General features: G+C 31.8%; 46 protein-coding genes, 2 tRNA genes, 1 rRNA gene and 1 pseudogene (2 of these 50 only partly in view). 26 read left to right on the forward strand and 24 right to left on the reverse strand.

Annotation, left to right across the window (positions count from 1 at the left end; all coding sequences use genetic code 11):
• Both JM80_RS14880 and JM80_RS14885 read right to left on the reverse strand, forming a co-directional pair.
• Positions 1 to 45 (reverse strand) — tRNA-Ile (locus tag JM80_RS14880); it reaches 29 nt to the left of the window's first position.
• Between the two features lie 114 nt (positions 46 to 159).
• A 16S ribosomal RNA gene (locus tag JM80_RS14885) occupies positions 160 to 1,679 on the reverse strand.
• 811 nt (positions 1,680 to 2,490) lie between these two features.
• Here JM80_RS14885 and thrS point away from each other — a divergent pair.
• The 7 genes from thrS (at position 2,491) to JM80_RS14915 (ending at position 7,406) form a co-directional block, all read left to right on the forward strand.
• A complete protein-coding gene (gene thrS / locus JM80_RS14890; protein WP_034647035.1) occupies positions 2,491 to 4,434 on the forward strand; it encodes a threonine--tRNA ligase in 1,944 nt (647 codons plus the stop codon).
• 39 nt (positions 4,435 to 4,473) lie between these two features.
• Positions 4,474 to 5,022, forward strand: a complete 549-nt coding sequence (infC, locus tag JM80_RS14895) for a translation initiation factor IF-3 (RefSeq protein ID WP_075695343.1) — start codon at positions 4,474 to 4,476, stop codon at positions 5,020 to 5,022.
• Between the two features lie 108 nt (positions 5,023 to 5,130).
• Positions 5,131 to 5,328: a 50S ribosomal protein L35 gene (rpmI, locus tag JM80_RS14900; protein WP_034647033.1), complete on the forward strand. Its 198-nt coding sequence runs from the start codon at positions 5,131 to 5,133 to the stop codon at positions 5,326 to 5,328.
• A 96-nt stretch (positions 5,329 to 5,424) separates the two neighbouring features.
• Positions 5,425 to 5,769 (forward strand): 50S ribosomal protein L20, encoded by a 345-nt coding sequence (gene rplT / locus JM80_RS14905; protein ID WP_013621964.1) that lies wholly within the window; start codon positions 5,425 to 5,427, stop codon positions 5,767 to 5,769.
• 205 nt (positions 5,770 to 5,974) lie between these two features.
• Entirely contained in the window at positions 5,975 to 6,118 is a 144-nt protein-coding gene (locus tag JM80_RS16490) for a hypothetical protein (RefSeq protein ID WP_013621963.1), read from the forward strand.
• A complete protein-coding gene (locus JM80_RS14910) occupies positions 6,118 to 6,504 on the forward strand; it encodes a DUF4870 domain-containing protein (protein WP_144710842.1) in 387 nt (128 codons plus the stop codon). The genes JM80_RS16490 and JM80_RS14910 overlap by 1 nt, the downstream gene beginning before the upstream one ends.
• A 104-nt stretch (positions 6,505 to 6,608) precedes the next feature.
• Positions 6,609 to 7,406, forward strand: a complete 798-nt coding sequence (locus JM80_RS14915) for an HAD family hydrolase (RefSeq protein ID WP_144710844.1) — start codon at positions 6,609 to 6,611, stop codon at positions 7,404 to 7,406.
• 3 nt (positions 7,407 to 7,409) lie between these two features.
• Here the strand turns inward: JM80_RS14915 and JM80_RS14920 are convergent, their stop codons facing one another.
• From JM80_RS14920 to JM80_RS14935, 4 genes are all read right to left on the reverse strand, one after another.
• Entirely contained in the window at positions 7,410 to 8,669 is a 1,260-nt protein-coding gene (locus tag JM80_RS14920; protein WP_013621960.1) for a hypothetical protein, read from the reverse strand.
• Positions 8,670 to 8,793: 124 nt separating this feature from the next.
• Positions 8,794 to 10,344: a replicative DNA helicase gene (gene dnaB / locus JM80_RS14925; protein ID WP_034647037.1), complete on the reverse strand. Its 1,551-nt coding sequence runs from the start codon at positions 10,342 to 10,344 to the stop codon at positions 8,794 to 8,796.
• A gap of 168 nt (positions 10,345 to 10,512) precedes the next feature.
• Complete coding sequence (locus JM80_RS14930) at positions 10,513 to 11,466, reverse strand: acetyl-CoA carboxylase carboxyltransferase subunit alpha (protein ID WP_013621958.1); 954 nt, start codon at positions 11,464 to 11,466, stop codon at positions 10,513 to 10,515.
• A 121-nt stretch (positions 11,467 to 11,587) separates the two neighbouring features.
• Entirely contained in the window at positions 11,588 to 13,774 is a 2,187-nt protein-coding gene (locus JM80_RS14935) for a glutamine synthetase III (RefSeq protein WP_144710846.1), read from the reverse strand.
• Between the two features lie 204 nt (positions 13,775 to 13,978).
• On the opposite strand from JM80_RS14935, the gene JM80_RS14940 reads away from it, so the two are divergent.
• Positions 13,979 to 14,989 carry a glutamine synthetase beta-grasp domain-containing protein gene (locus JM80_RS14940; protein ID WP_013621956.1) on the forward strand — a complete coding sequence of 337 codons (1,011 nt, stop codon included), beginning with the start codon at positions 13,979 to 13,981 and terminating at the stop codon, positions 14,987 to 14,989.
• An 87-nt stretch (positions 14,990 to 15,076) separates the two neighbouring features.
• Here JM80_RS14940 and JM80_RS14945 read toward each other — a convergent pair whose 3' ends face one another.
• The gene (locus JM80_RS14945; protein ID WP_144710848.1) at positions 15,077 to 16,012 is read right to left on the reverse strand and encodes a calcium/sodium antiporter; all 936 of its coding nucleotides are present in this window, start codon (positions 16,010 to 16,012) and stop codon (positions 15,077 to 15,079) included.
• 575 nt (positions 16,013 to 16,587) lie between these two features.
• On the opposite strand from JM80_RS14945, the gene JM80_RS14950 reads away from it, so the two are divergent.
• Complete coding sequence (locus tag JM80_RS14950) at positions 16,588 to 16,740, forward strand: hypothetical protein (protein WP_013621954.1); 153 nt, start codon at positions 16,588 to 16,590, stop codon at positions 16,738 to 16,740.
• Here the strand turns inward: JM80_RS14950 and JM80_RS14955 are convergent.
• Positions 16,737 to 17,249 (reverse strand): adenine phosphoribosyltransferase, encoded by a 513-nt coding sequence (locus JM80_RS14955; RefSeq protein WP_144710850.1) that lies wholly within the window; start codon positions 17,247 to 17,249, stop codon positions 16,737 to 16,739. The two genes, JM80_RS14950 and JM80_RS14955, sit on opposite strands and share 4 nt — an antisense overlap.
• 82 nt (positions 17,250 to 17,331) lie before the next feature.
• On the opposite strand from JM80_RS14955, the gene JM80_RS14960 reads away from it, so the two are divergent.
• A tRNA-Arg gene (locus JM80_RS14960) sits at positions 17,332 to 17,405 on the forward strand.
• Between the two features lie 107 nt (positions 17,406 to 17,512).
• Here JM80_RS14960 and JM80_RS14965 read toward each other — a convergent pair.
• The 3 genes from JM80_RS14965 to JM80_RS14975 form a co-directional block, all read right to left on the reverse strand.
• The gene (locus JM80_RS14965) at positions 17,513 to 18,520 is read right to left on the reverse strand and encodes a hypothetical protein (RefSeq protein ID WP_144710852.1); all 1,008 of its coding nucleotides are present in this window, start codon (positions 18,518 to 18,520) and stop codon (positions 17,513 to 17,515) included.
• Between the two features lie 141 nt (positions 18,521 to 18,661).
• Positions 18,662 to 19,087: a hypothetical protein gene (locus tag JM80_RS14970; RefSeq protein ID WP_089118781.1), complete on the reverse strand. Its 426-nt coding sequence runs from the start codon at positions 19,085 to 19,087 to the stop codon at positions 18,662 to 18,664.
• Between the two features lie 182 nt (positions 19,088 to 19,269).
• Positions 19,270 to 19,659, reverse strand: a complete 390-nt coding sequence (locus JM80_RS14975; RefSeq protein WP_144710854.1) for a lipase family protein — start codon at positions 19,657 to 19,659, stop codon at positions 19,270 to 19,272.
• Positions 19,660 to 19,741: 82 nt separating this feature from the next.
• Here JM80_RS14975 and JM80_RS16615 point away from each other — a divergent pair.
• A pseudogene (locus JM80_RS16615) lies at positions 19,742 to 19,876 on the forward strand (IS110 family transposase); the annotation flags it as partial.
• A gap of 7 nt (positions 19,877 to 19,883) precedes the next feature.
• On the opposite strand, the gene JM80_RS14985 reads toward JM80_RS16615, so the two are convergent.
• The 6 genes from JM80_RS14985 to JM80_RS15010 all read right to left on the reverse strand — a co-directional run bounded on the left by JM80_RS14985 (position 19,884) and on the right by JM80_RS15010 (position 24,266).
• The gene (locus JM80_RS14985; RefSeq protein WP_144710856.1) at positions 19,884 to 20,186 is read right to left on the reverse strand and encodes a hypothetical protein; all 303 of its coding nucleotides are present in this window, start codon (positions 20,184 to 20,186) and stop codon (positions 19,884 to 19,886) included.
• On the reverse strand, positions 20,179 to 20,634 hold the full coding sequence (locus JM80_RS14990; protein WP_144710859.1) for a DUF5063 domain-containing protein: 456 nt from the start codon (positions 20,632 to 20,634) through the stop codon (positions 20,179 to 20,181). Before JM80_RS14990 ends, JM80_RS14985 begins: the two co-directional genes overlap by 8 nt.
• Before the next feature lie 196 nt (positions 20,635 to 20,830).
• Positions 20,831 to 21,496 carry an SMI1/KNR4 family protein gene (locus JM80_RS14995; protein WP_144710861.1) on the reverse strand — a complete coding sequence of 222 codons (666 nt, stop codon included), beginning with the start codon at positions 21,494 to 21,496 and terminating at the stop codon, positions 20,831 to 20,833.
• Between the two features lie 248 nt (positions 21,497 to 21,744).
• Positions 21,745 to 22,218 (reverse strand): hypothetical protein, encoded by a 474-nt coding sequence (locus JM80_RS15000; protein ID WP_144710863.1) that lies wholly within the window; start codon positions 22,216 to 22,218, stop codon positions 21,745 to 21,747.
• 320 nt (positions 22,219 to 22,538) lie between these two features.
• Positions 22,539 to 23,210 (reverse strand): bifunctional 4-hydroxy-2-oxoglutarate aldolase/2-dehydro-3-deoxy-phosphogluconate aldolase, encoded by a 672-nt coding sequence (locus tag JM80_RS15005; protein ID WP_144710865.1) that lies wholly within the window; start codon positions 23,208 to 23,210, stop codon positions 22,539 to 22,541.
• Positions 23,211 to 23,243: 33 nt separating this feature from the next.
• Entirely contained in the window at positions 23,244 to 24,266 is a 1,023-nt protein-coding gene (locus JM80_RS15010; protein ID WP_038506305.1) for a sugar kinase, read from the reverse strand.
• 152 nt (positions 24,267 to 24,418) lie between these two features.
• Between JM80_RS15010 and JM80_RS15015 the strand changes: the two genes are divergently transcribed.
• Entirely contained in the window at positions 24,419 to 25,432 is a 1,014-nt protein-coding gene (locus JM80_RS15015; protein WP_144710867.1) for a LacI family DNA-binding transcriptional regulator, read from the forward strand.
• A gap of 54 nt (positions 25,433 to 25,486) precedes the next feature.
• Positions 25,487 to 26,125 (forward strand): chloramphenicol acetyltransferase, encoded by a 639-nt coding sequence (locus JM80_RS15020; protein WP_144710869.1) that lies wholly within the window; start codon positions 25,487 to 25,489, stop codon positions 26,123 to 26,125.
• Here the strand turns inward: JM80_RS15020 and JM80_RS15025 are convergent.
• The 3 genes from JM80_RS15025 to JM80_RS15035 are packed head-to-tail and all read right to left on the reverse strand — an operon-like array spanning position 26,122 to position 29,313.
• A complete protein-coding gene (locus JM80_RS15025) occupies positions 26,122 to 27,141 on the reverse strand; it encodes a UDP-glucose--hexose-1-phosphate uridylyltransferase (RefSeq protein WP_144710871.1) in 1,020 nt (339 codons plus the stop codon). The genes JM80_RS15020 and JM80_RS15025 overlap by 4 nt on opposite strands.
• 23 nt (positions 27,142 to 27,164) lie before the next feature.
• Positions 27,165 to 28,313 carry a galactokinase gene (gene galK / locus JM80_RS15030; RefSeq protein WP_144710873.1) on the reverse strand — a complete coding sequence of 383 codons (1,149 nt, stop codon included), beginning with the start codon at positions 28,311 to 28,313 and terminating at the stop codon, positions 27,165 to 27,167.
• A gap of 1 nt (position 28,314) precedes the next feature.
• Complete coding sequence (locus JM80_RS15035; RefSeq protein ID WP_013621919.1) at positions 28,315 to 29,313, reverse strand: winged helix-turn-helix domain-containing protein; 999 nt, start codon at positions 29,311 to 29,313, stop codon at positions 28,315 to 28,317.
• A 116-nt stretch (positions 29,314 to 29,429) separates the two neighbouring features.
• Here JM80_RS15035 and galE point away from each other — a divergent pair, with 116 nt between their 5' ends.
• Together galE and JM80_RS15045 are read left to right on the forward strand one after the other, a co-directional pair.
• Positions 29,430 to 30,461 carry a UDP-glucose 4-epimerase GalE gene (gene galE, locus JM80_RS15040; protein WP_089118770.1) on the forward strand — a complete coding sequence of 344 codons (1,032 nt, stop codon included), beginning with the start codon at positions 29,430 to 29,432 and terminating at the stop codon, positions 30,459 to 30,461.
• Positions 30,461 to 31,447 carry a LacI family DNA-binding transcriptional regulator gene (locus tag JM80_RS15045; protein WP_013621917.1) on the forward strand — a complete coding sequence of 329 codons (987 nt, stop codon included), beginning with the start codon at positions 30,461 to 30,463 and terminating at the stop codon, positions 31,445 to 31,447. The genes galE and JM80_RS15045 overlap by 1 nt, the downstream gene beginning before the upstream one ends.
• 80 nt (positions 31,448 to 31,527) lie before the next feature.
• Here the strand turns inward: JM80_RS15045 and JM80_RS15050 are convergent, their stop codons facing one another.
• Together JM80_RS15050 and JM80_RS15055 are read right to left on the reverse strand one after the other, a co-directional pair.
• Entirely contained in the window at positions 31,528 to 32,289 is a 762-nt protein-coding gene (locus JM80_RS15050) for an SDR family NAD(P)-dependent oxidoreductase (protein ID WP_186439774.1), read from the reverse strand.
• A gap of 98 nt (positions 32,290 to 32,387) precedes the next feature.
• On the reverse strand, positions 32,388 to 33,293 hold the full coding sequence (locus tag JM80_RS15055) for an AraC family transcriptional regulator (protein WP_038506299.1): 906 nt from the start codon (positions 33,291 to 33,293) through the stop codon (positions 32,388 to 32,390).
• Between the two features lie 183 nt (positions 33,294 to 33,476).
• Here JM80_RS15055 and JM80_RS15060 point away from each other — a divergent pair, with 183 nt between their 5' ends.
• The 8 genes from JM80_RS15060 (at position 33,477) to JM80_RS15095 (ending at position 50,067) form a co-directional block, all read left to right on the forward strand.
• Positions 33,477 to 37,610 carry a hybrid sensor histidine kinase/response regulator transcription factor gene (locus JM80_RS15060; RefSeq protein WP_144710877.1) on the forward strand — a complete coding sequence of 1,378 codons (4,134 nt, stop codon included), beginning with the start codon at positions 33,477 to 33,479 and terminating at the stop codon, positions 37,608 to 37,610.
• Positions 37,611 to 38,280: 670 nt separating this feature from the next.
• Positions 38,281 to 41,313 carry a TonB-dependent receptor gene (locus JM80_RS15065; protein ID WP_144710879.1) on the forward strand — a complete coding sequence of 1,011 codons (3,033 nt, stop codon included), beginning with the start codon at positions 38,281 to 38,283 and terminating at the stop codon, positions 41,311 to 41,313.
• Positions 41,314 to 41,330: 17 nt separating this feature from the next.
• Complete coding sequence (locus tag JM80_RS15070) at positions 41,331 to 42,875, forward strand: RagB/SusD family nutrient uptake outer membrane protein (protein ID WP_013621913.1); 1,545 nt, start codon at positions 41,331 to 41,333, stop codon at positions 42,873 to 42,875.
• A 367-nt stretch (positions 42,876 to 43,242) separates the two neighbouring features.
• Positions 43,243 to 43,734, forward strand: coding sequence for a GbsR/MarR family transcriptional regulator (locus JM80_RS15075; protein ID WP_013621912.1), 492 nt, complete (start codon positions 43,243 to 43,245; stop codon positions 43,732 to 43,734).
• A 13-nt stretch (positions 43,735 to 43,747) separates the two neighbouring features.
• Positions 43,748 to 44,878 carry an efflux RND transporter periplasmic adaptor subunit gene (locus JM80_RS15080; RefSeq protein ID WP_013621911.1) on the forward strand — a complete coding sequence of 377 codons (1,131 nt, stop codon included), beginning with the start codon at positions 43,748 to 43,750 and terminating at the stop codon, positions 44,876 to 44,878.
• A gap of 22 nt (positions 44,879 to 44,900) precedes the next feature.
• Positions 44,901 to 48,038, forward strand: coding sequence for an efflux RND transporter permease subunit (locus JM80_RS15085; RefSeq protein ID WP_038506289.1), 3,138 nt, complete (start codon positions 44,901 to 44,903; stop codon positions 48,036 to 48,038).
• A 5-nt stretch (positions 48,039 to 48,043) separates the two neighbouring features.
• Positions 48,044 to 49,462 (forward strand): efflux transporter outer membrane subunit, encoded by a 1,419-nt coding sequence (locus tag JM80_RS15090; protein ID WP_013621909.1) that lies wholly within the window; start codon positions 48,044 to 48,046, stop codon positions 49,460 to 49,462.
• Between the two features lie 11 nt (positions 49,463 to 49,473).
• Positions 49,474 to 50,067 carry a TetR/AcrR family transcriptional regulator gene (locus JM80_RS15095; protein ID WP_013621908.1) on the forward strand — a complete coding sequence of 198 codons (594 nt, stop codon included), beginning with the start codon at positions 49,474 to 49,476 and terminating at the stop codon, positions 50,065 to 50,067.
• On the opposite strand, the gene JM80_RS15100 is transcribed toward JM80_RS15095, so the two are convergent.
• Entirely contained in the window at positions 50,064 to 52,493 is a 2,430-nt protein-coding gene (locus tag JM80_RS15100) for a DUF5916 domain-containing protein (RefSeq protein WP_144710881.1), read from the reverse strand. The two genes, JM80_RS15095 and JM80_RS15100, sit on opposite strands and share 4 nt — an antisense overlap.
• Positions 52,494 to 52,735: 242 nt before the next feature.
• Between JM80_RS15100 and JM80_RS15105 the strand changes: the two genes are divergently transcribed.
• From JM80_RS15105 to JM80_RS15115, 3 genes are read left to right on the forward strand one after another with little or no spacing between them, the layout of a single operon-like run.
• A complete protein-coding gene (locus JM80_RS15105) occupies positions 52,736 to 54,127 on the forward strand; it encodes a sensor histidine kinase KdpD (RefSeq protein ID WP_013621906.1) in 1,392 nt (463 codons plus the stop codon).
• A complete protein-coding gene (locus JM80_RS15110) occupies positions 54,127 to 54,837 on the forward strand; it encodes a response regulator transcription factor (RefSeq protein WP_144710883.1) in 711 nt (236 codons plus the stop codon). The genes JM80_RS15105 and JM80_RS15110 overlap by 1 nt, the downstream gene beginning before the upstream one ends.
• A 50-nt stretch (positions 54,838 to 54,887) precedes the next feature.
• Positions 54,888 to 56,162 carry a hypothetical protein gene (locus tag JM80_RS15115; protein ID WP_144710885.1) on the forward strand — a complete coding sequence of 425 codons (1,275 nt, stop codon included), beginning with the start codon at positions 54,888 to 54,890 and terminating at the stop codon, positions 56,160 to 56,162.
• Between the two features lie 32 nt (positions 56,163 to 56,194).
• Here JM80_RS15115 and JM80_RS15120 read toward each other — a convergent pair whose 3' ends face one another.
• On the reverse strand, positions 56,195 to 57,671 hold the 3' portion of the coding sequence (locus JM80_RS15120; RefSeq protein ID WP_144710887.1) for a GH92 family glycosyl hydrolase. Its footprint extends 827 nt past the window's final position; 1,477 of the gene's 2,304 nt are visible here — the last part of the coding sequence; the start codon falls outside the window, past its right edge — the gene reads right to left on this strand; it ends in the stop codon at positions 56,195 to 56,197.

Raw genomic sequence — 57,671 nt, forward strand, 5'->3', positions numbered from 1 at the left:
TCTACATTATCAGTGTAGCGCTCTAACCAGCTGAGCTATGGGACTCAATCTTAGTTGTTGTATCTTAATATTTTGAAGTGACAGCGAAAAAAGAAAATAAATCTAGATAAACTAAATTCTTACTACATAAACTAATATGTAACGGTCGTCTTTCTCTAGAAAGGAGGTGTTCCAGCCGCACCTTCCGGTACGGCTACCTTGTTACGACTTAGCCCTAGTTACCAGTTTTACCCTAGGTCGCTCCTTGCGGTGACGAACTTCAGGTACCCCCAGCTTCCATGGCTTGACGGGCGGTGTGTACAAGGCCCGGGAACGTATTCACCGGATCATGGCTGATATCCGATTACTAGCGATTCCAGCTTCACGGAGTCGAGTTGCAGACTCCGATCCGAACTGTGATAGGTTTTATAGATTCGCTCCTTATCGCTAAGTGGCTGCTCTCTGTACCTACCATTGTAGCACGTGTGTGGCCCAGGACGTAAGGGCCGTGATGATTTGACGTCATCCCCACCTTCCTCACGGTTTGCACCGGCAGTCTTGCTAGAGTCCCCACCATAATGTGCTGGTAACTAACAACAGGGGTTGCGCTCGTTATAGGACTTAACCTGACACCTCACGGCACGAGCTGACGACAACCATGCAGCACCTTGTAAATTGCCCGAAGGAAAGTCTATCTCTAAACCTGTCAATCTACATTTAAGCCCTGGTAAGGTTCCTCGCGTATCATCGAATTAAACCACATGCTCCACCGCTTGTGCGGGCCCCCGTCAATTCCTTTGAGTTTCATTCTTGCGAACGTACTCCCCAGGTGGGATACTTATCACTTTCGCTTGGCCGCTCAGATCGAAATCCAAACAGCTAGTATCCATCGTTTACGGCGTGGACTACCAGGGTATCTAATCCTGTTCGCTACCCACGCTTTCGTCCATCAGCGTCAATCAATTGTTAGTGATCTGCCTTCGCAATCGGTATTCTATGTAATATCTATGCATTTCACCGCTACACTACATATTCTAACCACTTCACAATAATTCAAGACCATCAGTATCAAAGGCAATTCTACAGTTGAGCTGCAAACTTTCACCCCTGACTTAACAGCCCGCCTACGGACCCTTTAAACCCAATAATTCCGGATAACGCTCGGACCCTCCGTATTACCGCGGCTGCTGGCACGGAGTTAGCCGGTCCTTATTCTTACAGTACCGTCACCAGACTACACGTAGTCCTTATTCTTCCTGTATAAAAGCAGTTTACAATCCATAGGACCGTCTTCCTGCACGCGGCATGGCTGGATCAGAGTCTCCTCCATTGTCCAATATTCCTCACTGCTGCCTCCCGTAGGAGTCTGGTCCGTGTCTCAGTACCAGTGTGGGGGATCCCCCTCTCAGGGCCCCTACCCATCGTAGTCTTGGTAAGCCGTTACCTTACCAACAAACTAATGGGACGCATACTCATCTTACACCGTAAACTTTATTATTTAAATGATGCCATAAAAATAAACTATAAGGTGTTAATCCAAATTTCTCTGGGCTATCCCTTAGTGTAAGGCAGATTGTATACGCGTTACGCACCCGTGCGCCGGTCGTCAGCAAGAGCAAGCTCCTCTGTTACCCCTCGACTTGCATGTGTTAAGCCTGCCGCTAGCGTTCATCCTGAGCCAGGATCAAACTCTTCATCGTTGTTTTGTAAATATTCTTAACAACCTAAAATCGTCCTAAACTAAACTCATTCTCTTTTTTTAATCCAATAATACTACAAGTAGCATTATTTTGCTGTCTCTTCAATATGTCAAATGAACTTTTAATTCTTGCAGAAATACTAGACTCGAACTAGTTGATTTTTAATAACAAATCATTCCAAAATTCCTTATCGCTTTACCCTCTCTGAAAGCGGTTGCAAATGTAAAACGTTTTTTTAAACTGACAAAATAAAAATTTAATTTATTTTACTGTTAGTTTCGCTTTAACAACCCTAGCAAATTGGGAATGCAAAAATAGTATTTTTAATTGCTACAAAACAAGCTTTTAGTTACTTATTTTTTAACCTTTATATTATACTAATTTTACAACTGAATCAATGAACTTTGCTAACTTTACAACTGCTTGTTTCTCCGTTAGCGGCTGCAAATATACTCCCATTTTTAAACACCACAAGGCTTTTTTGATTCTTTTTTTAAAGTATTTTTATTTTATGCTTTAGAACCCTATTTTTCAAGCACTTAAAACAACACACTTTTAACCTATTTTTTACCAAGCCTAAGCTTATTATTAAAAACTAGCCTAAAACAATATTACTTTACCGCCACAAAGGCGATTGTAGGGCTAAAGAAATACAGAAAAGCAATACACACGTATACCTTATATATAATGTAAATTACTTTGGCGTTACACTGATAACATATATGCCATTAATTTAATATAAAATATCTACTTTATTATTGTTAGGGTGACAACAAGATATTATCTTTGTATTCTTATATTAATATTAGGTATGATTAAAATTACTTTACCAGACGGTACTTTAAAAGAATTTTCCGAAGGAAGCACTCCTATGGACGTTGCTAAAAGCATTAGCGAAGGATTTGCTAGAAATGTTATTTCTGCTAAATTTAATGATACCACGGTAGAAACCGTAACACCATTAACCGAAGATGGTAGCTTAGTTTTATATACTTGGAAAGATACTGAAGGCAAACAAGCTTTTTGGCACTCATCTTCACACATAGTTGCACAAGCTATTGAAGAATTATATCCTGGGGTTAAATTAACTATTGGACCATCTATTGAAAATGGATTTTACTATGATGTTGACTTAGGAGAAGGCAGATCTATATCTGATAAAGATTTTCCTAAAATAGAAAAGAAAGCAATTGAAATTGCCAGAGGAAAGCATGATTTTAAAATGCGTTCTGTTACTAAAGATGAAGCCCTAGCCTTATACAAGGAACAAGGCAACGAATACAAAACCGAGTTAATTGAAAATTTAGAGGATGGCACAATTACTTTTTGTGACCATGATACGTTTACAGATTTATGTAGAGGCGGACATATACCTAACACTGGCATTGTAAAAGCAATAAAAATACTAAGTGTTGCAGGAGCATACTGGAGAGGTGATGAAAATAAGCCTCAGCTTACACGTATATACGGTATATCTTTCCCTAAACAAAAGGAATTGACCGAATACTTAGAATTATTAGAACAAGCTAAACAAAGAGATCATAGAAAATTAGGTAAAGAACTTGAACTGTTTACTTTTTCTCAAAAAGTTGGCGCAGGTTTACCATTGTGGCTACCAAAAGGTGCTGCCTTAAGAGAGCGTTTAGAAAACTTTTTAAAGAAAGCACAGAAAAAAGCCGGTTATGAAATGGTGGTAACTCCGCACATAGGACAAAAAGAACTATACGTTACTTCTGGACATTACGCTAAGTACGGAGAAGATAGTTTTCAACCAATAAAGACTCCTAAAATGGATGAAGAGTTTTTATTGAAGCCTATGAACTGTCCACACCATTGCGAAGTATTTAATTTTAAACCACACTCTTATAAAGATTTACCTAAACGTTTTGCTGAATTTGGTACAGTATATAGATATGAACAAAGTGGTGAGTTACACGGACTAACACGTGTTAGAGGTTTTACACAAGATGATGCGCATATTTTTTGCACACCAGACCAATTAGATCAAGAGTTTAAAAATGTTATAGATTTATCTTTATATGTATTAAATTCTTTAGGTTTCACAAACTTTAAAGCTCAGGTATCTGTAAGGGATTTGAATAATCCCGACAAATATATTGGTAGTGTTGAAAACTGGGAAAAAGCTGAGAATGCAATTATAAATGCAGCCAAAGAAAAAGGCTTAGACTACGTTATAGAGAGTGGTGAAGCAGCTTTTTATGGCCCTAAGCTAGACTTTATGGTTAAAGATGCACTTGGTAGAAATTGGCAACTTGGCACAATACAGGTAGATTATAACTTACCAGAGCGTTTTGATTTAACTTATAAAGGGAGTGACAATGAAGATCACAGACCAGTAATGATACACCGAGCTCCTTTTGGAAGTATGGAACGTTTTATTGCTTTATTATTAGAACATACAGGTGGTAATTTCCCATTATGGCTAATACCAGATCAAGCAATTGTACTACCAGTTAGCGAGAAATATGAGAAATATGCGAAAAAAGTTTTAAATTCATTAGAAAATGACGAAATTCGCGCCCTGCTAGACAACAGAAACGAAACGGTTGGTAAGAAAATTAGGGAAGCTGAAATGAATAAAATCCCTTTTATGATTATCATTGGCGAGAATGAAGAGGCTACAAACACTATATCTGTGCGTAAACACGGAGGTGAAGATTTAGGCTCTATCTCAATAAAAGATTTTAGTGACTTGGTAACTAGCGAAATAAATAGTACCTTAAAGTCGTTTTAAAAAAATAGAAGTTTAATCTAAAAATTATTAGTTATAGCAATTAGAAAGAGATTTAGGCCGCAGCCGAGAAGAGAGAACAAGAATCCGCACAATATCAACAACGATATTAAAGTACCTAATGTACGTTTAGTTGGTGATAATGTAGAGGTTGGTGTATACTCAACAAAAGTGGCTTTAGCAAAAGCAGAGGAGTTAGAATTAGATTTGGTAGAAATCTCACCAAAAGCAGATCCTCCTGTGTGTAAAATTATAGACTACAAGAAATTCTTATACGAGCAAAAGAAGCGTGAAAAGGTTATGAAAGCCAAAGCGTCTAAAGTTGTTGTAAAAGAAATTCGTTTTGGACCACAAACTGATGATCATGATTATGAGTTTAAGAAAAAACACGCAGAGAAATTTTTAAAAGATGGTGCTAAATTAAAGGCATATGTATTTTTTAAAGGTAGATCTATAGTCTATAAAGATCAAGGAGAAATATTGTTGTTACGTCTTGCACAAGAACTAGAAGAACTAGGAAAAGTGGAGCAAATGCCTAAGTTAGAAGGTAAAAGGATGACAATGTTTTTAGCTCCTAAAACGAAGAAATAAGAATACTTGTAATTAAGTGTTTTAAAATAAACCAAATGTAACAGTTTGGAATACTAAGCGAGAAATGCCGGAGTTTTTTCGGTATTTAATTTATTAAATAGGAGAAAAATGCCTAAAATGAAAACTAAATCCAGTGCTAAGAAGCGTTTTAAGCTTACAGGTACAGGTAAAATAAAAAGAAAGCACGCTTTTAAGAGTCACATTTTGACAAAAAAATCTAAAAAGCGTAAGCTTGCATTAACTCATAGCGGATTAGTACATGAGTCTGATGTAAAAAGTATTAAAGAGCAATTACGTTTAAAGTAATTAAACTCTTTACGGTAATTATTATTAACCATGGAGTTAGGCTTAAAAACAAAGTGTCTTAATTAAGGCCGCCTACTACAAAAAAAATTAAAATTTATGCCAAGATCAGTAAATTCAGTTGCTTCTAGAGCCAGAAGAAAAAAGGTAATGAAGCAAGCCAAAGGTTACTTTGGAAGACGTAAAAACGTTTGGACAGTAGCTAAAAATGCGGTTGAAAAAGCAATGCAATATGCTTATAGAGACCGTAGAGTTAAGAAAAGAAATTTCCGTGCTTTATGGATTACTCGTATTAATGCGGGTGCTAGATTACATGGAATGTCTTATTCTCAATTCATGGGTAAAGTAAAAGCTAATAACATTGAGCTTAACCGTAAGGTTTTAGCTGATTTAGCTATGAACCACCCAGAAGCTTTTAAAGCTATTGTAAACAAGGTAAAATAAAAAATAATTCATCTCGCTTAGGTGAATAAAACCTGCTCTTTTAAGAGCAGGTTTTTTTTTAGGAAAACTTTAGCTTAGTCACCACAACATTTACACTAATGATAAGTTTTATACTATAACTAATATTTTTTTGCTTAATACAAGCAACCTTTTTAACTGTTTTACATCTAATGTATGACTTAAATTTTTAAAGAAAGAAACGATTATGACAGGAGAATTTTCAGAAATGACAGATTTCTTAATTAACCTTACCGAACAAAAACCATATATTTTCATTACTATTTGCATACTAATTACAGCTTTTTTAACGTTTTACGAAATACGTAGAACCAAACACAATAAAAGCTAATGCTCAACAATGAATTACCTGAAGATTATAGCAACATATCTTTAATGCACTACTCCCAACTACTAAATTTTTTAGGGCCGTTTGGTATTATTGTACCCATAATAATGTGGTCTTCTAAAAAGACTGAAGTGAAAGATATGGATGCTCATGGAAGAGCTGTTATTAATTTTCAAATTAGTGTACTAATTTACTCCGTGGTATTTTTTGTATTATTATTAATATCTATGTTTTTATCATTATTCATTGTAGGCATTTTATTTTTATTTATACTATTTTTTGTTGGTATTACACTAGCTTTATTAATGATAATAACTCCAATAATGGGTGGTATGGCTGCTTCTGAAAAAAGACTATACAAATACCCGTTGAGTATTAAATTTATTTAAACCTATTTATCTCTTTTTTAATTTCCATTTACAAAATGTTTAACTAAATTTTATATGATTATAAAGAGTTAAAGATATCTTTGTAGCTTATAATTAGCATAAATATGGATTTATCAAAAGTGAAAATGGTAGTTACCGATATGGATGGTACACTACTAAACTCTAAACATGAGGTTAGTGAAAAGTTTTTTAATCAATTTAAAAAATTAAAAGAGAATAATATTCTTTTTGTAGCTGCAAGCGGAAGACAATACCACAGTATAATAGATAAATTGCATAGTATTAAAGATGATATTTTAGTTATAGCAGAAAATGGTGCTATTGCTAAAAACAAAAATAAAGAACTACTGCAAACAGGCTTAGACAACACTACAATTACAGAGCTTCTAAATTTAATTGACACTATAGATGATGTTTACCCTGTATTATGCGGTAAAAAAAAGGCCTATATAGCATCAGACTCTGAAGAGTTTAAAGAAAAGTTTAAAGAGTATTATGCAGAATACGAAGTTTTAGATAGCTTACGCAACTATGAAGATGATATTTTAAAAATTGCTATTTATCATTTTGAGAGCTCTGAAAACTATATCTACCCAAAAGTAAAACATCTAGAGTCTAAACTAAAAGTGAAAGTATCTGGAGAGAATTGGCTAGACCTGTCTCACAACGATGCACACAAAGGGCACGCTCTAAAAAAATTACAAGATATGTTTAATATATCTTCATCAGAAACAATGGCATTTGGAGATTTTAATAACGACTTAGAAATGTTAGCACTCGCAGATTTTAGTTTTGCAATGGCTAATGCACACCCAAATGTTACCAAAGCAGCTAACTACCATACAAAAAGCAATGATGAATTTGGAGTAGAGACAATATTAGATAAGCTTTTAGAAAGCTAACACTTAAGTTTTCTTCTTTTTTTTACGAGCCGCAGGAAACAACACATTATTTAATATTAACCTATAACCTGGTGAAGTAGGGTGCAATTCTAATTCAGTTTTAGGATCCCCTACTCTATGCTGATAATCCTCTGGGTCATGACCACCATAAAACGTAAAAAAGCCTTTACCTTTTATGCCGTGAATATACCTAGCCTCATTATTAATTTTATTTTCACCCAAAACCAAAACTGTAGGTTTTATTTCAAATCTATTAAACGAGGTTGTTTGCCCCATAAAACCTTTAACTAAAGATGTGTGATTTTGGCAAAGCATAGTTGGCACAGGATCCCATTTAGCAGAAAAATCCATTAAAGAAAAATAATCTGTTTCTTTAGCTATTTGCCTTTTTCTTGTCATATCTATAGATGAAAACTCATAAATAGAAGGGTTACGTTCTAACGTAAAATTAGTAAAGGCAAAAGTTTTCTTATAATCTATTTGAGATTGATAACTTGGGTCTGACGCATCACCATCAAACATAGGTTCACAAATATCTACACCTTCTGCAGACAAAGCAATATCAAAACTATCTGTAGCAGAACACATTGCAAACATAAAACCACCTCCTATCACATAATTTTTAATTTTTAAAGCTACATCTCTTTTCTCTTCAGATACTTTTGAATATCCTAACTTGTTTGCTAATTCTTCGGATTTTTTCTTGTTTTCAATATACCAAGGTGCTGCTTTATAACTACCATAAAATTTACCATATTGCCCAGTAAAATCTTCATGATGCAAATGCAACCAATCATACAACGCCAATTTATCACTTAAAACCTCTTCATCATAAATAGTAACATACGGAATCTCTGCATAGGTTAACACCATAGTAACAGCATCATCCCACGGTTGATTACCTTTAGGTGAATAAACAGCAATTTTGGGTGCTTTTTCTAAGATAACTGCATCTTGATTTTTAGACGGACTACTTATTTCATCCAAAATACTTTCTGCCTGAGCAGAAGACAAAACTTCAAAAGAAACTCCTCTAATTTGGCATTCTTTACGTATTGCATCACCATCTGGCAGCAAAAAAGAACCACCTCTGTAATTTAGCAGCCACTGTACTTTTTGTTGTTTGGCAAGCACCCAATAGGTAATACCGTATGCTTTTAAATGATTTTTTTGACTTTCTGCATCCATAGGAATTAGGATATTAGAAGCCAATGCATTTAATGAAATAAATAAAATTGATGCTAATAGAAGATACTTACGCATTTGTTTAGGTAATTTTAACTTTATTAAAGGTACTTAATTAGCCATTTAAAACATAAAAGCTAGTCTTAAATTATTTATTAAGACTAGCTTTTAGCATATTATATTATATTATATGTTTCCTAAATTAAAAAGGAACATCATTATCATCTTCTGGAGGTAAACCATCGTTCATAGAACTACCAAAAGCTTCATTTGCACTTGGTAAGCCTTGAGTTAAAAATGGGTTTTCTTCATTTTCGTTCATTTTAGATTGATACTCAAAAGGAGAATCAAAATCATCTAGGTTATCAAATTTACCTTGACTACCAATAAACTTAAGTCTAATATTCTCTAAACCACCGTTTCTGTGTTTTGCAACAATAAATTCACCCTGACCTTGTGTTGGCGAATGCTCATCATCATCCCATTCATCAATTTTATAGTACTCGGGTCTATATATAAATGATACAATATCTGCATCTTGTTCAATTGCTCCAGATTCACGTAAATCTGATAAAACCGGTCTTTTACTTCCACCACGTGTTTCTACCGCCCTTGACAACTGCGAAAGTGCAATAACTGGAACATTAAGTTCTTTTGCAAGCGCCTTTAAGTTTCTAGAAATTGTTGAAATCTCTTGTTCACGGTTTCCTCCTTTTTGCGTACCACCTGCAGTCATAAGTTGCAAATAATCAATCATAATCATTTTTATACCGTGCTGAGATGCCAATCTTCTACATTTTGCTCTTAAATCAAAAATAGAAAGCGAAGGAGTATCATCTATAAACAAAGGAGCAGACTCTAAAGTTTTTACCTTTACGTTTAATTGCTCCCACTCGTGTTTTTCTAATTTACCGGTACGAAGTTTTTCAGAAGACAATCCGGTTTCTGACGAAATAAGTCTTGTAATTAACTGTACAGAAGACATCTCTAGAGAGAAAAAAGCAACTGGCATTTGAGACTGCACTGCCATATTACGTGCCATAGACAATGTAAAGGCAGTTTTACCCATACCAGGACGTGCGGCCACAATAATTAAATCACTTGGTTGCCAGCCAGATGTTAATTCATCTAACTTATGAAAACCAGATGGCACACCACTTAATCCTTCTTTACCAGATATCTCTTCAATTCTTTTTTTAGCTTGTATAACTAAATTTTGTGCCGTTTCTGCAGAACGTTTTAAGTTACCTTGTGTAACGTCATATAATTTAGATTCTGCTGTATCTAACAAATCAAATACATCTGTAGCCTCATCATAAGCCTCTTGTATAATTTCATTAGATATTTTAATTAAACTTCTTTGTATAAATTTCTGAAGAATAATTCTTGCATGAAACTCAATATGAGCAGAAGATGTTACTTTTTGGGTTAATTTGATTAAATAAAAATCTCCACCAACAGCTTCTAACTTACCATCTTGTTTTAATTGGGTAGAAACAGTTAATAAATCTATAGGTTCAGAAGATTCAAACAACTTAAAAATTGCTTCATAAATATGCTTGTGGGCATCTTTATAAAAAACATCTGGGTGTAAAATATCTATAACCTCATCTACACCTTTTTTATCTATCATCATTGCGCCAATCACAACCTCCTCTAAATCAACGGCTTGTGGCGGTATTTTTCCTTTCTCTAAATTTATTATTGTAGATTTATCTATCTTATGTCCTAATACTGGGCTTGGCTTATCCATATCTGCTAAAGTATGCAATTAACGTTTAGTTAACTTTATAATAGGTATAGTTATATTCACTAGTGATTAACAATTGACCTGTTGATAAGTTACGAATTTGTGTTCATAACCAAAAAAAATCCAAAGCCTAAGTCTTTGGATTTCTATTATTTTGAATAAAAATGCCTGTTAGCCGTTAAAGACTCCCATACTAGCATATTTATCCATTCTAGTTTCTACCAATTCTTTTGGTGATAACTTTTTTAAATCTTCAAAATGAGAAATAATTTTGTTTTTTACAATTGTAAAATTCTTATCTCTGTTTGCATGAGCTCCACCTGCTGGTTCACGTACAATTTCGTCAATAAGTTTTAATTTCTTCATATCTGTAGCAGTAAGTTTTAATGCCTCTGCAGCTTGCTCCTTATATTCCCAGCTTCTCCATAAAATAGAAGAACAAGATTCTGGAGATATTACAGAATACCACGTATTTTCTAACATTAACACTTTATCTCCCACACCTATACCTAATGCGCCACCAGAAGCACCTTCACCTATTATAACAACAATTATTGGTACTTTAAGGCGAGTCATTTCTAATATATTACGTGCAATAGCTTCTCCTTGTCCGCGTTCTTCTGCTTCAATACCTGGGTAAGCACCTGGAGTATCTATAAAACATACTACAGGAACATTAAATTTCTCTGCAGATTTCATTAAACGTAAAGCTTTACGGTAACCCTCTGGGTTAGCCATACCAAAGTTACGGTATTGTCTTGTTTTAGTATTAAATCCTTTTTGTTGACCAATAAACATAAAACTCTGATCCCCAATTTTTCCAAGGCCACCAATCATAGCTTTATCATCTTTTACATTACGGTCTCCGTGAAGCTCTAAAAAAGTATCTCCGCAGATTGCATTAATATAATCTAATGTATAAGGTCTGTTTGGGTGTCTAGAAAGTTGCACCCTTTGCCATGGTGTAAGATTCTTATATATATCTTTTCTAGTCTCTGTTAATTTTTTCTCTATCTGCTTACAAGTTTCAGATACATCAACATCACTCTCCTTGCCAATAATCTGACACTTATCTAACTGCTCTTCTAGTTCTTTGATAGGGAGTTCAAAGTCTAAATATTCCATATTTTCAAATAGGTTTGATTTATATCAAGAAACAAATATATGATATTAATGTAATTCCCCCATTAGACATCTAAAAAAATCCTAAAAATATCTAAAACACGAGCATTAAATTCTTGCCTTTCTATTTTGTAAACAACAACTCTCTATACTTTGCTAAAGGCCATAACTCGTTCTCTATCAACTGCTCTAACTTATCACTATGGTATCTAATTTCATCAAAAAATGGCTTTACATTATCACAATAAGCAAATGCCTTTTTACTTAAGTCTTTTAAGTTATTGGCATCTCTACGAGCTTGCGTCATTGTATCTGTCTTTGTTTTTATCTCATTTATATGTTCTGCTATTTGCTCTAAAATGGTTAATTGTGCTGCTGCCATTGACTTGTAATTATTGCCATAAATTTCTTTTAAACCAAGAACAGTTTTTAGTAGTTTATTTTGATATGCTAAAGCCGCAGGAACAATATGGCTGTATACCAATTCATTAAACACACGACCTTCTATTTGTACGTGCATAATGTATGATTCTAGCTCAATTTCTTGTCTGGCAGAAACTTCTACTTCGCTCATTACATTCATAGATTTAAACAAGTCTAAACTTTGTTTAGATGTTAAAACCTTTAAAGCTTCTGGAGTAGTTTTATTATTACTAAGCTTTCTCTTTTTGGCCTCTTTTTCCCATTCTTTACTATACCCATCACCATCAAACCTAATTCTTTTAGACGTTTTTATATATTCTCTTAATATATTAAAAACAGCTTCGTCTTTTTTTAAGTTTTTATCATCTATAAGCTCATCTACCTCTTTTTTAAAATCTATTAATTGTTTTGCAACAATAGTATTTAAAACGGTCATTGGTTTAGAGCAGTTTGTTTTAGAACCAACACCACGCATCTCAAACTTATTTCCTGTAAATGCAAAAGGAGATGTTCTGTTACGGTCTGTATTATCTAAAAGTATTTCTGGTATTTTACCAACTACATTTAATTTAAGCTCTGTTTTTTCTTCTGGCGATAATTTACCTTTAGATACACCTTCTAACTCATCTAACACACTGCTTAATTGTGTACCTATAAATATTGAAAAAATAGCTGGTGGCGCTTCATTAGCTCCTAGCCTGTGATCGTTACTTGCAGATGCTATTGAAGATCTTAATAACTCCTCATACGTATCTACTGCTTTTATAGTATTGATAAAGAATGTTAAAAACTGAAGATTTTTCATTGGTGTAGAACCAGGACTTAACAAATTAGTACCTGTATCTGTAGCTAATGACCAATTGTTATGTTTACCAGACCCATTTATATGTGCAAATGGTTTTTCATGAAACAATACTTTTAAATTGTGCTTGTCTGCAATTTTATCCATAACGTCCATTAATAATAGGTTATGGTCTACGGCTAGGTTTGCTTCTTCAAAAACTGGTGCTAGCTCAAACTGATTAGGAGCAACCTCATTATGCCTTGTTTTTACAGGTATACCAAGTTTTATACACTCTACTTCAAGTTCCTTCATGAAATTTAAAACCCTACTAGGTATAACTCCAAAGTAATGATCATCTAACTGTTGGCCTTTTGCTGCATGATGCCCAACAAGAGTTCTACCTGTAAGTACAATATCTGGTCTAGAATATGCCAAAGATTTGTCTATAACAAAATACTCTTGCTCCCACCCTAGTGTTGCATTTACTTTAGTTACATTTTTATCAAAATATTTAGCCACAGCAGTTGCTGCTTCATCTACAGCAGAAAGTGCTCGTAAAAGTGGTGCTTTATTATCTAAAGCCTCACCAGTGTAGGATACAAATATGGTAGGTATACACAAAGTTTTATCATAAATAAAAGCTGCAGAAGTAGGATCCCATGCTGTATACCCTCTGGCTTCAAACGTATTTCTAATTCCTCCGCTAGGAAAACTAGAAGCATCTGGCTCTTGCTGTACCAATTGTCCGCCTCCAAATTTTTCTAGTGCTCTACCATCACTTAAAACATCAAAAAAGGCATCATGTTTTTCTGCAGTTGTACCTGTTAGTGGCTGAAACCAATGGGTGTAATGTGTAGCACCCATTGTAATGGCCCATGACTTTATACCTTCTGCTACTTGATCTGCAATTTTACGATCTATTTTAGCACCAGAAAAAATAGCATCTTTAACTGTAGCTAGTGCATCTTTAGTTAAAAATTGCAGCATTCTCTCCTCGTTAAAAACATGATTTCCAAATTTTTTAGATCTGCTACCTTTTTCATTTATCACAAAGTTTTCTCTAGACAAACTTTCTCTAACAGCATTAAACCTTACTATAGACATTATATATATTTTAAAAGTGGTGTGAATTACAAAATTACTAATTAAACCGAATAAAAATAAAAATTTTATAATTTACCCCTAAAAAAATAAGGGTATTAAGAATTACATCTAATATTTTAGCAATTACCCCTATAAAAATTATGGAGATACAATGAAAAAAATTATTTTTGCTGCATCTTTAATGAAATTACAACAATCAACATTATGAGCAAATCAAAATTAGAGTACATTTGGTTAGATGGTTATACACCAACTGCCAATTTAAGAAGTAAAACAAAAGTAGAAGATGACTTTAGCGGTAAATTAGAAGATTGCCCTATTTGGTCTTTTGATGGAAGTTCTACACAACAAGCAGAAGGAGGATCATCTGACTGTTTATTAAAGCCTGTAGCTATTTACCCAGATCCAGCACGTAAAGACGGGTACTTAGTAATGACTGAGGTTTTAAATGCTGACGGAACTCCTCACTTATCTAACTCTAGAGCTGGTATTGATGATGAAGATAACGATTTCTGGTTTGGTTTTGAGCAAGAGTACTTTATTATGGATAAGAATACACAATTGCCTTTAGGTTTCCCTGTAGGTGGTTATCCTGGTCCACAAGGTATGTATTACTGTTCTGTAGGTGGTAAAAACACTCACGGAAGAGATTTTGTTGAAGAACATGCAGACCTATGTATTGCAGCTGGTTTAAATTTTGAAGGAATTAACCAAGAAGTTGCAAGCGGACAGTGGGAATTTCAATTGTTTGCTAAAGGAGCAAAAAAAGCTGGTGACGAAATATGGATAGCTCGTTATTTATTAGACAGATTAACTGAACAATATGGTTACTATATTGAGTACCACCCAAAACCAGTAAAAGGTGACTGGAACGGTTCTGGTATGCACGCAAACTTCTCTAACACTATTTTAAGAACTTGTGGTTCTAAAGAAACTTACGAGAAAATATGTGAAGCATTTAGACCTGTTACTAAAGAGCACATTGCTGTTTACGGAGAGTTTAACGACCAACGTTTAACTGGTGAGCACGAGACTGCTGCTATTACAGATTTCAGCTACGGTATATCTGATAGAGGAGCTTCTATTAGAATTCCTATTATTACTGTAGAAAAAGGCTGGAAAGGCTGGTTAGAAGACAGAAGACCTGCATCTAATGGAGATCCTTACAAAATTGCTGGAAGAATTATTAAAACTGTAAAATCTGCAAAGATTTAAGTATATAATTAAATTAATTGTTTTTAAAAATGCCTAAGATTATTCTTAGGCATTTTTTTTATTCTTCATTTAACTATTTCTTGTTTACTAAATGGTAAAGTATACAAAAGCAATATATCCAGATAGTAGCACAATACCGTCTCGCCATCCTAAGCGTAAACCTTTTGGAAAAAATACCAGAGGTAATAAAATTATTGCAAAACCTAGCATCCATAAAATATCATTACTTAACAACGTATTATCTACAACATTAAGAGGTGTTATTAATGCAGTTATACCTAGCACAGCAAAAATGTTAAATATATTAGAGCCAATTAAATTTCCTAAAGATATGGCTTTCTCTTTTTTAATTACTGCTATTATAGAAGCAGCAAGCTCTGGTATACTGGTACCTACAGATACAACAGTTACTCCAATTACCCTTTCACTAACATTGTAAAACCTAGCTAAACCTGTTGCACCGCTTACCAAAAGTTCTGATCCACCCCAAAGGCCTAAACCTCCAAGAGCTAAAAACAATAACATTTTAAAGGTTGGCAAAGGTACATCATCCTCTGGCGCTTCATCTTCTACTGCTTTTTTTTGAAACTTAATAAGATACACAATGTATACAATTAAAAGCGCCACCATTATTACCCCTTCATAAAACTTTATAACACCATCAAAATAAATAAAGCCAAAAAATACCAATGAGGCTAACATTAAAATTGGCCAGTCTGTTGTATAAAAACTTTTACGAACATCTATACTGCCTAACATTACTATAACACCCAGTACCAAACCTAGGTTAGCTATATTGGAACCAACTACATTACCTAAAGCTAAATCTGGCGAGCCCTCTAATGCTGCTTTTATACTAACTATTAGTTCTGGTGCAGATGTTGCAAAAGAGACTACCGTCATCCCCACAACAATTTTTGGAATTTGCAACCTTAATGATAATGCTACAGAAGATTTTAATAACCAGTTACCACCCATTATTAAAAAAAACAAACCAATAATTATGTAAACCAAATTGAGCATATACTATTTTTTGCAGCAAATATAACAATTAGAATGCTACATACTTTTTTAGTAAAATTATATTTTTTAACTATTAAAAACACCCAAAAATATCCTTAAAAATAAAAGGGAACATGAACCAAAACCACATAAAGTATTTTTTTGGAAATGAAAGGCCCCTTGCTTTTTTTATTATTGCAAAAACAGCCCTACAAATATTACAATTTAAAATATAAAGTTAAATTTAAGATTACATATATAAACTTTATTCAAGAATACAATATGAATATTAACACAATTAACATTTAAAAGTTATAAATAGTGTATTCACTTGTATTAATAGTAGTCAACTTATTTGCAAATGAGTATAATTTCTATTTATCTTAAGTGAATAATCGATTATTTACAACTAATTATTAACCTTTAAAAACTACAAATTATGATTATTCTATCAGAAATTTTATTTAGCTATGTTATCACAATTACTGTAATACTATTTTAAGAAGAATCATATAGGCCTATATACCAATAAAGGTTGCTATAATGCAACCTTTATTCTTTTTAAGTATTACCATATATTTGCAGAAATTACTTTTATGAAAAAAGCCCTTTTTAGGTTTCTTGCTAAAATTAACCGTTTACTATTACCATCTTACAGTAAAAAACAGTTAGACTTATCTAAAGCTAGTAAATTACAATTAGCCATAATAGGTTGGCGTTATTATGTAACTACAAATGCTATAGACTAATAATGTAGTAAAGAAGCAACATTATAATTTGCTATTTTATCTTTACCATTTAAAAAGTCTAATTCTATTAAAAAATTGCATTGCACTACCTCTCCACTTAATTCTTCAATTAACTCACAAACAGCTTTTGCGGTGCCACCAGTAGCAAGTACATCATCATGTATTAATACCTTATCCCCTTTTTTAATGGCATCTGTATGTATTTCTAATGCATCTTCACCATACTCTAAAGAGTAGGGTTTAGAAAGCACGTTAAAAGGTAATTTTCCTTTTTTACGCACTGGAACAAAACCTGCTTTTAACTTGGTTGCTAAAAGTGTTGCAAAGAAGAAACCACGACTTTCCATACCCACAACTTTGTCTATTTTTTGCTCTTTTACTAAATTTAAGAGTGCATCTGTAGTTTTTTCTAAAATTTCTGCATTATTTAGCAAAGGAGTAATATCCTTAAAAACAATGCCTTGCTTAGGAAAATCTTGAACATCTCTAATATATTCTTTAAAATTCATATATTTTTTTCTTTAGTTATTTTGTGGTAAAAGTAAAAAGAAATATATTTGCACCCTCGTTTAAAGGAATTTAAACAAAAACGGCCTCGTGGCGCAACTGAATAGCGCACTTGATTACGGCTCAAGAGGTTACAGGTTTGAATCCTGTCGAGGTCACTAAAAGCTTGCTAAATCTTAGATTTAGCAAGCTTTTTTCTTTTTACAATACCTCATTTTATAATCAAAAATAAACAATTAAATTTTACAGTAGAACAATAAAACCACTACTCTAAATTAGCTATTTTACCGTCTTTAATTACCAGATAAAAAATATTACCAGCAGTAACATTTTGGTCCATTTTATTAGAGTAAGCAGGTATCATTTTAGGTAAACCAATAATAGTCTGTAAGGCTATTGTCTGTAGTTGCTTGTTGTTTGATTTTATATCTCTTTCAAAAGGAGTTATACTGCCATCTATTTCTACCCTAAATCCTACTTTTAAAGTAGCATTTTCAATTACTACATTTTCTACTTCTAATTCTTTTAGTATTCTTTTTCTAACGCTATTACGCAAACAAACTCCTTTATCTACACTTTTTTCACAGCCCATATAAATAGGATCTTTACCACTTACAATAGGGTGCTCTATATTTGGTATTTCTTTTCTATCTCTCTTTATCAACTGCTTAGTTTTATATGTAGGTCTATCTGTTATATTTGTTGCTCTCATACTCACAACAAATTTGTGTATGGGGAACTCTTCTGTTTGTTTATTGTAGTTGTTAGACATTGTAATGCTTAATTTTACTAATGTGTTTTCTAAATTCCAAACTGTACTTTTATAATAAGCAGTGCTATCATTAATTTCTAAAGGAATATTTCCTTCTACAGTACCTTCTCCCATAGAAGCTATCATTGCTTTTTCTCCTCTTAAATAAAAACTGAGCATATTTTTTCTAAACTCTAAGTCTTTTTTATTATTGATTTTTTTGTTGTGGTTGGCTACATCCCACTCATTAATTAATTCAAGAATAAGACTATCTTTTTTATAATAAACATATCTAGCAACTATATCTATATCTGCAATGTCACTATCTTTTCTTATAAATGAAAGTAATCCCAAATCATCAGAAACTGTATAATAGTCAGAATTTAATATTTTTCCTCCAGGAAAGTTATTTTCTGCTTCTAAGTAAGTTGAAAGTGGAAATTGATTTAAATCTAAATTTGGAGGTTGACAGAAACCCGAAGTAACAACAATCAAAACAAGTAGCGTAGTTAGTTTTTTCATTTTTTTAAAATTTTATTTATATCAATTGTAATAACAAGTATGCAATAAAAAAACTAGTAATTTATATTTATAAGGGGTTAGCACTTATTTGTATTAAAAAGTAGAATAACTAAAACAAGAAAATAATTGTAATTTATATATTTAATACCCTGTTTTCTGGTATACCTCTTCAAAAATAGGATTTTCTACAACCTTATACATCCTTTGGCTAATGTCTTTAATTTTAGCTACTTTCTTTTTTATTTGAGATAAAAGCACCCCTCTTGTTCTAATTAAATCATAAACAAAGCCTAATCTACGGCCGCCAACAAACCACAGAAAACTTTTTTCTTTTCTCTTTCTAAATATAAACAACTCAATTTCTGAAACTCTAAGCTTAGGGTAATCACTAATATTTTTTTTTATAAAATCAGATTGTCTCTCTACACCCAAATCTTTAAGCATTTGTATATTTCTGTTATGTATTTCTAAAAATTCAGAAGCAGAATTAACTAAATCTACACGCTCTTCAAAACCTATTATAATAGTAAGTGATTTTTTTAAAATATCTAAATCAGACTCTCTCATACCCTATTTTATAAATAATTATATAGAAACAAGGTTCTTTAATAACCTTATTGCCTTGTGATTAACACAATGCCAAGCAATAATAGGTACATTTAGTTTATAAAAGTATAGGAGCTTTATATTTGTAAGTATACAGTTTATATTCGCTGTGGAATTATATTGTCTTCTAAATAGTATTTTAATTAGGTTATTTTATATAAAGACGCATAAAACAGCTCAAAAGTGTCATAAAGGGTAGCAAAAATATCTTGACCATCAAAAATAACAACAGGGAAGTCTTTTTTTGTTGTATCTACAAACAAAACAAATTCGGCATAAGAATCATAACGAAATTCTGGATTTGCCTCTAAAGCACACTCTAAATCTAAAGCCCCTAATGACTCATAATTTGGATAACGCTCTAATAATTCTGAGTCAAAATCTTCCATTTCATTTTCTTCTAACCACTCGTATAAATCGTAATCATCTAGTCTGTAGGTTAAATCTCCAAACTCTAGCGGATAACCTTGTAGAATATCACAAGCAAGTCCAACTGGTTTTTCTTTAAGCTCCTTAAAATCTGTATATTTCATATTTATTTTTTATACTGTATACAACGGGTTTTAAAATAGTTTGTTGCGTGTTTAAAATTAAAATTAGCAGATAAAAAAGTGAATAGTTGCCAAATGGCAAATTAAAAAGTTAGCGTTAATAGCCGTGTGTAATAAACTATTAAAACAAGCCTTTGCTATCGCAAAATCAGGACTAATATATGATGATTCTTATAAAAGTATTTTAGTTAAAAATTAATGAGTTTTTACTTGTTTTTTACCACAGTACTTTGTTGTAGCACGTTATTATTTCGTACGAATTTTATTATTCTGTAAATTAAATATCCAATAATCAGAATATTCACGATATGCCAAATATTTAATCCTAAGTATGTTACCTTTTGGGAAGCAGTCATACTCTCCAAACTCCAATATTCTCCTTTACTTTCATCATAAAAATCATCGTAGTTCATTAATAATAATCCCAGAACTATATAAATAGCTAAATCAAAAATTACTAGCGCAATTCCAATTGCGATGTTTTTAATTGTGAAGATTTTTTCACCCATTTTTATGTTTCATAAAATTTAGTAAATCTATCAGATGTTGTTGTGTATGAGAATAAAAAATTAATTCAAAATACCACCAAGCATCGCTTTCGCTATTTGTTTCCGCTCTCCATTTTATTTCGAGTAGGTCAAGAATTATATCTGTTAGGTCGTCAACAGCATCTCCGACAACCAAGTCCGCTTTATTTTCAATTTTATTCAGTTCGGATAAGTTGTGATAAAGTCCAAAAGATGGAAAATTTGAAATTACGTTTTCTCTTATTTTATTTTGTCCAGCGTACTCATAATCCTCATAATCTTTCTTGTCAAACACGTATCTTATATTAAAATATTGAGCGTAAAATTCAACAAGATATTTTTCTAAATCTTTTTCCTTATCTCTGTGTTCCAAATTCGGATTCAATCCATATTTGGTGATTTCATTTATGATGTTTATTAGTTCGTTCAAGGTTTTCTTTAATGTGCTACAACGTTTATGTATAAGAAAAGTTGCGTGTTTGTGCGCGAGGATTTTCCAAAGGAAAATTAGAAGCTAGCAAACGAGCAACTAACTTTGGTTTAGCTAAAACTAGCAATTTTTTTATACGGTGTTGTGGTTAGTATTTTATTTATTTCTAATATTTTAAGTCAGATAAAATGGTTATTTATCCTAATCCTAATTGATAGTCCAAATCTAATTCTCTAATTACTTCTCCTTTAGAATTTGTTAATATTTTTAGCCATTCTGCAAAATTTTCAACTTTAAAATGTAGTTTTTTGTCACTTAAACTATAATAAGCTAAGGGCCATTCTCCATCCTTGGTGTCTTCTGAAGTCAACCAACACCAAGCTCCTCCATTTGAATCTTCAGACATTAAACATAATAATGAGTCCACTTTTATTTCTTTATTATCTAATTCTATTTTTTCATTCAATTCATTTCTATAATCAGATAGCCAAGACCTATTTCTGATACTGTCTATTGAATTTGTATAAATCCAAGTTCCACCGTCTCCAAAATATTTTAAAAACAACTTATATGATAGAGGTAAAGTTAAATTTATTTGCTTTTCAATTTCAATTATTTCTGTTTCTGTTAAAGTCGGTTGAACATCGTCGTGAAACTGAAACTCTTCTAACATTTTAATAAGTAGCCTAGATATTTTATGTTTATTATGTGAAGATTTGTTAATAGCTTGTATTCTTTTAGCTATTTTAGCCCTTTCCAACATTTTAGTTTTTATTTCATTAGATTTTTTTTTGTTTTCAAGATGTAAAAACCTAATTATTAATGAAGCAAAAAATACAATAGCTAAAATTCCAATTTTCATTTTATTTCATATAGGTTTTATGTTCTACGTATTGTTTGGATATTAACCACAACGTCTCGGCTAAGCGTAGTGCGGAAATAAGGAAACTTTTCGTTTCCGTCTGCGCACGAAGCTAAAGCTTATTGTTTAGTTTTATTTTTTCTTGTCCAAAGCTAAATCCATAAGATTTAGCGACTTAGTAAATATACACAGACCTTTAGATTTAGCCCTAAAGTCCGCATTACGTTTAGGTTGTGTTAGGTGTAGTTTTATTTTATCAGAGCTAATTGTTTCAAGAAGTCTTCGTGGATATTAAAACCTTCCATTAGTACATCTTTTAGTTCGTCATTATTTGTAAAAAGAGGTTTTTTATTTCCTTCAAACTTATCGCTACTAATGATGTCCATATTTCTTACTATAGACTCCCACATACCGTACCCCAACTCAAACCTTTCCTTTTCTTTTAATACGTCCCACACGAATTGAATAAATCCATCTCGAATTAGCAAATTAAATGTTATGTCAAATTCGTTTATTTTATTATTTATTTTGTAGAATTTTTCTCCTTTGTTATACTTAAGTTCATATCCTCTCTCTTTAAAATGTAAAGGAATTAGATATGAATCGAAGCGAACAAGGTCTGGGTCATATTTCTTATTTCCACATAGTTTTTTATATCGGTCGGAAAAATTAATATTCCGTAATGGCTCAATTAAAAGTGGATGTATCATTACATTATCCATATCCTAATTTTATTAGTGCTAGTAGGGCTTTTTTTAAATTACACCTAACTAGTTAGTAAACGCAATTAATTGCGTTTATTCACCCATATTGGTGTAATAAACGCACATTTCTAATTTTAGCGCTTAATTTTCTTACAATATAAAAACATTTTTTTTAGTACAAATACAGATATGTGTAATTGTATCAGAATTAATTATAAATGGTAGCTATAGTAACTTAAAATGTAAAATACTTTTAACTTTTAGGCATAAAAAAACCACACTTTACTACAAGTATGGTTTTGTGGTTTGTGTTTAGTATAACCCTAAAATGGGATAATTTATTTTTTCTTTAGCTTTTTAATTACTGCTATAGTTTGTTTTACGGTAGCCTCTAAGCCTTTATAATCTTTATTAGCTATAACATCTTTACTAATTAATTTAGAGCCTATACCAACACAAGTAACACCTGCATTAAACCAAGCTGTTAAATTGTCTTCTTCTGTAGTTACACCGCCTGTTGGCATTACGTTTGTCCACGGTTGTGGGCCTTTTATGGCTTTTACAAAACCTGCTCCGTAGGTTGCGCCAGGAAATAGCTTTACTACCTCACAACCCAACTCTTCTGCTGTGTTTATTTCTTTTAAAGAGCCACATCCAGGAGACCACATTACTTTGCGTCTGTTACAGACTATGGCAATGTCTTCTCTAAAAGATGGTGTTACAATAAAATTGGCTCCCATTTGCATATACAAAGAGGCTGCTGCAGCATCTGTAACAGAACCAACACCTAATACCATACCCGGTAATTCTTTTATGGCATATTTATTTAGCTCAGAAAAGACTTCAAAAGCAAAATCTCCACGTGCGGTAAATTCCATTAAGCGTGCGCCTCCATTGTAACAAGCTTTTAAAATGTTTTTTGCTAAATCTACATCAGAATGGTAAAACAAGGGTACCAAACCGGTTTCATTCATTGTATTAAAAACTTCTATTCTGCTATATTGTGCCATAATTGTATGCTGTGTTTTTATTATTTTTAAGTGTTAGCGTGCTACTTTACCAGAGGCATCGCCACTCATTAGTTTTTCTACCTCATCTGCCGTTACCAAATTAATGTCTCCGGCTATGGTATGCTTTAAACAACAGGCTGCTACTGCAAAATCTACTGCTTGTTGTGCGTTATATTCTTTATTTAGTAAGCCATAAATTAAACCTCCCATAAAAGCATCTCCACTACCTACCCTATCTACAACTGGCGTAACATCTTTTATTGCTGCGCTGTACAGCTCGCCATTATCATACAAAATACCTCCAATTTGTTGGTGAGATGCGCTTATAGAGTAGCGTAATGTTGTAGCTACTTTTTCTAAATTAGGATACAATGTAAACAATTTATTATACAAGCTTGGTAAGGACGCTTTATTTTGGTAATCTGGGTTTTCTTCTGCCAAGCCCGACATAAAAAATGCGGTATCTAAGTCGCCCAAAATTACATTGCTATAAGATAATAGCTCTGGCATAATATCTTTAGGTTCTTTGCCATATTGCCACAATTTTGCTCTGTAATTTAGATCCGATGTTATAAAAACACCCATTTTACTGGCTACTTTTACGGCCTCTAAACATACATCTGCTGCTGTTTGTGATACTGCTGGTGTTACACCACTCCAATGAAAAACGGTGGCGTCTTTAAAAACTTCTTCCCAATTTATAGTACCTGGTGTAATGGTTGCCATTGCACTATTAGCTCTGTCATACACCACCTTACTACCTCTAGTACCTGCACCGGTTTCTAAAAAATATACACCTAACCTATCACCTCCAAAAGCAATATTTTTAGTTTGTACATTACGTTTTTTTATTTCCATTAGGGCTGTATGACCCAAATCATTATCTGGTAAACGTGTAACAAACTCGGCCTCTAAACCATAATTTGCAATAGATACTGCAACATTAAACTCGCCACCACCATACGTAGCCGTAAAGTTATTTGCTTGCGAAAAGCGCAAATGTCTTTGTGTAGACAAACGCAACATAATTTCTCCAAAGGTGACAACTTTACTCATTTTTATATTTTTTAATTAAAATTTACATATGGTTAATCGATTAAGCATTGGGCTAAAATAAAATCAAAACTACCTTGTTACACTATAGTAGCTTTGATTGTATGTGTATTTTCAATACTTTTGGTTAATCGATTAAGCAAATATATTAAAAATTGTCAAACAAAAAAACCACTCTAAAAGATATTGCTGTTAAGCTAAACATATCTACCGCTGCTGTTAGTAAGGCTTTGCGTAACGATTCTAGAATTAGTAAAAAAACCAAAGAAGCTGTAAAAAAAATAGCAAAAGAGTTGGATTATCAGCCAAATAACCTTGCTAGTGCCTTGCGTAGTGGCAAAAGTAACTTGGTGGGTGTTATGGTACCAAGTACCAATAGCTCTTATTTTTCATCGGTTTTACAAAATATAGAAGAAGTATTAAACAGCAAAGGGTATAATGTTATTGTAACACAGTCTAACGAGTCTTACACTAAAGAATGTAACAATATAGACACACTACTTTTTACGCAAGTAGATGGTATTATTGCTTCTATGGCAAATGAAACGGTGGATTTAGACTTTTTTGAAAAAATAAAAACCAAAGGCATACCTCTTATTTTGTTTGATAGAGGTGAAAACGATTTAAATGTTGATTACATTGGTATTAACGATTATGATAGTAGCCATATGATTGTTGACCATTTGGCTCAAAAAGGCTGTAAAAAAATTGCTCATATAGGCGGATTTAAACACACACGTATTTTTAACAACAGAATTAGAGGTTATGTTGATGCTCTACACAAACACAATTTTACTTTTATTGATGATTATGTAAGCGAAAGCAACCTTACTATTGAAGATGGTAGAATACAAATGAAAAAATTGCTTGCCCTACAGAACCCTCCAGATGCTGTATATGCTGCTAGTGATTATGCTGCTCTTGGGGCTTTGCAAGTTTTAAAAGAAGAAAATATAGCGGTGCCTAATACTATTGCGCTTGTTGGTTTTGGTAACGAACCCTTTACCACAATGGTTACACCTACCATAACAAGTGTAGACCAACATAGTGCAGAAATTGGTAAAATTGCTGCACAAACCTTTTTAGAACATGCTGACCAAAAAACAGCTACACAGCAATTAAACAAAAAGATATTAGAGGCTAAACTTATTGTTAGAGAATCTTCTTAAGAAACTCATTAGTTTTTTTATTTTTACTTAAAATTAAGAGATTTTAGTTATAATATGAAAAGAACAAAAGTAAATTTAAGCAATTGGGAACGCACAGAACACTATAATTTTTTTTCTACTTTTACTGAACCTTTTTTTGGTATTACATTAACTATAGATTGCACAATAGCATTAAAAAAAGCTAAAAAAAAAGAAACTTCATTTTTTTTATATTATTTGTACAGAGCAACAAAGGCTGCTAATATGGTTGAAAACTTTAGGTACAGAATTATTGATGATAACGTTTATTTATATGACAGCATAAATGCATCCCCCACAATAGGCAGAGATAACAATACCTTTGGTTTTTCTAACATTATATATCATAAAAACGAAACTGAATTTATTAAAAATGCTAAAGAAGAAATAGAAAAAGTTAAAAAGGGAACTACACTATTTCCTACTCCAAAAGATAGTGACGACTTTAATGCAGTAATACACTTTTCTGCCCTTCCTTGGTTAAATTTCACTAGTATGTCACACGCCAGAAACTATAACTTACCAGACAGTTGCCCAAAAATATCCTTTGGTAAAGTAGTAAGTATAAATAACAAGCAACAAATGTCTATTTCTATACACTTACACCATGGATTAGCAGACGGGTTCCACGTATCTCTTTTTGCCGAAAAATTTCAAGAACTTATGAATTCTTAAATTAAGTCTCTTAACCTAGTTGCTGCTTGCTCTGCTGTAATATCTCTTTGTGGCGACCCAAACATTTCATACCCAACCATAAATTTTTTAACTGTTGCACTGCGTAATAATGGTGGGTAAAAACTCATATGCCAATGCCAATGGCTATTATCTTTACCGTTTGTTGGTGCTTGGTGTATACCACTAGAATAAGGGAAAGAGGTATTAAACAACTTATCATAGGCCTTTGTAATAACAGAAATTGCATCTGCAAAAGCTAAAGATTCTGTATTAGATATTTGACTAATATTGTTGTATTGTTTTTTGGGAACTATCATTACCTCAAAAGGCCAAACAGCCCAAAATGGGGTTAATACAATAAAATCTTCATTCGTATAAATTATACGCTCATTAGCCTCTATTTCTTGTTGTAAATAATCTCCTAAAAGACTTCTTTTATTTTTAGCGTAGTACTCTTTTTGCTCTTTTTCTTTTTTTAAAATTTCATTAGGCAAGGTAGACTGTGACCATATTTGTCCGTGTGGGTGTGGATTACTACACCCCATAACAGCTCCTTTATTTTCAAAAATTTGAACATAATTAATAGTGTCATTACTACCAAGCTCTACATACTCTTTTTGCCAAGTTGTTACTACTTTATTAATGTCTTCTACAGCCATATCTGCCAAACTCTTAGAGTGGTCTGGACTAAAACAAATTACTTTACAAATACCTTGCTCACTTTCTGCTTTAAACAAACCATTATTTACAGAAAAGGTTTTAGAATCTGTTTGTAGTGCTGCAAAATCATTAGTAAACACAAAAACATCTTTATAATCTGGATTTACTTCTCCGTTAATTCTAGTATTTCCTGCACATAAATAACAACTAGGGTCGTAAGCAGGCCTTACCTCATTAGACACAACCTCGTTTTGTCCTTGCCAAGGTCTTTTTGCTCTGTGTGGAGAAACCAATACCCATTCTCCTGTTAATATATTAAAACGTTTATGCGAAAAATCTTGTAAATCTGTATTCATTATATTGTAGAATTCTGGTTGTTTTATTTTATTTTTTGTGTGCCGTTAGATAGCTTTACGTTATAAATAGAGCAGTTAGTACCAAATTCTTTTTTAAACGCTTTAGCAATTTCTTTTTTAAATGATTTTATCTCTGACTTTAAAATTAGATTAATAGTACAGCCTCCAAAGCCGCCACCCATCATTCTTGCTCCTAATATATTAGAATTGTTTTTAGTTTTATCAACCAAAAAATCTAACTCCTTACAACTAACTTTAAACTGTGTGCTTAAACCATTATGAGATTGGTATAATAAAGCACCTAACTCTTGTATGTCATCTGCCTTAATAGCTTTAGAAAAAGAAGTTACACGCTGGTTTTCTTCTATAATGTATAATGCCTTTTGGTAATCTTCTTCTGTAATATCTGCTTTTATCGTATTTAAATCTTGTATTTTAGCGTCTCTTAAAGCTTTAACATTTAACTTTTTAGAAACTTTTTCACAAACCTCTCTTCTATCATTATAAGCACTCTCAGACAAGTCATGCTTTACGTTTGTATTAATTAAAAGTAGCTTATAGTCATTAAAATTTAGTTTATATAATTTAGACTTTACTGTTCTACAATCTAGCAAAAGAGCACTATTTTTAACACCAAACATACTTGCATACTGGTCCATAATTCCGCATTTAACACCTGCATAATTGTGTTCTGCCTTTTGCGAAATTAAAATCATTTCTTCTTTAGAAATTCTAAGTTTAAATAGTTTATTTAAGCCATAAACAACACTATTTTCTAATGCTGCAGAAGAAGATAAACCTGCACCACCGGGTATATTACCTGCAAAAACAATATTAAAATTGCTTAACTCTATTCCTCTTTTTTGTATTTCAGATACTACACCCAAAATGTAATTACGCCACCCACCATTTTGTAAAGGAGCAACACTTTGTAAGCTAAACTCATAGGTTTCTTCTTTATTTAAAGCATAAACTGTAGATACATTTTTTTTTGTTTTTTGTATGGCTAAGGCAATACCTTTATTAATTGCTGCCGGAAAAACAAATCCGTCATTATAATCTGTATGCTCACCAATTAGATTTATTCTTCCTGGAGAAAAAACCATAAGTGGTTTAGTTTTAAATGTATGTTTAAAACTATTTTTCACCTCTTTTAGTAACTTTTTATTCATGTTATAGTGAGTTTCTAACAATTAAACTATTTGGGTTTTCTATTTGTATATTTTCATTAGATAAAATCATTTGTGCCAAACGCTCTCCCATAGTGTAAAAATTGGTAGATATTGTAGTAATACCACCTTCTACAACCTCTTTAAGCAAACTATCATTGTAACAAATAATTCCTATATCCATACCTAAAACAAGTTGCTGTTCTTGTATTTTTTTTAATAGTAAAATAAGTGCTCTATCATCTAAAATAAAGTACAACTCTCCCTTAACAGGCACACGATTTTGCAGTGTGCTAATTTGTTCATGAGCTATAGTTTTTGTGGCACAAAATGCATTAAAGCCATCTAATATACCTTGCGGCTGTTTCTCTTTTGAAAACAGCAATATCATTTTTTGATATTTAGAAATTAACGAGGCACTCTCTAACAAACCATTTAAAACATTTTTTTTAAAATTTTGATAGATAGACGGATAAGCTTTTAACTCGGCATTAGTTTGATCTAGAATATAAACATTATCCTTAGGTAGTTTTTCTACAACATGACCAATATTTTGGAGATTTGCAGGCATAATAACGTAGTAAGAGTACGCTCCTATATTATCATATATAAGCTTGCTAAAAATATCTGAATTAAAGTGATGAAAAAAGATATCTACTTGTACATTATCTCCTAATGTATCTAAAAAAGAATTGTATAAATCTTCTTTAAAAGAATTAAGCTCATCAAATAATAAAAAAACCTTTTGTACTACATTAACATCTTCTGTGTTTAAGTAATATCCTTTACCTGCAATAGATTGTACTATACCACGTGTTTTTAACTCATTAAAAGCCATTAAAACCGTATCTCTAGAGAGTTTATGCTTATCTCTTATACTATTTATAGATGGCAATTTATCTCCTTTTTTTAAAGCACCACTTAACACAGCCTCTTCTATAGATGCTACTATTTGCTTGTACTTTGGAGTGCCAGAATTACCCTTTACCGAAACTATACTCATAAGGCAAATATAAAATAAAAACACAACAAAACAAACTAGTAGGTACTAGTATGTTTTTTCCAAAAAAAATTCTTAATATAGCTACTTCAAATTAGACACAACTAAACTTATAAATGATGAAAGAAAAGATAATAGTTACTGGAGGCTGTGGATATATAGGCTCTCACACAGTTATTGAGCTGCTAAAAAGTAATTTTGAAGTTGTAATTTTAGATGATTTATCTAATTCTACCGAAAAAACAATTGATAGAATATCACAAATTACTGGCAAAACACCAACTTTTATACATATAGATTTAAAAGATGAACTACAAACAAATAAAGTATTTGCCGCACATAAAAATGCATTTGCAGTTATACATTTTGCAGCACATAAAGCAGTAGGAGAATCTGTAACAGAACCTCTAATGTATTATAAAAACAACTTTTATTCGCTTATAAACACATTACATGCACAAACTAAAAACAATATAAATAATTTTATATTTTCTTCATCTGCTACTGTTTATGGTTTACCTAAAACACTGCCAATTACAGAAAAAAATAAAACAAAACGTCCGTTTTCTCCATACGGAAACACAAAAAAAGTAGCCGAGGAAATTTTAGAAGACCTTACTAAAGCAAGCGTAAATTTTAATGCAATATCCTTACGCTATTTTAACCCTATAGGCGCTCATGAGTCTGGCTTAATTGGCGAATTACCAACAGGTATACCAAATAACCTTATGCCCTATGTTACGCAAACAGCTGCTGGTATTAGAGAAAAATTAATGGTTTACGGTAATGACTACCCTACAAAAGATGGCACGCCTATTAGAGACTATATACATGTAGTTGATTTGGCAATAGCCCATGTATTAGCAGTTAAGAGGCTTGTAAAAAATAAACAGGAAAAACAGTTTGAGTGTTTTAATTTAGGTACTGGTGTTGGGTACTCTGTGTTAGATATTATTAAAACCTTTGAAACAGTAACAAACTCTAAACTAAATTATGAGTTTACAAGCAGAAGAGATGGTGATGTACCTAAATTATATGCAGAAACAAAATTAGCTGCCAAAAAATTAGAGTGGACACCTACTAGAGAACTTAGTGAAATGATTAGTTCTTCATGGAAATGGGAACAAAACGTTAGAAAAGAACAAGCATAATGATACACACAAGACCAACATTATCACAAATATCTAAAGCCTTAGACTTATCTATTTCTACCATATCTAAGTCTTTATCTGATAGTCCAGAAATAAGCATTAGCACCAAACAAAAGGTACAAGAATTTGCACGTAAATGTAACTACAGACCTAATAGCTTTGCTGCAAGTTTAAGAAGAGGATACACCAAAAATATTGGTTTAATTATACCAAGTGTACTAAACCCATTTTATGCAAAAGTTTTGGTTGGTATAGAAAAGCATTTAGATGAAAATGGCTATAAGCTTTTTACTAGCATTAGTAACGAGTCTGCAGAAAAAGAATCTCATTACTTACGTTTTTTAGGTAGTGGTTATGTAGATGGTGTAATTATATGTGTTTCTAAAGAAACAGCAATAACTAATAAATACCAACATATAAATACCCTTATTGCAGAGGGCACACCGCTTGTTTTATTTGACAGAATTAGTAATTTAAAAAAATGTGATAGCGTTATTATTGATGATTACAAAGCTTCATTTAAAGCTACAGAGCACCTAATTATAAATAAAAAGTGTAAAAAACCAATAATGGTTTCTTTAATACACCAATTAGAACATGGTAAATTAAGGGCTAATGGTTTTATAGACGCACTAAAAAAACACAATATACCTACAAAAAATAGCATTATTACTGCTGCTACAATTGAAGAATTATCCAGTAAAATAAAACTTGCTTTACAAAAAAATAAAGCAGACGGAATTTATGGTGCTAATGATTTGGCTTTAGAACAAGCAATGACTATTGGTAATAGGTTACAAACCAATAAAATTGCATATACTGGCTTTTGTAACAATTCTAAAACCGGATGGAATACTGCCTTAAAAATTATAAATCAGAATGCAGAAAAAATGGGTAAAGAAGCTGCTAAATTGGTGCTAGAGCGTATTAAAACAACAAATAATAAAGAATTTTATACTAGAACAATTACAGCAGAATTTGTGTAAAAAATAGCTCTTCAAAAAATTATTTTTAACAAGAGTGCATATACTTCACACTCTTGTTAAAAAATATATTTAAATGAAATTTATATCATTTGTCCACCAGACACTTCTATACGTTGAGCATTAATCCATTTTGCATCATCTGTACACAAAAACGCAACAACACTACCTATATCACTAGCAATTCCTACTCTTCCTAAGGCCGTTTGCGAACCAATAAAATCATTTAAATCCTTATTGTCTCTTACGGCTCCGCCACCAAAATCGGTTTCAATAGCACCTGGAGCTACTGTATTCACTCTTATTTTATTTTCTCCTAACTCTTTTGCTAAATATAATGACAATATTTCCACCGCTCCTTTTGATGCTGCATAAGCTGCATAACCAGGTAAAGTAAACCTAGTTAAACCTGTTGAAACATTTACTATTCCGCCTTCATTATTTAAATAAGGTAATATTTTTTGAGTAAGAAAAAAAGGTGCTTTAAAATGAATATTAACCATTTCATTAAATTGGTCTTCTGTTGTATTTTTTAAAGACTCATTAATACCAATACCAGCATTATTAACTAAAAAGTCTAATTTATCTGCATTAAAAATATCTTTTAATGTAGCATTTAAACTCATAAAAAAAGAATCAAATTTTTTGCTGTCATCCACATTTAATTGTAACGCAGCTGCTTTATTTCCTAATACCTCTATTTCTTTAACAACAGCTAGTGCACTAGTTTTACTGCTCTTATAAGTTAAAATAACATCTAACCCTTTTTTAGCCAAACTTATAGCCATATTTTTACCTAGACCACGGCTGCCACCTGTTACCAAAACAATTTTATTTTGTACCATAATATTTTATTTTTTAATTAAAGTACAAAGGTCTTTAAATACTAAAATTATCAACTTACTAAAAACAAAGAGATAGTTGTAAATTTCAAAGAAGTTAATTAATTTCTAAATTTATTAGGAGAAAAAGAAGTTTGCTTTTTAAAAAAGTTTGAAAAATGAGCTACTTCATCAAAACCTAAAGAGTATGCAATTTCTGACACAGACCAATTGGTTTGCTTAAGCAAGTATTTAGCTTCTTGTGTTATTCTATTAGCAATAAAATAAGTTGTAGTATTACCTGTAACCTCTTTTAGTGTTGTATTTAAATGGTTTACATGCACCGCCAACCTATTTGCATAATCTTTAGCAGATCTAAGTTTTAATTGTTGCTGCGTACTTTCTATAGGAAATTGTCTCTCTAACAACTCTAAAAATAAAGATGTAATTCTTTTTGATGCTGTCTGTGCTGTGTACAAAGCAGTATTAGGTTGTAGCTTTTGTCCAAAATGAATAATTTCTAAAATATAATTCCTAATTAAATCATATTTGTAAGCATAGGACGAATCTATTTCTGCTTGCATTTTTTTAAATAACACAGCTAATTCTTGATACTCTTTTTTAGTTAATTTAAATACAGGGTAGCCTCCAGAGTTAAAAATTGGTAAATCATCTAACACTACACCGCTTTTAGATTTTATTAAAAATTCATCTGTAAAAACACAAAATTTTCCTTTCTGTTTAGCATCCAAAGGCTCGTATCTATAAGGTATTTTTGGTGAACCAAATAGCAAAGCATACTTATCTATATTTATAATTTTATCTGCATATTCTGCTTTATTTTTTCCGTTGATAAGGCTAATTTTATAATACATTCGCCTATTGTAAGGCATTACATTATCTTTTTTTAAATTAGCTAACATATCTGGTATATTAAAAATATTAAAGTGTCCAATATACTTACCAATCTCCTCAGGAAGTTTGGCATTTATCTCTTTATAAAAATCTTCAATAGTAGTTACCTTCATTATAATTTATTGTAAAATTCAAATATATAATTATTCTTCGCAATCAATTTTTAATTATAAACAAAAGCAAATATTGATGTAATAAATAGCACATTTTAACAATAACTTAACCAATTAGTCTAAATTCTTTAGTAACTAAATTTTAATTTATAAATTGTACTAGCTAAAACTGTGCAATCATTTATGAGGAAAATAATCTCCCTTGTCTTTTTATTCATTTTCTGTACATCTACTTATTCACAAGATTCTCCTAAAGAATACAACTTTGTTAGTATAAAAGAAGGTATTTCTAAAGTTGGTGTATCTACCATAGTACAAGATCATTATGGCTTTATTTGGATGGGCACCAATGGCGTTGGTCTTTACCGTTATGATGGTATAGATTACACGTATTATAAGCACGTTTTAAATGACACTACCTCATTAAGTAGTAGTCTTGTTTACTCATCATACTTAGATAAAACAAACCGACTTTGGTTTGGTACTGAAGAAGGCCTAAACCTATATGACAGAGATAAAGATCAGTTTAAAAAAATATACCTAACTGCAGAAGAAAAAGAAAATAAAATAAATATTCCTATACGCAGTATAGAAGGAGATAATAACGGAAACTTATTTATTGGCACAGTAGATTTAGGGTTGTTTAAACTAAACTTAAAAACACTAAAAGCAGAAAAAATTGAAAACCAATATAAATATTTACCCGTAGATGTTTATGCCTTAAAGATTGATAAAAACAATAAAATATATGCTGGCACAAGTATAGGGTTACAAGAGTACGACTCTAACACTAATAAACTTAAGCAATCTCTATTAAATACAGAAGATAATTCATCAGCCATAAAAGAGGGTATACAATCTTTATTGGTTGATAAAAACAATAATATTTGGGTAGGTACTATAGATGATGGTTTGTATAAAATAGATCATCTATTAAACACCCGCAATTACCCTATTTCTGACACTAAGATTTTTTCTATGATTCAGTTGCCTGACAATACTATAATGTTGGGTACTGAGAATAACGGACTTTTTCATATTAACACCAACGGTAGCGTTATTAAAAACTATTTATCTAGTAAAACTGATGAAAAAAGTATTTTATACAACTCTATTTGGTCATTATTTTTAGATACAAATGATCGTATTTGGATGGGCTACTACAACTCTGGAGTTGCGGTTTATGACAAGTTGTATGACAAGTTTAATAATATAGAAAGCCTTAATAATACACCAAACTCATTACAAATAGGCTCTGTAACATCTATTGTACAAGACAGCAGCGGTAAACTTTGGATTAGTATGGATGGCGGTGGTATAGATATTTACAACCCAACAACTAAACATTTTACACACATAAATAAAAAAGAAAATAGCACTTATAGTGGTTTAACTAGTGATTATATTGAAGGCCTTTTTATAGATAGCAAAGAAAACATTTGGGCTGTTAGTTGGGATAACGGCATTTATATGCTTAAAAAAGGAACTAACAAGTTTATAAATTTTAATATTACTAATACAGGAGGCAAATTAGAATCTAATACCGTTTTAAGTATTGATGAAGATTCTGAAGGAACTATTTGGATTGGCTCCTTTTATGGCGGGTTACACTCTTACAACCCAAAAACCGAAAAAATTACACAGCACAATACCGAAATTTTTGTAAAAAATGGCATTACCAATAGTGATATTTGGAAAGTATTGGTAGATAAAGAAGATAACATTTGGCTTGGTACAACACTAGGGTTATTTCGTATTAAAAAAATGACTAACGGCAACTTTATAGTTACTTCTATGACCAAACGTATGTCTAAAGAATATAAAAACCAAGCAAGTGCAAATCATATTTTAACCCTGCATGAAGATAGTCTAGGTAACATTTGGATAGGTACAAAAGGAGCTGGCTTGTGCAAACACAACCCAAAATTAGATACTTTTAGTTGGTACAATAAGTTTAATGGTTTAACAGAAGAAAATGTTTGTGGTATTATAGAGTGTAAAGAAGGTAATATATGGGTTACTGGTAATTCTGGAATATCTAAAATAATGGTAAATCAAAATAAAATTCTTAATTACACAAGTAATGATGGTTTACTGTCTAACGACTTTAATATTAATGCCACATATAAAGACAGTAAGGGACAATTGTATTTTGGCAACTACAAAGGAGTAGATTATTTTGACCCAAAAAAAATACAAACAAACAAAAATCTTACTTCTATTTACCTTACAGATTTTAAGCTATTTAATAAAAAGGTTACTCCTACACAGGCAAACTCACCTTTAAAAAAAGTTATTTCAGAAACAGATAGTATTAGCCTTACCAACAAACAATCTGTATTTACTATAGAGTATTCTGGTATTAATTACACAAGACCAGAAAAAAACGAATATGCTTATTATTTAGAAGGATATGAAAAAAACTGGAATTATGTAGGTGCCACAAGAAATGCAACCTATACTAATTTAGATCCTGGCAACTATACTTTTAAATTAAAAGCCTCTAATAATGATGGTGTATGGAATGAAGACCCTCTGGAATTAAAAATTACAATTTTACCTCCTTGGTGGAAAAGTGTTTGGGCAGTTATTGCTTATATTTTATTGTTTTTATTAGGTGTTTACATACTTAATAAAATGACCCAAAGCAGAATTAAAGAAAAACAAATTATTAATAACGAAAGAGATAAACGTTTACAAGAAAAAGATTTAGACGAGAAAAAATTTCAATTTTTCACCAACATATCACACGAGTTTAGAACTCCGTTAACGCTAATATTAAATCCTTTAAAAGATATTTTAAATGATACTAGTCTTAACCTGCCTTCTAGAACAAAGGATAAACTTAAAATTATACACAAAAACACAGACCGTCTTTACCGTTTAATAAATGAGTTGTTAGATTTTAGAAAGCTAGAACTAAACAGAGTAAACATTAAGGTTAGACAATTAAACTTAGTTGCTTTTACAAAAGAAATAGTTAGTCATTTTACAGAAGAGGCTAACTCTAAAAACATTAACCTATGGGTAAGTTCTGCTTTAGAAGATTTACCTATTTGGGCAGATGAAAATAAGTTAGAAAAAATTATTTTTAATATTCTTTCTAATGCTATGAAGGTTACGCCAAATGGTGGTGCAATTAAAATAAAATTAGAGCCAAAAAATAAGCTAACAATACTACCATTAGTAAACCCAATATCACCTGTAAAGGTAATAAAAATAACAGTATCAGACACTGGTCCTGGATTAAAAAAGGAACAAGTAAAACGCATTTTTGAGCGTTTTTATCAAGTAGACAATCTTAATAAAACGTATTATGATGGTACTGGTATTGGCTTAGAGGTTGTAAAAAGTTTTGTACAACTACATAAAGGCAAGGTAGAGGTTAATAGTACCGTAGGTAAAGGCACAAAGTTTAAAGTAATATTACCTGCAGGTAAAGCTCATTTTACCGAGGATGAAATTGTACCAGATATTGCTAGTACAACTATTACCAATAACAAAATTACAAATAGTGATGAAACCAAAGATACTGAAGAAGATATAGACAATGCTCCTAACCTACACACGCTTTTAGTAGTAGAAGATAATACCGAGTTAAGAAACTACATAAAAAACGAATTTAAACACCTGTATAAAGTGCTTACGGCTGTTAATGGTACAGAGGGATTAAAAATTGCTAAAGAATCTTTACCAGATGTTATTATTACAGACGTTATTATGCCAGAAATGAATGGCTATAAGTTTTGCCAAAGTATTAAAAACGATCTTAAAACAAGTCATATTCCATTACTAATGCTTACTGCTAAAGCAAGAATAGACGACCGTATAGAAGGTATAGAAACTGGTGCAGATGCCTATATGGTTAAACCTTTTGATATGCGCCTTTTAAAACTAAGGGTGTCACAATTAATAACAAGTAGGCAGCTTATTTTTAATAAATATTTTAGTTTAATTAATGATGTTCCTAAAAACATAAACACTACATCATTAGACAAAGAATTTATACAAAAAGTATTGGTTTACATTAATGATAATATTGATGACCCAGAACTAAATGTAGAGTCTTTAGCCTCTGAGTTAAACTTAAGTAGAAGTCAGTTTTACCGTAAAATAAAAGCGTTAACCAACCAAACGGCTAGTGAGTTTTTACGTAACATACGCTTACAAAAGGCTAAACAAATTATAGAAATGGGCAATACAAACATTAGCGAAGTATCATACAAGGTAGGATTTTCTTCTCCTTCATACTTTACTAAATGCTTCAAAAACTATTTTGATATGCTACCAACAGATGTTAAACCTACTAATACATAATAGTATTTTTAACAGTATAAATTAGTCAAAAATCAGTCTTTAAAAAGCTTAAAGCAGGCTCTAAAGTTATTTGCTTTGTAGCTAAAAACAACCATTGTTTATCTTAAAAGCTTCCTAAAAAAACAAGCATTACGCTCGTTAAAATACCTGTTAAAATGTTAAATAATGAAGGTTTTCTACTTTGTTTCTATAACATATAAAGCAAAAATTGGTAATTTAAAACACCTGCCACATTAAACTTTAACATTTTAAAGTACTACATCACTACAACAAACTAGACAGTAATAAAACGTATGTTGCATATAATGCTACAAATGTTGCAAAATACTGCATTTACTAGTGTTTGCTACATATTTTTTAGTGAACGCTTTAAATGTCTTAACAACTAATTTACATCTGTAGGTATATTTGGTAATATGAAAATTAACTATTCAAAAATGAGACGCCTTGTAGAAATAGGCTTAATAGCTGCAATAATTGCACTGCTCATATTTATTATAATGTATATATTCTAGTTTCTATATTTTAACAAGATTAATCAAATAAAAACACTCACAAATAATTACTAACAACACATAAAAAAGAAAGGAAAATTTATGACAAACTAATAAAGCAAAACTTACTTAATAAACTAACAAAAAAACTATTTTACTAACTTAAACTTTTTAATATGATAATAAGGTTAAAACACGTGATTGCTACACTTGTAATTATTATTACACAAACAGCATTTGCGCAAACAAAGACTGTTAGCGGTCTTGTTACAGACCAAGCCGGTATACCATTAGGTGGTGTTACCGTTATTGTATCTGGAACCACTAATGGGACCAGTACAGATTTTGATGGAAATTATACCATTGACAACGTTAAATCTACAGACAAATTAGACTTTACTTACATTGGTATGGTGCCACAAACTATAACTGTTGGCAGTAAAACTACCATAAATGTAACTATGCAAGAAGATGCACAAGCCTTAGACGAGGTTGTAATTGTTGGTTACGGTTCTAAGAAAAAGAGCTTGGTAACAGGTGCCATTTCTAGTATAGATAGTGAAGATATAAAAAGTACATCTGGCCAAAGGGTAGAGCAAGTTTTACAAGGTAGAACTTCTGGTGTTACGGTTTCTTCTTCTTCTGGTGCACCAGGTTCTGGAGCTAAAATTAGAATTAGAGGTGCTGGATCAAGTGGTAACTCAGATCCTTTGTATATTGTAGATGGTATGAAAACTTCTTCTATAGTAGATATTGCTCCAGGTGATATTGCTAATCTAGAAATTTTAAAAGATGCTGCTTCTGCCGCTATTTATGGTACAGAAGGTGCAAACGGTGTTGTAATTATTACTACTAAAAGAGGTAAACAAGGTGGCTTAAAAGTTGGATTTAACTCGCAACTAGCTATACAATCTGTAAAAACAGATATGGAGTTAATGAACGCCGAGCAGTTTGTACAGTATATGAACGAAGCCGGGCAAGCTAATGTTGCTTTAAATGGTTATGATACAGATTGGATAGACGAAACATTTAACAACGCTTTAATGTTTAGAAATGATATTAACCTTTCTGGAGCTACAGAAAAATTATCATACTATATGTCTGCATCTAACTTAAACCAAGATGGTATTGTTGGTAAAGGTAATTCTTCTTTTGAGCGTTCTACTTTTAGAGCCAATATTAAGGCAGATATTACAGAGTGGTTAGAAGCTGGTATAAATGCTACTTACTCTATTACAGACAAAAACGGTATTCAAGAAAATAATGATACCAGAGGTGTTATACAAAATATGTTAATTATAGATCCATTAACTCCGGTTTACTATGCAGATGGTCAAGTACCACAATCTGTTATAGATAGGTCTGCAGATAATGGCGTTCCTTTATTAACTTCTAGCAATGGTAGAGTTTATGGTTACCCAAGCTACTCTACAGGTGAGGTTATAAACCCTGTAGCTTTTGCTAATGATATTAATAAAACCATAACAGATACAGATCAATTTTTAGGGTCTGCATACTTAAAATTTAACTTATTTGAAGGCTTTTCATTTACATCTAGATTTGGGTATGAAAACGGAAAAACAGAGGTTAGAAATAATGTAATTCCTTACTATGTTTCTTCTGAGGCAGCTAATACTAAGTATACCACATCACAAACTAAGTATGAAACTAAAAAATGGTTATGGGAAAACTTTGCATCGTATACAAAATCTTTAAACGATCATAACTTTACTCTTTTAGCTGGTTACTCTGCAGAACAAACAAGGTTTGAAACTGTTTTATCTAGAAACGGCTCTGTAGATATAGACCAGTTTACTGGTTTTGATTTAGACTTACCTGGTTATACGGTAGAAGTTAAAGATATTTTACCTGCTCCAGATAATATGGTGTCTATGTATGGTAGGTTATCTTATGATTTTGCTGGCAAATACTTATTTGAAACTTCTATAAGAAGAGATAAATCAGATAAATTCCCAGATGCAAACAAGGCTGGTACATTCCCTGCTTTTTCTGCCGGTTGGGTATTATCTAAAGAAGATTTCTGGAAAGAAGACTCTAAACTAAACTACGCAAAATTAAGAGCTAGTTGGGGACAAAATGGTAGTAGAAGCAACTTAATAGGTAATGCAGATAAAACGTATGTTATTAGAGCTATTAATGGTGTAGATATTAATTATGAAGGACAAACAGGTGCACAAATCTCTGGATACTCTAACCCTAACTTAGTTTGGGAAACTTCTGAGCAATTAGATTTTGGTGCAGATTTTAGAGCTTTTGAAAACAGATTAAATTTCTCTGTAGATTACTACAAAAAAACCACAAAAGATGCCATTGTTAATAATGGAGGTTTAATTACACCTGGTTCTGCTGGTTTTCAATCTAACGAGTTTAATGCTGGTACTATAGAAAATAAAGGTTGGGAATTTGAACTTGGTTACGGAGATACAACTAGCGACGGATTTAGATATGATTTTAACGCTAACTTATCTACCTTAAAAAATGAAGTAACAGAAATATTATTTGTTCCAGAAGGTGCTTCTATTATTGGTGCTGGTGCACAACAAAATCCAGATGGTGTTACTCGTTTTACAGAAGGTCAGCCATCTTGGTATTTCTATGGTTATAAAACAGATGGTATAGACCCAGCTACCGGTGAAGTAATTAAGGTAGATACTAACGGAGATACTATTGTAAACAACGCAGATAAAGTAAAAGTAGGTTCTCCTCACCCAGATGTATTATTTGGTGGTAACATTGCTTTAGGTTATAAGGCGTTTGATTTTAACTTACAGTTTCAGGGTACAATTGGTAACGATATTTTTGCTACTTACCACCAACCATCTAGACCTATTACTAACAAGCCTGTTCATTTTTATAATGAAAGATGGACTCAACCTGGTGATGTAGCTACATTTCCTGGTGCTGCCAATGTAATAGATTCTTATGATACAGATTTAATGGTAGAAGATGGTTCTTATATGAGAATTAAGCAAATACAAGTTGGTTATACATTACCAAAGAAAATTGCAGAGAGACTAAAAATAAACAATTTAAGAGTTTATGTATCTTTAGATGACTACTTTACCTTTACAGACTACAAAGGCTTAGATCCAGAAATTGGAAACTTTAGCTTTAATTCTATTGGTGTAGACAGAGGTTTTTATCCAACAGCTGCTAAAACAGTATTTGGCTTATCATTAGACTTTTAATAAATAGATATAGTATTATGAAAAAAATTATAATCGCAATGGTAACTATCCTTTTTATTGGAGGAGTTACTGCATGTAGTGAGGATTTTACAACAAATCCGCGAGAAGACGGAGAAGATTTGGAAACATTTTTTCTTGAAGAGGAAAACGTAGATGCAGCCATAATTGGTATTTATGATTTAATGCAACACACCTACTCTGTAGACTGGCACAGTGCATTTTTAGTAAAACAATTACCTGGTGATGATATGAATGCTGCCGGTGGTAACAGTGGAGATCAACCACAATTACAAGATATAGATGATTATGCAAACGTATCTACATCTAACCAATCTATAGAAAGTGTTTGGAACTTGTTTTACAGAACAATTTCTTTATCAAACTTAGTTATAGAAAACATTAAAGAAAGTGACTTAAGTAATAAAGAGTTAGCATTAGCTGAAGCTAAATTTTTAAGAGCTTGGTCTTATTTTGAGCTTACTACAATGTTTGGTGATGTTCCTTTAAGATTAACAATACCATCTACAGCAGATGAGTTTGGAATTGCTAAATCTCCTAGAGCAGATATTTACACACAAGTAAAAGCAGACTTAACAGATGCTATTGCTGGTTTACCAGACAAAACTGCTTTAACAGAAGACTTTAGAGTTTCTAAAGGTGCTGCACAGGCATTAATGGGTAAAGTATTGGTTTTTGAAGGATTATACGGAGAAGCTATTCCGTTTTTTGAAGCTGTAATTTCTAATCCAGCGCATGACTTAGAAGATAACCCAGAAGATGCTTGGAGTATTAACCACGAGTTTGGAAAAGAATCCTTATTTGAAATTGGTTTTATTTCTACAACCGGAAGAGACTGGGGTAACTTTGCTTGGGGCGGAAGAAATGAAAACAACATACACATACAGTTAATGGGGCCACGTGGTGATGGTATTTTTGATGTATCTCCTGTTGGTTTAATTAATGGTTGGGGCTTTAACTTACCAACTGCTAAACTTTTAAATGCTTTTGATGCTGCTGGTGATACAGACCGTAAACTAGCTACTGTAATGACAGAAGAAGAACTAATTGCTGCTGGCGGTAGTGTAGATGAAAGCGCTGCAACTGGCGGAAGTATTTGGGACTATGAAGGTGGTATTAGAATAAAATATGCTACAAAAGAAGAAGATACAAGTGCTGATGGTGTTAAAGAATTAAACTATGGTACTAACTATAGGTTATACCGTTATGCAGAAATGTTATTATTAGCTGCTGAAGCTTATAATAAAGATAATAAAGACGCTGAGGCAAGAACAGAACTTAACAAGGTTAGAAACAGAGCTGGTTTACCAGATGTAGATGCATCTTTAGCTGGAGACGATTTGTTTGAAGCTATTGTTAACGAAAAGTTTTTAGAATTAGCTCATGAAGGACAACGTTTTTGGGATTTAGTTCGTTGGGGTAAAGCTGCAACAGAATTAGCAGGAACAGGTTATACATCTAAAAATGATTTATTCCCTATTCCAGAAACAGAAATAGAGAAGAATTCTGAATTGACACAAGCAGATCAGAATCCTGGTTATTAGTAGTTAGATTTTTAGTTCATTTAATACGGCGGTATAAGTTATCTTATATCGTCGTATTTTTTTACCTAGTTTTAAATCGCATGTAGAGCACCTTACTCTTTATGCGATTTTTTTTTGCATATACAAGGGTTAATATATAAAAAAACAAGTGTTTTTATCTTCATAAAATTAACAAAAATAGTGGTTGAAATTTATTAAAAACACAATTTAAACAGCTGATTTTAAACTATATAAATAAAATATTTCCTTTAACAATTAATTAACTTCGATTAGTTCTGAACTAACCGAACCAATTATATCTTTGTCGCTTCTTTTTAAACATAAAAAGAAAATAAAAACAAATACTAATTAAAAAAAGGTATTGCAAATGAAGAAGAATATGTGCAGCAAAAAAAGTACACTAGTAGAAAAACTAGGAGTACACATAGAATCTAACAACGGATATTCTCCTATAGCTTCTAGAGTGCTTGCTTATATTATCCTAACAGGAAAAATAGGGACAACTTTTGAAGATTTAGTATCACTATTATGTGCTAGTAAAAGTACCATATCAACGCAGTTAAACTATTTAACAGACATAAAAGAGATAGAATATTTTACTAAAACTGGTGATCGTAAAAAATACTATGTAATTACTTCCAATAAAATAAAAAGTCATATTTCTAATATGATACAGAAATGGGAAGTAGAAAAAGAACTACATCAAGAAGTTAGAGATTATAAAAAAGAGATTAATGATTTAGAAACCACTACAGAAGAAGAAAAATTTGATTTAACATTTCATAACAATTACATACAATTTTTAAACCAAGCAATTACGTCCATCTCAAAACTAAACGTGGACAACATTAACCTATAAAGACAGAATAAAGATGAAAAAGAGAACTATTAGTAGAATTATAATTCCAATGGCAGCATTCCTTGTCATTGTGAGCTGTGGAAGCAAGCAAGAACAACAAGCACCACAGGCACCACCAGCACCTTTCCCGGTTGCACAATTACAACCTAAAACAGTAACAAGTTATGCAGAATACCCTACAACAATAGAGGGTATTGTAAATAGTGATGTTAGAGCAAAAACATCTGGTTACATTCAAAAAGTTTTAGTAGATGAAGGACAAAAAGTACGTAAAGGTCAGGTTTTATTTAGATTAGAAACACAATCTTTAAGTCAGGATGCTAGTGCAGCAAAAGCACGTATTAATGTAGCACAGGTAGAGGTTAACAAATTAATACCACTAGTAGAAAAAAATATTATTAGTGAAGTTCAGTTAGAAACTGCAAAAGCTAATTTAGCACAGGCTAAAGCTAATTACAGCAGTGTAAGTGCTAATATTGGTTACGCTACAATTAAAAGCCCTGTAGATGGTTACGTTGGTGCTATTAATTTTAGAGAAGGTGCTTTAATTTCTCCAAGTGACCCTACTCCACTTACTACAGTTAGTGATATTAGCAAAGTGTATGCATTTTTTAGCTTAAATGAAACACAATATTTAGACTTTTTAGAAAAGGCAGAAGGTAAAACTTTAAATGAAAAATTAGCAAATTACCCAGAGGTAAGTCTAATTTTAGCAAATGGTAGTACATACTCTGAAAAAGGTAAAATACAAACTAGTACAGGACAAATAAACCCAAGTACTGGTACCGTAAGTTTAAGAGCTATATTTAACAACCCTAACCGTTTAATAACAAATGGTAACAGTGGTAAAATACAAATACCTAATACGTTTGAAAATGCTATTGTTGTACCACAACAAGCAACATATGAGCAACAAGGTAATGTAATGATATTTAAAGTAGGAGAAGATAATAAAGTATCTACATCTATTATTAAAATAAAATCTACTGTAGATAATTTATATGTTGTAGAATCTGGTTTAGATCCTAAAGACAAAATTGTTACAACTGGTGTAGGTAAATTAAAAAATGGTGTGGTAATAACTCCTCAAGAAACTTCTTTTGATGATGCCATAAAACCTATAGCTACCTTATTTAAAAACTAAAAAAATCTAAACTTATTTAGTTATGTTAAAAACATTTATTGAAAGACCCGTTCTTTCAACAGTAATATCTATTATCATTGTTGTACTTGGTGTTATAAGTATAACAAGTTTACCAATAGAAGAATATCCAGATATTGCTCCACCAACAATTAAGGTGTCGGCATCATATACAGGAGCCAATGCAGAAACGGTATTAGAGAGTGTAATTATACCTATAGAGGAGCAAATTAATGGTGTAGAAGGTATGAGTTATATTACCTCTACAGCATCTAACAACGGTACTGCCGAAATTACAGTTTATTTTGATCAAGAAATAGATGCAGATATTGCAGCTGTAAACGTACAAAACCGTGTAGCAAGAGCCAACCCTTTATTACCACAAGAGGTAATACAAACTGGGGTAACTACGCAAAAGCAAGAGACTAGTGCTTTAATGTTTATATCTATGTATTCTGAAAATGAAGATTATGATGCAACATTTATTCAGAACTACTTAAAAATAAACGTTATACCTGCAATGCAACGTATTAGTGGGGTTGGTGATGTATCTGTATTTTCTCAGCAAGATTATGCTATGCGTATTTGGTTAAAACCAGAAAAATTAGCAGCATATAATTTAATACCTTCAGATATTTCTGCTGCTTTAGCAGAACAAAACTTAGAAGCAGCTGCTGGTTCTTTAGGTGAAAATAATGGAGAAGCATTTTCATATACTTTAACCTATAGCGGACGTTTTAAAGAACAAAAGCAATACGGAGATATTATTATAAAAGCATTAGGTAACGGAGAATTTTTACGTTTAAATGATGTTGCTACAATAGAGTTAGATGCACAATCTTACTCTTCTAACGCAATGAGTTTAGGAAACCCAGCAGTTTTTATGGGTATTTTTCAAACAAAAGGTTCTAATGCACAAGAAATTATAGAAAACATAAAAACCACTTTAGCATCTGTAGAAAAAGACTTGCCAGAAGGTTTAAATATATTTGTTCCTTATGATACAAGTTTATTCTTAAACGCATCAATAGAAAAAGTAATTAGTACACTTGTTGAAGCCTTTTTATTAGTTTTCTTAGTTGTATTTATCTTTTTACAAGATTTTAGATCTACTTTAATACCAGCAATTGCAGTACCTGTATCTATTATTGGTACCTTCTTTTTCTTAAGTGTATTTGGGTATTCTATAAATCTACTAACATTATTTGCATTAGTATTAGCTATTGGTATTGTGGTAGATGATGCTATTGTTGTGGTAGAAGCCGTCCATGCTAAAATGGATGAAGGAGTTAAAAATCCTAAAAAGGCTACACTTATTGCAATGAACGAGATTTCTGGAGCCATTATATCTATTACATTAGTAATGGCAGCTGTATTTATTCCGGTAACATTTATTACGGGGCCTACTGGTGTTTTTTATGAGCAATTTGGAGTTACTTTAATTATTGCCATTTTAATTTCTGCAGTAAACGCATTAACATTAAGTCCGGCTTTATGTGCTTTATTATTAAAAGAGCATAAACATGATGAAGAATTAAAAGGCAAAAGTCCATTACAACGTTTTTATACTTTATTTAACCGTGGTTTTAATGCCACTATAGACAGGTATGGTAAATCACTTCAATTTTTATACAAAAGAAAATTTGTTTCTGTATTGTTATTAATAATTGCAGGTGTGGGTATCTACTGGGCATCACAAACAACACCAACTGGTTTTGTACCAGATGAAGATAGAGGTATTATTTTTGCTAATATAGAATTACCTGCGGGTTCTTCTTTAGATAGAACCGATGCTGTTTCTAAAGATTTATACTCTAAAATAAACGGTATAGAAGGTATTGCTGGTGTTAACTTTATTAAAGGTCGAAGTTTAATTAGTGGTGCTGGTACCAACTACGGTTTTGGTATTATTAAATTAAAAGATTGGACAGAGCGTGAGGATCCTTCTACATCTGTACAGGCCATAACAGGTAAGTTATTTGGTATTGCATCTACAATGCCAGAAGCAAATATTATTTTCTTCTCACCACCAAGTATACGTGGTTTTGGTAACTCTGCTGGTTTTGAAGTTAACTTATTAGATAAATTTGGAGGTGAGTTTACAGAATTAGACAAAACAAACAAAGAGTTTGCAATGGCTTTAATGTCTCACCCCGAAATTAAGTATGCACAATCTTCATTTAATACAAGTTACCCACAGTATGAGATGGATATTAATGTACCACTAGCTAAAGAAAAAGGAGTATCTGTTAGCAGTATTTTCTCTACTTTACAGGGTTATATTGGTGGTGTGTACGCATCAGATTTTTCTAGATTTGGTAAACAATTTAGAGTATACATACAGGCCTTGCCAGATGACAGAGCTAGTGTAGATGATTTAAACAGTATGTATGTTAGAACAGATGCTGGTGAAATGACGCCTATTACACAGTTTGTAAACTTAGAGCGTGTGTATGGTCCACAATCTGTAACTCGTTTTAACTTATTTAATTCTACAAAAATAACAGGTGCTACAAACGAAGGTTTTAGTACAGGTGATGCTATTAGAATTATAGAAGAGGAAGTTGCTAAATTACCTAGTAATTATACAGTTGCTTATTCTGGTTTAACACGTGAAGAAGTAAATGCTGGTAGTCAAACCACATTCATATTTATACTAAGTATTTTATTTGTTTACTTTTTATTAAGTGCACAGTATGAGAGTTACTTACTACCATTTGCAGTAGTATTATCATTACCATTTGGTGTATTTGGAGCTTATATAAGTACTAAGTTTTTAGGCTTAGAGAATAACATTTACTTCCAAATTGCATTAATTATGCTTATTGGTTTACTTGCTAAAAATGCCATATTAATTGTAGAGTTTGCACTGCAACGTAGAAGAGCAGGAGAATCTATTGTAGATGCTGCTATAGATGGTGCTAAATCTCGTTTAAGACCAATTTTAATGACTTCTTTTGCCTTTATTTTAGGTTTAATGCCATTAGCATTAGCAAAAGGTGTTGGTGCAGAAGGTAACAACTCTATTGGTACAGGTGCCGCTGGTGGTATGTTAATTGGTACCATATTAGGGGTATTTGTTATTCCAATACTGTTTATTTTATTTCAATGGTTACAAGAAAAAGTTTCAGGTAAACCAGCAATTCAAACTACAGAAGAATAAAAACTATGAAATCTACAATAAAATATAAATTTATTAGCAAAACAGCGCTTATAGTAGTTGTTGCTTTTACACTACAAAGTTGTTTTGTTGCTAAGGATTATGATAGGCCAGAGTTACCACAAACCGAGGCCTTATACAGAACAGACAATTTGCCTACAGATAGTATATCTATGGCAAATGTGTCTTGGAAAAACTTGTTTACTGACAATTATTTGGAGCAGTACATACAAGAAGGTTTGCAAAACAATTTAGATATTAGAATTGCAATTCAACAATTGGCAGCTGCAGAGGCTTATGCTAAACAAGGTAAGGCTGGGTATTTTCCAACATTAAGCATTGGTCCTAATTACACTCACCAAGAGTTATCTAAAAACAGTCAGTTTGGTTCTTTTTTAAGTAATACTTCTACAGACCAGTATGATATTACTGCTAACCTATCTTGGGAAGCTGATATTTGGGGTAAAATAAGAAGCAATAAAAGAGCCACACAAGCTGCATATATGCAAAGTGTTGCTGGGCACCAAGCTGTAAAAACACAGCTTATTTCTAGTATTGCAAATACATATTATAACTTATTGGCTTTAGATGCCCAATTAGCTATTACTAAAGAAACAATTAAGACTAGAGAAAGTAGTGTAGAAACAATTAAAGCCTTAAAAGATGCTGGTAATGTAACGCAAGTTGCAGTAGACCAAAACATAGCACAATACAATAGTGCAAAAGCTTTAAAAGTAGATCTTGAAGCTGCTATTTTTAGAACAGAAAATACGTTAAGTATATTATTAGGTAAGGCACCACAAAGCTTTAAGAGAAGTAGTTTAGACATACAAAAAATAGAAACCGACTTAGCGCTTGGTGTACCAGCTACATTACTTAGCAACAGACCAGATGTTATGGCGGCAGAATATGGTTTAATTAATTCTTTTGAGCTTACAAATGTTGCTAGAAGTAGTTTTTATCCTTCATTAACATTAACAGCTTCTGGGGGATACCAAAGTTTAGAGTTAGATAAATTATTAGACGCTAACTCACTTTTTGCAAATATTGTTGGTGGTTTAACGCAGCCTATTTTTAATCAGCGTAAGCTAAAAACACAAAAAGAAGTTGCGCTAGCACAACAAGAACAGTCTTTATTACAATTTAAAAAGACACTTTTAACTGCTGGTTCTGAGGTATCTAATGCTTTGTATACGTACAATGCAGAAACTGAAAAATATGAGTACAGATTAAAACAAGTTGAAGCCTTACGTAGAGCAGAGCAAAACTCTGAAGAGTTACTTAAAAATGGGTACGCAAATTACCTAGATTTATTAACTGCCAGAGAAAGTGCTTTAAATGCAGAACTTAATATTATTGATAGCAAATTACAGCAACTAACAAGTATTGTAAATTTATATGAAGCTCTTGGTGGCGGCTGGAAATAATATAAGTAGTAATGATCACTAAAAAAGAGCTTTTAGAATGTGCTAAAGCCAATTTTACAAAATTTGGCAGCAAACGTATTACTTTAGATGAGTTAGCAAAAACGCTAGGAATTTCTAAAAAAACGATTTATGTACATTTTAAAAACAAAGAAACTTTAGTGAACAAAAGTGTTACGTCTTTAATAAACGATTATAAATTGGATATTAATGAAATTGTTAAAAACAATTTAAATGACGATATACTTACTATTATACTAATATACAAACGAGGGTTTGAGTATCTAAGATACTTTAAACCCTCGTTTATTTTTGGTTTAAAAAAATACTACCCTAAAGCCCATACTACTTTTTACAATTTTAGGCATGAGCTTGCTTTTACAATCATTTATAACCTTTTAAAAAATGCTAAAGAAAAAGGACAAATTTTACCTAATGTAAACCTTAAACTGGTTACAGAGTTATATTTTTTAAATGTAGGGACTATTGCTTTTTCTTCAGACAATCTTTTTAATATTTATGATTCTGATACAATTTTAAAACATTTAATTGTTTACAATTTAAAAGGTATAACTGTAAAAGAGTACGCTAACAGTTATTACAACTAACGTCTCTTTTTAAGTATATTGGCATCTAAAAAATATGTCATTTTTAATGATACTGTAGTGCTATTATTTTCTTCTAAAACACGTTTTAAATTTGTACCATAATTAGAGTTTACTGCTGCATTATAGTAGTTAGACCCAAGTTTGCAAGCTAAACTAACTTCACTAGCTGGTGCAAACTGCCATTTGGCTAAAACATCTATATTAAACTGATTAAAATTATCATCATAATCATCTGGATTTATACTAAAATTATTAGTCATAAAATCACCATTATTTTTTAGTGTAAATTGGTTATTATAATCTACTGTAATCCAATAATGACGCAAACGCATATTTACATTTAAGGTAGAGTTTACAGCATAATTTAAAGTAATTGCGTTGTTTAATTCTTTTACTTTTCTACTACCAAAAACAATATCATTTTCCTCATTTTTTATAAATCCTACTCCGTTTGGTTTGTCTTCTAAAGCCTGACTAAAATAAAGAGAAAAGTGCTGACCAACTCTTGCCCGCAGACCATAGCCCGTAATAAACTCATTTGTAAACACATCAGAATTGTAATATTTAACCAAAACCATATATGCAGATAATGAAATGTTTTTGTTACTATTTGTTTGGTATTCTAAAAAGGTTTCTGCTTGTGCTGGCACATTAAAATGTCTGTCTTTTGTACGTGCTTCAAAAAAGTTTTTGCCTTTAGCTAAATATCTAAATTCAGCAAAAAAAGTATGATTATTTTTTTTAAACACACCATAGGTGCCCAATTTATAATACGTTTGCTCTTGCTTCATTAAACTGTAATAGTACCTCTGCTGGTGATCTAAAAAAACTTGATATCTAGAAAATATTTTTTTAGGCTTATTATTGGTATAACTTAAATCCCCTTTAAAGCGCAGCTCATTGTTTCTAGACAAATATCCAAAATCATTAGAATCAAATTTATCATCTAGTAATTTAATAGATGCTCCTCCTCGCCATTTGCCACTAACTTTACCCGCATAACCATAGTACTCGTGTCCAAACTCGTCTTCCGTATTAGAAAAATATTTTTGAGAAAGTGCCTTTTTAAAGTACATAGAGTAGGTTCTGTTTTTATTGTAATAACGATACAAAAGTGCTGTTAAGTTAGCATCATAAATAGCGCCACTGCGCAATACAGAGTTATTTATAAAAGTTAAAGATGAGTTGTTTTTTAATGCTTTATCTAAAACAATTGCATTGTAATTGGTTAGTGGGTTGGTTACAACTTTTCTTGTAGTATTGGTATTTATATTCTTAATTTCGGCTTCACTCTCTGCAGTAATTCCGTTTAAAACACCAATAGACAATCCGTTTTTAGATTTACCTGTAAACTTAAGTAAGTTAATAATGTTAGATGTAACTGGGTTTTCTTTAACCTCTTCATCTTCAGGTAAATGAATGTTATCTTTAGATATTGGCGCACCTCCTATTCTACGTGTATACAAATAACCACCTTTGTCAAAAATCTCTGTACCTTCTACAAAAAACTGTCTATTTTCATTAAACTTTACTTCAAAAGGAGATAGATTAAAAATTTGATCGTCTGATGGTGCCTGACTAAAATCTGGAATAAGAGAAACATCTAATGTATATGCATTTTTGTGCACATACTTTACATCTAAACCGCCATTAAAAGTTATATTTTTAGTACCAGTAGGACTCTTTTCTGTTACTACAGATACAAACGGATTAAAAGACAAATTAAGCGGTGGCACTATACTGTTTAATCCATTTAATTTTCCTAGCTGATTTAAATATCCGTCTACATCTAACCGTATTGGGTTCCAATAAGCATCTTCATTTAAAGCATTTGTTATACGTTGAAAATTGATCTTAAAATTGCTTAAATCCTCTTTAGGAAAACGTATACTATTAAATGGTATTTTCATTTCTACAATCCATTTAGTAGCATACAATTTTACTTTACTCTGCCAAACAACATTGTAATTTGCGTAAGTATCGGTTGGTGTTATTTTTTGGTCGGACTGTACACCTGCAGCTGTAACAGAAAAATCGTAACCTTCTCTAGCCTCACCAAAAGGATCTATTTGTATGCCAAAAACATCTGCATTACCCACATCATCTCTGGCCGTTAATTGGCTGCTAATTTCATTTTTATCATCAACATATAAAACACCTAAAACATACAAGTAACTATCATCAAATAAAATAGCTATATCTGTTTTTTGTTTAGATGATTTTCCGGCCTCTGGCAAGGTTTGTATAAAATTACCTGCCACTAAATGTTGCTGCCATATTGCTTCTGTAGCTTCTCCATCTATCTTAATAATTTCTGTTGCCCTATGTATTTTTATACTTTTTTGGGCTGTTACGTTATGTAGTACAAACCCAAATGCACACAAGACTACCAACCTACAGATATTGGTTTTTTTACTAATTTTCATAATTGGTTGTTTTTTAATTGACAACACAAATGTGAGATTGTTATACCATACTATTGGTTAAGCCAAGGTTAAAGGGCAGTTAATGGCAAGGCAACTAAAAAAATTGTTCTATTAACAAAAGAGCAAAAGACCTTTAAATGCTATAAACAGGGCGAATATTAACGTTAACGAAGGGTTAACGACTTCTGTTTACGGTACATAATGTAGGTTTATTGGTATTTTTGACTAGCAGAAAATAACCAATGAAAAACAAAACAACCATATTAATAAGTACCGCTATACTAGTTTTAATAGCGTTATCGTCTATACAGGCGTACCTAATAAACAATACTTACCAACTAAAAAAGAAAGCTTTTATTAATGAAACTACAGATGTTATCTCTGTAATAGATGACAATACTAAACTAGATTCATTGTACAATATATGGGGAGATAATTTAAAAAATTACATAGCAGATTATAAAAACAATCGTTTATCTAAACACCAAATTGTTAGTAGGTCTAAAGAAAAAAGTGATAGCCTAAATACCGAGTTTAAAAAAATATTTAAAGCAGAACTTAAAAAAGTAAATTTAGGGTATGATGTAGATTTTAAAATGAATTTAACTAGCGTTGTTCTTTTAGATAAAGTTAAAAATGACACCATATTTTCTGCTGGCAAAAAAGAATTAAGATTATTTGGCGAAGATTTTGAAGATAAAAACGCAAAAACCATTAACAACGCTAAGTGGTTTTCTGAGCAAGAATTTGTTGAAAAAATTAAAGATGAAATAAAAATAAACACCTTTGATTTAGAAGTAAAAACAGAAAATAAAATAGTTATTAAAGACTGGAAAAGTATTGTATATAAAAGAATGGCCTTTTTATTTTTTGCCTCTGTACTAATATTTTTAATTGTTATTGGGCTTTTATACTACGCCATAAAAAACTTAATAACACAGAAAAAAATAACAGCTATTAAAACTGATTTTATAAATAATATTACGCATGAGTTAAAAACACCTTTAGCTACATTAAGTATAGCATCTAAAAGTCTTAAAAAAGAAGAAATTAAAAATAATGAAGTAATTTTTAACAGCACACTTAATATTGTAGATAGACAAAATGAACGTTTACAAAAACTAATAGATCAAGTAATGACTAACAGCCTTAGCTCTAGAGAAATTATACTAAACAAAGAGCAGGTCATTGATAATGAGTATTTTAAAAACTTAATTGATGATTTTAAATTATCTGTACAACAACAAGACGTTACCATTGTAAACAACGTTTGTAGCGCAGAGGTTTTATTACGTATTGATAAATTTCATTTTACCACAGCATTACTAAACATATTAGAAAATGCAGTAAAATATGGTTCAGCATCTATAAAAATCACCATAGAAACAAAGCATATAAACGGAGAATATTGTATTAACATAACTGATAATGGTATTGGCATACCAGAAAAAAACCTACCCCTAATTTTTGATAAATTTTACAGAGTTACAGAGGGCAATTTACACAACGTAAAAGGTTTAGGTTTAGGCTTGTATTATACTAACCAAATTATAAAAGCACACAATGGTTCTATTGCTATACATAGCCAATTACATAAAGGAACAACGTTTACTATTAAAACACCAATAAACTAATGCAAAAAACCACTGTTTTATTAGCCGAGGACGATTTTGATTTTGGAAGTATTTTAAAACAATACTTAGAAATTCACAATTTTGCAGTTACCTGGGCAAAAGATGGAAAAGAAGCTTTAGATATTTTTATGTTAGAAGCTAACAACAACACTCCTTTTAGTATTTGCGTTTTTGATGTGATGATGCCAAAAATGGATGGCTTTACTCTAGCAGAAAAAATAATAAACAATAGCCCAGAAACCCCTTTTGTTTTTTTAACTGCAAAAAAAATGAAAGAAGATAAAATAAAAGGTTTAAAACTTGGAGCAGATGATTATATAGTAAAACCTTTTGAAGCAGATATTTTAGTATTACGATTAAAAAATATATTAAAAAGAACACAAAAAATCATTCATCAATCAAAAAACAACAGCAGTTACAACATAGGCGCCTATGTTTTTAACCCTGTTAATTACCAACTAATATTTAACAACACCACACAACGGCTAACAGAAAAAGAAGCTCAATTAATAGCCTATTTTTTTGAGAACAAAAACCAAATGGTAAAAAGAGATCATTTACTTAATGCCGTTTGGGGTACAGACGATTTTTTCTCTGGTCGTAGTATGGATGTTTTTATTAGTAGGCTCCGTAAATATTTTAAAGAAGACAACAACATTTCTATAGAGAGTGCGCGTGGTGTTGGCTTAACCTTTAAAATTAAGGAGTAAAAGTAACAACAAAAACTTCTGTGAAAAACAGAAATTAAAAACAAAAATCTATGAAAAAAATAACAATATTAACAGTACACATTATTTTATTTTTGCTAGGAAGCACAGTACTAGCACAAACAATACCAACACCGCCAAAACCACCAACAACACATACATCTTCTTCTAGTTCTATGTCTTATTCTAAAACCAGTAGTGATAACCAAGGCGGAAACATTTCTATAGCTATTAGCAATACTAATGATAGCTATAAGTTTAAAGCAAAATTCCCTGAAGAAAGATATGTAGAAATAGTATCTGTCTTAAAAAATGAATTAGAATCTAAAAAAATGACCAAATCTGGCAGTACTTATTCTTGGGTTTCTAATGCTAATGGTAACGAAGTTTACAATGTTAATTTAAACTCTAAAAAGCTAACAATGTCTTTAGATAAAAGTATTGCTTCTGATGCTCTTATCACAAAGTTTGAAGCCTTGGGTAAAACACTTAAAACAGTTATTTCTGGTAATGATGAAACAAAAAGAGAAGCAGAAGAATTACAGCGTGAAGCAGATAGATTACTTAGAGATGCAGAAAGAATGAAACGTGAAGCTGCCAGAATACAAAGAGAAGCAAAGCGCATAGAGCAGGCTAATTTGGAAAGCTACAAAGAAGATGCTATACGTATTGCTGAAGAAGCCAAACGTTTAGCAGAAAAAGCTGCAATAATCAGCGTAGAAGCAAGTCATAAAGGAGCTATTAATGCTCCTTTAAAAATGTTATTGCGTAATAACAAAACTTACTTAAGTAATACCCTAAAAAACACAATTAATTATACTTGGCCAAGTGCGCAAAATGAGCTTATTACAGCTCTTTTAAAAAATAATATGGTACAATCTAAAAATGATATTGTTTTTAATACAGACCCAACTGGTGTATACATAAACGGTACAAAACTTACCAACACGCAAATTAACCAGTACAAGACTATTTTAAAAAAATATAACATTACGCCAGATAATACATTCTCGTTCTACAAAACAGACAATAATATTGTTATTATTAATAACAATGCAAAACTTACTAGCTTTTTAAAAAATTTAAAAGAAAAAGGGTATATAAACTCTTTAAAAGACAAATTGCTTTTAGAAATTAACGGTACCAGTATTATAAAAAACGGAAAGGCTGTTTCTACTAAAGATATAGCAATTTACAACAGACTGCTTTTACAAAATAACATTATACCTGCGCCTGGTAAAATTATAGAAATAACAGCTTCTAATGCTTATAAATTAGGGTATACATTAAACAACAAATCACATATAGGAACTTGGGTTATGCCTTAAGTAAAGCACAACCCAGTTCTTAATTTTATAAACTATTTTTTTGTTACAGACATTGAGTATGGTTTAGCTTCCTTAGCCGTTCCTCTACTCTTGTTTGGTGTGTTTTTCATACTAAAATTATAAGTTGCACCACTCATAATATCATCATACGTAATGTAGTTTTTAGTATAGCTATTTCCGTTTTTCTGTACCTCATCAATATAAATATTTTCTTTACTATTATTTGGGGCATTAACTGTAAATGTTTTACCGTTTCTTAAATGCATTTTTACACTTTTAAACAACGGACTACCCAAAGCATATTCTCCAGTTCCTGGAGTTACAGGATAAAAACCAGCAGCAGAAAACACATACCAGGCAGATGTTTGCCCGTTATCTTCATCACCACATAAACCATCTGGTGCAGAAGAATATAACTTATCCATTACATTACGCACGTGCATTTGTGTTTTCCAAGGTTGTTCTAACCAATTGTACAAATAAATTGCGTGCTGTATAGGTTGGTTTCCGTGTGCATATTGCCCCATATCTGCAACCAGCATTTCTGTAATTTCGTGTATTTGTTGTCCGTAGTAAGAGTCATTAAAAGTGGGTGCTGCAGTAAAAACATCGTCTAACCTAGAGCGCATTTTAGCTACACCTCCAAAGTCTTCTGCTAAACCTAACGGATCATGAAAAACACACCAAGTCCAGTGCCAAGCAGCACCTTCTGTAAAAGCATCTCCCCATTTGTCTGGTGTATATGTAGTTGCCCATGAACCATCTTTATTTTTACCACGCATAAAACCTATTTTAGGATCAAATACATTTTTATAATTTAAAGATCGATCTCTAAATAACTTAACCTGTTTTTTAGGCTTTCCTAATGCTTCTCCCAATTCTGCAATACTCCAATCTGCAAAAGCATACTCTAAAGTACGTGCTGCATTTTCATTTACGCCAACATCATAAGGCACATATCCTAAATTATTATAAAATTCAGCTCCAAAACGACCAACAGAATTAACAGGTCCTTTACGGGTTGAATTTTTAACAACGGCTTCATACAAGGTTTCAATATCATACCCTCTAATACCTCTTAAATAAGCATCAGCAATGTTTATAGCAGAGTTAGACCCTATCATACAATCTCTATGTCCAGGGCTGGCCCACTCTGGTAACCAACCACTTTCATTATACGTATTTACAAGGCCTTGCATTACATTGCTTAAATACTCTGGATACATTATTGTGAAAAATGGAAAAACAGCTCTAAATGTATCCCAAAATCCATTATCTGTAAACATATAACCAGGTAAAACTTCTCCGTTATATGGACTGTAATGTACTATTTCATTAGCTGCATTTAGTTCATAAAACTTTCTTGGAAACAATAAAACTCTGTACAAAGCAGTGTAAAATGTTCTGTATTCTTCTACAGTACCACCTGCAACCTCCATACGGCCTAACTCTTTATTCCAAGCTGCAGCAGCTTTTTCTTTAGTCTGATTAAAAGTATCATCTCCTATT

Source organism: Cellulophaga sp. RHA_52 (assembly GCF_007827205.1).
Taxonomy (GTDB): Bacteria; Bacteroidota; Bacteroidia; order Flavobacteriales; family Flavobacteriaceae; genus Cellulophaga; species Cellulophaga lytica.

Bases quoted from the DNA above. Each gene is read 5' to 3' on its own strand.
- JM80_RS15100 (WP_144710881.1), bottom strand. From the start codon at position 52,493: ATGAAAATTAGTAAAAAAACCAATATCTGTAGGTTGGTAGTCTTGTGT.
- JM80_RS14940 (WP_013621956.1), top strand. From the start codon at position 13,979: ATGAGCAAATCAAAATTAGAGTACATTTGGTTAGATGGTTATACACCA.
- JM80_RS15115 (WP_144710885.1), top strand. From the start codon at position 54,888: ATGAAAAAAATAACAATATTAACAGTACACATTATTTTATTTTTGCTA.
- JM80_RS15060 (WP_144710877.1), top strand. From the start codon at position 33,477: ATGAGGAAAATAATCTCCCTTGTCTTTTTATTCATTTTCTGTACATCT.
- JM80_RS14920 (WP_013621960.1), bottom strand. From the start codon at position 8,669: ATGCGTAAGTATCTTCTATTAGCATCAATTTTATTTATTTCATTAAAT.
- JM80_RS15055 (WP_038506299.1), bottom strand. From the start codon at position 33,293: ATGAAGGTAACTACTATTGAAGATTTTTATAAAGAGATAAATGCCAAA.
- JM80_RS14965 (WP_144710852.1), bottom strand. From the start codon at position 18,520: ATGAAAAAACTAACTACGCTACTTGTTTTGATTGTTGTTACTTCGGGT.
- rplT (WP_013621964.1), top strand. From the start codon at position 5,425: ATGCCAAGATCAGTAAATTCAGTTGCTTCTAGAGCCAGAAGAAAAAAG.
- JM80_RS15020 (WP_144710869.1), top strand. From the start codon at position 25,487: ATGAAAAGAACAAAAGTAAATTTAAGCAATTGGGAACGCACAGAACAC.
- JM80_RS14915 (WP_144710844.1), top strand. From the start codon at position 6,609: ATGGATTTATCAAAAGTGAAAATGGTAGTTACCGATATGGATGGTACA.
- JM80_RS14935 (WP_144710846.1), bottom strand. From the start codon at position 13,774: ATGTCTATAGTAAGGTTTAATGCTGTTAGAGAAAGTTTGTCTAGAGAA.
- JM80_RS15035 (WP_013621919.1), bottom strand. From the start codon at position 29,313: ATGAGTATAGTTTCGGTAAAGGGTAATTCTGGCACTCCAAAGTACAAG.
- JM80_RS15110 (WP_144710883.1), top strand. From the start codon at position 54,127: ATGCAAAAAACCACTGTTTTATTAGCCGAGGACGATTTTGATTTTGGA.
- JM80_RS15075 (WP_013621912.1), top strand. From the start codon at position 43,243: ATGAAGAAGAATATGTGCAGCAAAAAAAGTACACTAGTAGAAAAACTA.
- dnaB (WP_034647037.1), bottom strand. From the start codon at position 10,344: ATGGATAAGCCAAGCCCAGTATTAGGACATAAGATAGATAAATCTACA.
- JM80_RS14985 (WP_144710856.1), bottom strand. From the start codon at position 20,186: ATGGGTGAAAAAATCTTCACAATTAAAAACATCGCAATTGGAATTGCG.
- JM80_RS15025 (WP_144710871.1), bottom strand. From the start codon at position 27,141: ATGAATACAGATTTACAAGATTTTTCGCATAAACGTTTTAATATATTA.
- JM80_RS15070 (WP_013621913.1), top strand. From the start codon at position 41,331: ATGAAAAAAATTATAATCGCAATGGTAACTATCCTTTTTATTGGAGGA.
- rpmI (WP_034647033.1), top strand. From the start codon at position 5,131: ATGCCTAAAATGAAAACTAAATCCAGTGCTAAGAAGCGTTTTAAGCTT.
- galK (WP_144710873.1), bottom strand. From the start codon at position 28,313: ATGAATAAAAAGTTACTAAAAGAGGTGAAAAATAGTTTTAAACATACA.
- JM80_RS14955 (WP_144710850.1), bottom strand. From the start codon at position 17,249: ATGAATTTTAAAGAATATATTAGAGATGTTCAAGATTTTCCTAAGCAA.
- JM80_RS16490 (WP_013621963.1), top strand. From the start codon at position 5,975: ATGACAGGAGAATTTTCAGAAATGACAGATTTCTTAATTAACCTTACC.
- JM80_RS15045 (WP_013621917.1), top strand. From the start codon at position 30,461: ATGATACACACAAGACCAACATTATCACAAATATCTAAAGCCTTAGAC.
- thrS (WP_034647035.1), top strand. From the start codon at position 2,491: ATGATTAAAATTACTTTACCAGACGGTACTTTAAAAGAATTTTCCGAA.
- JM80_RS14930 (WP_013621958.1), bottom strand. From the start codon at position 11,466: ATGGAATATTTAGACTTTGAACTCCCTATCAAAGAACTAGAAGAGCAG.
- JM80_RS14995 (WP_144710861.1), bottom strand. From the start codon at position 21,496: ATGAAAATTGGAATTTTAGCTATTGTATTTTTTGCTTCATTAATAATT.
- JM80_RS15095 (WP_013621908.1), top strand. From the start codon at position 49,474: ATGATCACTAAAAAAGAGCTTTTAGAATGTGCTAAAGCCAATTTTACA.
- JM80_RS15085 (WP_038506289.1), top strand. From the start codon at position 44,901: ATGTTAAAAACATTTATTGAAAGACCCGTTCTTTCAACAGTAATATCT.
- JM80_RS14950 (WP_013621954.1), top strand. From the start codon at position 16,588: ATGAAAAAAGCCCTTTTTAGGTTTCTTGCTAAAATTAACCGTTTACTA.
- JM80_RS15080 (WP_013621911.1), top strand. From the start codon at position 43,748: ATGAAAAAGAGAACTATTAGTAGAATTATAATTCCAATGGCAGCATTC.
- JM80_RS15065 (WP_144710879.1), top strand. From the start codon at position 38,281: ATGATAATAAGGTTAAAACACGTGATTGCTACACTTGTAATTATTATT.
- galE (WP_089118770.1), top strand. From the start codon at position 29,430: ATGAAAGAAAAGATAATAGTTACTGGAGGCTGTGGATATATAGGCTCT.
- JM80_RS14945 (WP_144710848.1), bottom strand. From the start codon at position 16,012: ATGCTCAATTTGGTTTACATAATTATTGGTTTGTTTTTTTTAATAATG.
- JM80_RS15010 (WP_038506305.1), bottom strand. From the start codon at position 24,266: ATGAGTAAAGTTGTCACCTTTGGAGAAATTATGTTGCGTTTGTCTACA.
- JM80_RS14970 (WP_089118781.1), bottom strand. From the start codon at position 19,087: ATGAGAGAGTCTGATTTAGATATTTTAAAAAAATCACTTACTATTATA.
- JM80_RS15050 (WP_186439774.1), bottom strand. From the start codon at position 32,289: ATGGTACAAAATAAAATTGTTTTGGTAACAGGTGGCAGCCGTGGTCTA.
- JM80_RS14910 (WP_144710842.1), top strand. From the start codon at position 6,118: ATGCTCAACAATGAATTACCTGAAGATTATAGCAACATATCTTTAATG.
- JM80_RS14975 (WP_144710854.1), bottom strand. From the start codon at position 19,659: ATGAAATATACAGATTTTAAGGAGCTTAAAGAAAAACCAGTTGGACTT.
- JM80_RS15105 (WP_013621906.1), top strand. From the start codon at position 52,736: ATGAAAAACAAAACAACCATATTAATAAGTACCGCTATACTAGTTTTA.
- JM80_RS15090 (WP_013621909.1), top strand. From the start codon at position 48,044: ATGAAATCTACAATAAAATATAAATTTATTAGCAAAACAGCGCTTATA.
- JM80_RS15000 (WP_144710863.1), bottom strand. From the start codon at position 22,218: ATGGATAATGTAATGATACATCCACTTTTAATTGAGCCATTACGGAAT.
- JM80_RS15005 (WP_144710865.1), bottom strand. From the start codon at position 23,210: ATGGCACAATATAGCAGAATAGAAGTTTTTAATACAATGAATGAAACC.